Source organism: Streptosporangium sp. NPDC049046, assembly GCF_040649155.1.
GTDB lineage: Bacteria > Actinomycetota > Actinomycetes > Streptosporangiales > Streptosporangiaceae > Streptosporangium.
Genome location: NZ_JBEZEZ010000019.1, coordinates 60,019 through 116,628, shown reverse-complemented (window position 1 = coordinate 116,628; position 56,610 = coordinate 60,019). Strand labels below are relative to the sequence as shown.

Annotated in this window: 48 protein-coding genes (1 of these 48 only partly in view); 30 read left to right on the top strand and 18 right to left on the bottom strand. The window is 71.2% G+C overall.

Features of this window, described 5'->3' with window-relative positions; translation table 11 throughout:
* Window positions 1–934: the 5' portion of an ATP-binding cassette domain-containing protein gene (locus tag AB0B96_RS26100; protein ID WP_350944303.1), read on the bottom strand. 20 nt of this gene lie to the left of the window's left edge; the window shows 934 of its 954 coding nt (coding positions 1–934); it begins with the start codon at window positions 932–934; the stop codon falls past the left edge of the window.
* A 173-nt stretch (window positions 935–1,107) separates the two neighbouring features.
* On the opposite strand from AB0B96_RS26100, the gene AB0B96_RS26095 reads away from it, so the two are divergent.
* The 3 genes from AB0B96_RS26095 to AB0B96_RS26085 all read left to right on the top strand — a co-directional run bounded on the left by AB0B96_RS26095 (window position 1,108) and on the right by AB0B96_RS26085 (window position 2,560).
* Window positions 1,108–1,230 carry a hypothetical protein gene (locus AB0B96_RS26095; RefSeq protein WP_350944302.1) on the top strand — a complete coding sequence of 41 codons (123 nt, stop codon included), beginning with the start codon at window positions 1,108–1,110 and terminating at the stop codon, window positions 1,228–1,230.
* 158 nt (window positions 1,231–1,388) lie between these two features.
* Window positions 1,389–1,877: a cupin domain-containing protein gene (locus AB0B96_RS26090; RefSeq protein ID WP_350944300.1), complete on the top strand. Its 489-nt coding sequence runs from the start codon at window positions 1,389–1,391 to the stop codon at window positions 1,875–1,877.
* Window positions 1,878–1,882: 5 nt separating this feature from the next.
* A complete protein-coding gene (locus AB0B96_RS26085) occupies window positions 1,883–2,560 on the top strand; it encodes a metalloregulator ArsR/SmtB family transcription factor (protein ID WP_362902624.1) in 678 nt (225 codons plus the stop codon).
* A gap of 38 nt (window positions 2,561–2,598) precedes the next feature.
* On the opposite strand, the gene AB0B96_RS26080 is transcribed toward AB0B96_RS26085, so the two are convergent.
* The 5 genes from AB0B96_RS26080 to AB0B96_RS26060 all read right to left on the bottom strand — a co-directional run bounded on the left by AB0B96_RS26080 (window position 2,599) and on the right by AB0B96_RS26060 (window position 6,349).
* Window positions 2,599–3,255, bottom strand: a complete 657-nt coding sequence (locus tag AB0B96_RS26080) for a sensor histidine kinase (RefSeq protein ID WP_362902622.1) — start codon at window positions 3,253–3,255, stop codon at window positions 2,599–2,601.
* A complete protein-coding gene (locus AB0B96_RS26075) occupies window positions 3,252–4,055 on the bottom strand; it encodes a hypothetical protein (RefSeq protein ID WP_362902620.1) in 804 nt (267 codons plus the stop codon). Before AB0B96_RS26075 ends, AB0B96_RS26080 begins: the two co-directional genes overlap by 4 nt.
* A gap of 130 nt (window positions 4,056–4,185) precedes the next feature.
* Complete coding sequence (locus AB0B96_RS26070; RefSeq protein WP_350944293.1) at window positions 4,186–5,025, bottom strand: ABC transporter ATP-binding protein; 840 nt, start codon at window positions 5,023–5,025, stop codon at window positions 4,186–4,188.
* Entirely contained in the window at window positions 5,022–5,825 is an 804-nt protein-coding gene (locus AB0B96_RS26065) for a zf-HC2 domain-containing protein (protein WP_362902618.1), read from the bottom strand. The genes AB0B96_RS26070 and AB0B96_RS26065 overlap by 4 nt, the downstream gene beginning before the upstream one ends.
* Complete coding sequence (locus AB0B96_RS26060) at window positions 5,822–6,349, bottom strand: RNA polymerase sigma factor (RefSeq protein ID WP_362902616.1); 528 nt, start codon at window positions 6,347–6,349, stop codon at window positions 5,822–5,824. Before AB0B96_RS26060 ends, AB0B96_RS26065 begins: the two co-directional genes overlap by 4 nt.
* 214 nt (window positions 6,350–6,563) lie before the next feature.
* Here AB0B96_RS26060 and AB0B96_RS26055 point away from each other — a divergent pair, with 214 nt between their 5' ends.
* The gene (locus AB0B96_RS26055; protein ID WP_362902614.1) at window positions 6,564–7,484 is read left to right on the top strand and encodes a nucleoside hydrolase; all 921 of its coding nucleotides are present in this window, start codon (window positions 6,564–6,566) and stop codon (window positions 7,482–7,484) included.
* A gap of 239 nt (window positions 7,485–7,723) precedes the next feature.
* A complete protein-coding gene (locus AB0B96_RS26050) occupies window positions 7,724–8,821 on the top strand; it encodes a cellulose binding domain-containing protein (RefSeq protein ID WP_362902612.1) in 1,098 nt (365 codons plus the stop codon).
* Window positions 8,822–8,943: 122 nt separating this feature from the next.
* Here the strand turns inward: AB0B96_RS26050 and AB0B96_RS26045 are convergent, their stop codons facing one another.
* The 3 genes from AB0B96_RS26045 to AB0B96_RS26035 form a co-directional block, all read right to left on the bottom strand.
* Window positions 8,944–11,316, bottom strand: coding sequence for an SDR family NAD(P)-dependent oxidoreductase (locus AB0B96_RS26045; RefSeq protein ID WP_362902610.1), 2,373 nt, complete (start codon window positions 11,314–11,316; stop codon window positions 8,944–8,946).
* Between the two features lie 35 nt (window positions 11,317–11,351).
* Window positions 11,352–12,101: a TetR/AcrR family transcriptional regulator gene (locus tag AB0B96_RS26040; RefSeq protein WP_362902608.1), complete on the bottom strand. Its 750-nt coding sequence runs from the start codon at window positions 12,099–12,101 to the stop codon at window positions 11,352–11,354.
* Between the two features lie 68 nt (window positions 12,102–12,169).
* On the bottom strand, window positions 12,170–15,598 hold the full coding sequence (locus tag AB0B96_RS26035; protein ID WP_362902606.1) for a BTAD domain-containing putative transcriptional regulator: 3,429 nt from the start codon (window positions 15,596–15,598) through the stop codon (window positions 12,170–12,172).
* Window positions 15,599–15,760: 162 nt separating this feature from the next.
* Between AB0B96_RS26035 and AB0B96_RS26030 the strand changes: the two genes are divergently transcribed.
* From AB0B96_RS26030 to AB0B96_RS26015, 4 genes are all read left to right on the top strand, one after another.
* Entirely contained in the window at window positions 15,761–16,348 is a 588-nt protein-coding gene (locus AB0B96_RS26030; protein WP_362902604.1) for an NAD(P)H-dependent oxidoreductase, read from the top strand.
* A gap of 73 nt (window positions 16,349–16,421) precedes the next feature.
* Window positions 16,422–16,991 carry a dihydrofolate reductase family protein gene (locus tag AB0B96_RS26025; protein WP_362902602.1) on the top strand — a complete coding sequence of 190 codons (570 nt, stop codon included), beginning with the start codon at window positions 16,422–16,424 and terminating at the stop codon, window positions 16,989–16,991.
* Window positions 16,992–17,314: 323 nt separating this feature from the next.
* Window positions 17,315–18,940, top strand: a complete 1,626-nt coding sequence (locus AB0B96_RS26020) for a serine/threonine-protein kinase (protein ID WP_362902600.1) — start codon at window positions 17,315–17,317, stop codon at window positions 18,938–18,940.
* A 224-nt stretch (window positions 18,941–19,164) separates the two neighbouring features.
* A complete protein-coding gene (locus AB0B96_RS26015; RefSeq protein ID WP_362902598.1) occupies window positions 19,165–19,893 on the top strand; it encodes a maleylpyruvate isomerase family mycothiol-dependent enzyme in 729 nt (242 codons plus the stop codon).
* A gap of 84 nt (window positions 19,894–19,977) precedes the next feature.
* Here AB0B96_RS26015 and AB0B96_RS26010 read toward each other — a convergent pair whose 3' ends face one another.
* The 4 genes from AB0B96_RS26010 to chvE all read right to left on the bottom strand — a co-directional run bounded on the left by AB0B96_RS26010 (window position 19,978) and on the right by chvE (window position 25,206).
* Window positions 19,978–21,006 carry a TerC family protein gene (locus tag AB0B96_RS26010; RefSeq protein WP_362902596.1) on the bottom strand — a complete coding sequence of 343 codons (1,029 nt, stop codon included), beginning with the start codon at window positions 21,004–21,006 and terminating at the stop codon, window positions 19,978–19,980.
* A gap of 144 nt (window positions 21,007–21,150) precedes the next feature.
* Window positions 21,151–22,434, bottom strand: a complete 1,284-nt coding sequence (gene mmsB / locus AB0B96_RS26005; RefSeq protein WP_362902594.1) for a multiple monosaccharide ABC transporter permease — start codon at window positions 22,432–22,434, stop codon at window positions 21,151–21,153.
* 8 nt (window positions 22,435–22,442) lie between these two features.
* Window positions 22,443–23,972, bottom strand: a complete 1,530-nt coding sequence (mmsA, locus tag AB0B96_RS26000; protein WP_350944271.1) for a multiple monosaccharide ABC transporter ATP-binding protein — start codon at window positions 23,970–23,972, stop codon at window positions 22,443–22,445.
* Window positions 23,973–24,072: 100 nt separating this feature from the next.
* Window positions 24,073–25,206 carry a multiple monosaccharide ABC transporter substrate-binding protein gene (gene chvE, locus AB0B96_RS25995; RefSeq protein WP_362902592.1) on the bottom strand — a complete coding sequence of 378 codons (1,134 nt, stop codon included), beginning with the start codon at window positions 25,204–25,206 and terminating at the stop codon, window positions 24,073–24,075.
* A 688-nt stretch (window positions 25,207–25,894) separates the two neighbouring features.
* On the opposite strand from chvE, the gene AB0B96_RS25990 reads away from it, so the two are divergent.
* From AB0B96_RS25990 to araA, 4 genes are all read left to right on the top strand, one after another.
* Window positions 25,895–26,884, top strand: coding sequence for a LacI family DNA-binding transcriptional regulator (locus AB0B96_RS25990; RefSeq protein WP_350944824.1), 990 nt, complete (start codon window positions 25,895–25,897; stop codon window positions 26,882–26,884).
* A 170-nt stretch (window positions 26,885–27,054) separates the two neighbouring features.
* Complete coding sequence (araB, locus tag AB0B96_RS25985) at window positions 27,055–28,758, top strand: ribulokinase (RefSeq protein WP_362902590.1); 1,704 nt, start codon at window positions 27,055–27,057, stop codon at window positions 28,756–28,758.
* A gap of 109 nt (window positions 28,759–28,867) precedes the next feature.
* Window positions 28,868–29,536, top strand: a complete 669-nt coding sequence (locus tag AB0B96_RS25980) for an L-ribulose-5-phosphate 4-epimerase (RefSeq protein ID WP_350944266.1) — start codon at window positions 28,868–28,870, stop codon at window positions 29,534–29,536.
* Complete coding sequence (gene araA / locus AB0B96_RS25975) at window positions 29,533–31,029, top strand: L-arabinose isomerase (RefSeq protein WP_362902588.1); 1,497 nt, start codon at window positions 29,533–29,535, stop codon at window positions 31,027–31,029. The genes AB0B96_RS25980 and araA overlap by 4 nt, the downstream gene beginning before the upstream one ends.
* Window positions 31,030–31,159: 130 nt before the next feature.
* On the opposite strand, the gene AB0B96_RS25970 is transcribed toward araA, so the two are convergent.
* Complete coding sequence (locus AB0B96_RS25970) at window positions 31,160–31,345, bottom strand: hypothetical protein (protein WP_362902586.1); 186 nt, start codon at window positions 31,343–31,345, stop codon at window positions 31,160–31,162.
* A gap of 447 nt (window positions 31,346–31,792) precedes the next feature.
* Between AB0B96_RS25970 and AB0B96_RS25965 the strand changes: the two genes are divergently transcribed.
* The 14 genes from AB0B96_RS25965 to AB0B96_RS25900 all read left to right on the top strand — a co-directional run bounded on the left by AB0B96_RS25965 (window position 31,793) and on the right by AB0B96_RS25900 (window position 50,402).
* Window positions 31,793–33,469, top strand: coding sequence for an ABC transporter substrate-binding protein (locus AB0B96_RS25965; RefSeq protein ID WP_362902584.1), 1,677 nt, complete (start codon window positions 31,793–31,795; stop codon window positions 33,467–33,469).
* A gap of 3 nt (window positions 33,470–33,472) precedes the next feature.
* Window positions 33,473–34,483 (top strand): ABC transporter permease, encoded by a 1,011-nt coding sequence (locus AB0B96_RS25960; protein WP_350947321.1) that lies wholly within the window; start codon window positions 33,473–33,475, stop codon window positions 34,481–34,483.
* The gene (locus AB0B96_RS25955) at window positions 34,483–35,328 is read left to right on the top strand and encodes an ABC transporter permease (RefSeq protein ID WP_350947322.1); all 846 of its coding nucleotides are present in this window, start codon (window positions 34,483–34,485) and stop codon (window positions 35,326–35,328) included. Before AB0B96_RS25960 ends, AB0B96_RS25955 begins: the two co-directional genes overlap by 1 nt.
* 6 nt (window positions 35,329–35,334) lie before the next feature.
* Window positions 35,335–37,470: an ABC transporter ATP-binding protein gene (locus AB0B96_RS25950; RefSeq protein ID WP_362902581.1), complete on the top strand. Its 2,136-nt coding sequence runs from the start codon at window positions 35,335–35,337 to the stop codon at window positions 37,468–37,470.
* Window positions 37,471–37,478: 8 nt separating this feature from the next.
* Complete coding sequence (locus AB0B96_RS25945) at window positions 37,479–39,536, top strand: hydantoinase/oxoprolinase family protein (RefSeq protein ID WP_362902579.1); 2,058 nt, start codon at window positions 37,479–37,481, stop codon at window positions 39,534–39,536.
* A complete protein-coding gene (locus AB0B96_RS25940) occupies window positions 39,533–41,272 on the top strand; it encodes a hydantoinase B/oxoprolinase family protein (RefSeq protein ID WP_362902577.1) in 1,740 nt (579 codons plus the stop codon). The genes AB0B96_RS25945 and AB0B96_RS25940 overlap by 4 nt, the downstream gene beginning before the upstream one ends.
* On the top strand, window positions 41,265–43,109 hold the full coding sequence (locus AB0B96_RS25935) for a hydantoinase B/oxoprolinase family protein (protein ID WP_362902575.1): 1,845 nt from the start codon (window positions 41,265–41,267) through the stop codon (window positions 43,107–43,109). Before AB0B96_RS25940 ends, AB0B96_RS25935 begins: the two co-directional genes overlap by 8 nt.
* Complete coding sequence (locus AB0B96_RS25930; RefSeq protein WP_362902573.1) at window positions 43,106–44,458, top strand: amidohydrolase family protein; 1,353 nt, start codon at window positions 43,106–43,108, stop codon at window positions 44,456–44,458. The genes AB0B96_RS25935 and AB0B96_RS25930 overlap by 4 nt, the downstream gene beginning before the upstream one ends.
* Window positions 44,455–44,898: a DUF4440 domain-containing protein gene (locus AB0B96_RS25925; RefSeq protein WP_362902571.1), complete on the top strand. Its 444-nt coding sequence runs from the start codon at window positions 44,455–44,457 to the stop codon at window positions 44,896–44,898. Before AB0B96_RS25930 ends, AB0B96_RS25925 begins: the two co-directional genes overlap by 4 nt.
* On the top strand, window positions 44,895–45,884 hold the full coding sequence (locus AB0B96_RS25920; protein ID WP_362902569.1) for a zinc-binding dehydrogenase: 990 nt from the start codon (window positions 44,895–44,897) through the stop codon (window positions 45,882–45,884). Before AB0B96_RS25925 ends, AB0B96_RS25920 begins: the two co-directional genes overlap by 4 nt.
* 13 nt (window positions 45,885–45,897) lie before the next feature.
* Window positions 45,898–46,245 carry a TIGR04076 family protein gene (locus AB0B96_RS25915; RefSeq protein WP_362902567.1) on the top strand — a complete coding sequence of 116 codons (348 nt, stop codon included), beginning with the start codon at window positions 45,898–45,900 and terminating at the stop codon, window positions 46,243–46,245.
* A gap of 140 nt (window positions 46,246–46,385) precedes the next feature.
* Window positions 46,386–47,417: an LLM class flavin-dependent oxidoreductase gene (locus tag AB0B96_RS25910; RefSeq protein WP_362902565.1), complete on the top strand. Its 1,032-nt coding sequence runs from the start codon at window positions 46,386–46,388 to the stop codon at window positions 47,415–47,417.
* 151 nt (window positions 47,418–47,568) lie between these two features.
* Entirely contained in the window at window positions 47,569–49,071 is a 1,503-nt protein-coding gene (gene kynU, locus AB0B96_RS25905) for a kynureninase (protein ID WP_362902563.1), read from the top strand.
* On the top strand, window positions 49,068–50,402 hold the full coding sequence (locus AB0B96_RS25900; protein WP_362902561.1) for an NAD(P)/FAD-dependent oxidoreductase: 1,335 nt from the start codon (window positions 49,068–49,070) through the stop codon (window positions 50,400–50,402). The genes kynU and AB0B96_RS25900 overlap by 4 nt, the downstream gene beginning before the upstream one ends.
* Before the next feature lie 24 nt (window positions 50,403–50,426).
* On the opposite strand, the gene AB0B96_RS25895 is transcribed toward AB0B96_RS25900, so the two are convergent.
* Window positions 50,427–51,056 (bottom strand): cupin domain-containing protein, encoded by a 630-nt coding sequence (locus AB0B96_RS25895; protein ID WP_350947333.1) that lies wholly within the window; start codon window positions 51,054–51,056, stop codon window positions 50,427–50,429.
* A gap of 95 nt (window positions 51,057–51,151) precedes the next feature.
* Here AB0B96_RS25895 and AB0B96_RS25890 point away from each other — a divergent pair, with 95 nt between their 5' ends.
* Window positions 51,152–52,369 (top strand): damage-control phosphatase ARMT1 family protein, encoded by a 1,218-nt coding sequence (locus AB0B96_RS25890; protein WP_362902559.1) that lies wholly within the window; start codon window positions 51,152–51,154, stop codon window positions 52,367–52,369.
* Window positions 52,370–52,378: 9 nt separating this feature from the next.
* Here AB0B96_RS25890 and AB0B96_RS25885 read toward each other — a convergent pair whose 3' ends face one another.
* From AB0B96_RS25885 to AB0B96_RS25875, 3 genes are all read right to left on the bottom strand, one after another.
* Window positions 52,379–53,044, bottom strand: a complete 666-nt coding sequence (locus AB0B96_RS25885) for an AIM24 family protein (protein ID WP_362902557.1) — start codon at window positions 53,042–53,044, stop codon at window positions 52,379–52,381.
* A 104-nt stretch (window positions 53,045–53,148) separates the two neighbouring features.
* The gene (locus tag AB0B96_RS25880; protein WP_350947336.1) at window positions 53,149–53,808 is read right to left on the bottom strand and encodes a DUF47 family protein; all 660 of its coding nucleotides are present in this window, start codon (window positions 53,806–53,808) and stop codon (window positions 53,149–53,151) included.
* Window positions 53,805–54,785 carry an inorganic phosphate transporter gene (locus tag AB0B96_RS25875; protein WP_362902555.1) on the bottom strand — a complete coding sequence of 327 codons (981 nt, stop codon included), beginning with the start codon at window positions 54,783–54,785 and terminating at the stop codon, window positions 53,805–53,807. Before AB0B96_RS25875 ends, AB0B96_RS25880 begins: the two co-directional genes overlap by 4 nt.
* 447 nt (window positions 54,786–55,232) lie before the next feature.
* On the opposite strand from AB0B96_RS25875, the gene AB0B96_RS25870 reads away from it, so the two are divergent.
* Both AB0B96_RS25870 and AB0B96_RS25865 read left to right on the top strand, forming a co-directional pair.
* Window positions 55,233–55,970, top strand: a complete 738-nt coding sequence (locus tag AB0B96_RS25870; RefSeq protein WP_362902553.1) for a dihydrofolate reductase family protein — start codon at window positions 55,233–55,235, stop codon at window positions 55,968–55,970.
* A gap of 25 nt (window positions 55,971–55,995) precedes the next feature.
* Window positions 55,996–56,439 carry a deaminase gene (locus AB0B96_RS25865; RefSeq protein ID WP_350947339.1) on the top strand — a complete coding sequence of 148 codons (444 nt, stop codon included), beginning with the start codon at window positions 55,996–55,998 and terminating at the stop codon, window positions 56,437–56,439.
* The last annotated feature ends 171 nt before the right edge of the window (window positions 56,440–56,610 follow it).

The following is a 56,610-nucleotide window of genomic DNA, read 5'->3' as shown; positions in this document are numbered from 1 at the left end:
CCTCGGCGTGACGTCCGGTGAGCGTGAAGAAGACCTCGTCCAGGCTGGGCAGCCGGAGGCTGAGCTCGGTGACCGAGATCCGCTCCTGGTCGAGCCGCCGTACGACCTCGGTGAACGCGGTGTCGCTCTCGACCGGAACGGTGATCACGCCTCGGCCCGGTGATTCCGGGGTGCGGCCGACCACAGCGCCGACGAGCGCGGCGGCGTCCGCCAGCCGGGCCGGGTCCGCGGGCCGGACGAGGATCGTCTGCCCGCCCACGACGTGCTTGAGTTCGGCCGGGGTGCCGTTCGCGATGACCCGTCCGTGGTCGATGACCGAGATGTTGTCGGCGAGGGCGTCGGCCTCCTCCAGATACTGCGTGGTGAGCAGCACGGTGACCCCGTCGGCGGCCAGCGAGCGGATGACGCTCCACATGTCGTCACGTTTGGCCGGATCCAGACCGGTCGTCGGCTCGTCCAGATAGACGACGGAGGGGCGGCCGACGAGACCGGCGGCGAGGTCGAGGCGGCGACGCATGCCGCCCGAGTACGTCTTGGCCGCCCGCCCCGCCGCCTCGGCGAGCCCGAACTCCTTCAGCAGTTCCGCGGCCCTCGCCTTGGCCTCCCCGCGGCGCAGGTCGAGCAGTTCCCCGATGAGCACGAGGTTCTCCGTGCCGGTGAGGTCGTCGTCGACCGACGCGTACTGCCCGGTCAGGCCGATCAGGCGGCGCACCCGGGCGGCGTGCCGTACGACGTCGAGCCCGCCGACCGTGGCGTGTCCCTCGTCGGGTCTGAGCAGGGTGGCCAGCACGCGCACGGCGGTGGTCTTTCCCGCGCCGTTCGGCCCGAGTACGCCGAGGACCGTGCCCTGCGGGGCGGCCAGGTCGACTCCGGCGAGCGCGGTCGTCTTTCCGAAGCGTTTGACGAGTCCTCGCGTCTCGAAGGCGAGGGTCATGAGGTTCTTCCCGGTGGTGTCTTCACCCCACGCACACTGGAGGAGCCGCGTGTCGGCGACGGCACAGATCCGTGTCGGCGAGCCGGTCGGCATGACACGCGGGAGGCGCGTTCCTCGGACGGACCCGCGTCGGGGGCCGGTTTTCCGAGGTCGTCACCGGGTAACGCGTGGACATGCGCATCGGAAACACGGAGGTCAGGATCCTGGGCGGCTGGGCCGGCTGCCTGACCATGATCCTCGTCTCCGTGCTGCTCTCGATTCTCCTCACGGTCGTGCTGAACCTGTTTCTCCGCTGACCCGCCCGGCGTCCGTGGTGGACGTCGCGCCGGGTGATCCGCCGACCGGAGTCGGCGGGACCGTTCGCATCGGTGCCCGCCTCGTGTGACACCTTTCATTCCTTTATCCCCGTGTTCTATAGTCTTTTAGAATATTTCCTCATAGGACGGGGAGTGCGATGTCGTATCCGGAGGCTCGTTACCTGGACGAGGCGGGCGAGAGCAGCGGGGTGTTCAGGCCGGCGAGCGCGGGGCCGGATCTGGTGATCGGTGGCACGACGGTGCGCTATCTGGGCACCGGCGCCTCGACGAACGGGCAGTTCGGCCTGTACCGCTGGGACATGGGGCCAAAACCCTCCGGTCCGGCGCCCCACTTCCACCGGACGATCTCCGAGTCCTTCTTCGTGCTCTCGGGGACGGTACGGCTGTTCGACGGGAAGTCCTGGACCGACGCGACGGCGGGAGACTTCCTGTACGTCCCCGAGGGCGGGGTGCACAGCTTCCGCAACGAGTCCGGCGAACCGGCCTCGATGCTCCTGCTCTTCGCCCCGGGCGCGCCGCGCGAGGCGTACTTCGAGGAACTCGCCGAGATCGCGAGCAGCGGGCGCCGGCTCACCGACGAGGAGTGGACGGACGTCTACCTGCGCCACGACCAGTACATGGTCTGACGGCCATGACGGAGTTTCGCGAGGAGCCGATCTACCGGCAGCTGGCGCGGATCGGCAGGACGCTGGCCAGTCCCGTCCGGCTCAGGCTGCTCGACGTGCTCGACCAGCGGGAGCGCACCGTCGAGCAGCTGTCGGAGGCGGCCGACATCCCGCTGAAGAACACCTCGGCCCAGCTGCAGCAGCTGCGCGCCGCCCACCTGGTGACGAGCCGCAGGGACGGTACGCGGATCTACTACCGGCTCGCCGACGAGCGGGTCTCCCGGTTTCTGGGCGAGCTGCAGGACTTCGCCGCCGAAAGACTCGCCGACCTGCGTGAGGCGGTCTCCGAACACCTCGGCGAGGTCGCCGTCCTGGAGGCGGTGACCGCCGAGGAACTCGCCGGACGTCTCACCGACCCCGACATCGTGATCGTCGACGTCCGTTCGGCCGCCGACCACGCCCTCGGCCATGTGCCGGGGGCGGTCTCGGTTCCGCTGGCCGAGCTGCGGGACCGTCTCGACGAGCTGCCCGGGGACGTCGAGATCGTGGCCTACTGCGGCGGCCCCTACTGCGTGGTCTCCCCGGAGGCGGTGCGGCTGCTGCGCGACCACGGCTTCCGGGCACGCCCGCTGGACGGCGGACTCGCCCGCTGGCGTCGTACGGGCAACCGGCTGCAGACCGGTTCCACCCTCTCGGGCCCGTGACGGATCCGGGGAACCGCGGGGGCGGCGATCCGAGGTCCTCACGGCGCGGAGACAGCGGTCGACAGGGGGAGCACGGCCTTCACGAGTGCGCCGCCGCCCGGTGCGGGGCCCATCACGCAGGTTCCGCCGAGTTCGCGGGCGCGCTCACGCATCGAGGCGAGACCGATCCCCGGACGGGGAGCCGGGGGCGGCCCGCTCCCGTCGTCGCGGACCCGGACCGTGAGGAAGGAGTCGTCACGCCGGAGCGAGATCGTCGCCGAGCGGGCCCCGGCGTGCCGGCGGACGTTGGTGAGCGCCTCCTGCGCGATGCGGTACGCGGCCACCTCGACGGCCGAGGGCAGGCCGGACAGGTCGCCCTCGGTCTCGACGATCACCGAGGGTCCGTTGTCCGCCAGTGCCCGCACGGCTCCGGCCAGGCCGAGCGCGTCCAGGGCGGGCGGGTACAGGCCGTGTACCAGCTCTCTGATCTCCTGGCCGACCGCGTCCATGCCGTCGCGCAGTTCCGCCAGCAGGCGGTCGGTCGAGGCGGGGGCGGTGTGCAGGCTGATCCTGGCCATGTTGACGACCATCGCCATCTCGGTCAGCGCGTGGCCGAGCCCGTCGTGCAGATCCCGGCACAGTCGGCGGCGCTCCTCTTCACGGACACGGGCCAGCACGGTCGTCGGCGTGCCCTCCTGATCGGTGACGGCGGTCACGGCAGCTGCCAGATGCCGGAGAGCGCCGCGGTCAGGAGCAGCGTCGCGCCGATCCCGAGCCAGAACCCACGCCGGGCCGAGTCGCGCAGCATCGCCAGCGCCGCCGCTCCCAGGCTCAGCGCCAGCAGGTAGACCGCGTGCCAGAGCGCCGACCCCTCGGCCTTCTGGAACGTCCACATGGGGGAGGTCCACAGCACGAACTCCACGAGGAAGCCGAGGAAACGCTCGGAGCCCTGATAGACGATGTAGTTGAAACCGACCAGTACGGACATGACCGCGAACGGCACGCCCTGGCGGGGTGCCCAGCGGGCGGTCGCGGTCCCCAGGAGCGTGGCTCCGAGCACGCACAGCGGCGCGGCGGCCATCTCCCACACCGTGGGAGCATGTCCCAGGTCCACCTGGAACATCAGGCAGAGGCGCAGCAGCACCGCCTGGAACAGGCAGGCCAGCACGAACGGTCCGAGGGCGGCCAGGCAGGCGGCGGCCGTACGGTGCGCGCGGTCGACCGGGGCGGTGGACAGCAACTCGTCCGTGCCCGCCCGGTGTGCCGCGGTACCGGTGAGGTTCGCGGCGAAGAACGCAGGTACGCCCCATATCATCACCATCTGAGCGGTGATCATCCTGAAGGAGTCCTGCGGCCACTCCCAGGTGTGGCCGAGCAGCCCCGCCGTCATCAGCGCGGGCCCGAGCAGGGTGAGCGGGTGGCGGAGCAGCCGCCGGAGCTCGGCGTAGGCCAGCGCGGGCACCGCGTGACGCGTGGTGGCGGGCCACCGGCCGGCGAGCGACGACGAGCCTGTCATGACAGTCCTTTCCGCGGCCGGACGGCCGGTCCGCGTGTCCGTACCCGGGGCGGCGCGCCTGCCCGGGCTGGTGTCCGTGCCGTCGTCCGTCCCCGGCCCGCGGGCCGGGGACGGGGATCGTGGTCGCAGGTCATGCCGTCGCCGCCGTCGCCTTGTCGCCGAGCAGCAGCAGGTAGCCGTCCTCCACGGTCGGTTCGGCCGGCCGGGCCCCCTCGGGAGCGGGCCCGATGTTGCGGAACAGTCCTTCACCGGTACGCCAGGAGAGCACCCCCGACTTCTCCGTGGACAGCCAGACCCTGCCCTCGGCCAGGGTCCGGAGCTGCTCGGGTGTGCCCTCGAACGCGCACCGTCCCGCCTTGAGCACGACCACCCGGTTGCACAGGGCGGAAACGTCCTCGGTCTGGTGGGTGGAGAGCACGACGGTGCGGTCCTGTCCGATGTGCGAGATCAGCTCGCGGAACCGGAGCCGCTGTTCGGCGTCCAGACCGACGGTCGGCTCGTCCAGCAGGATCAGCTCGGGGTCGCCGAGCAGCGCCTGCGCGATGCCCAGCCGCCGCCGCATCCCGCCCGACAGCGTCCGGATCCGCTTACCGCTCACGGAGGTCAGCCCGACCTCCTCGATCACCCGGCGCACCTCGTCGTGCCGTGCCCGCCGCTCCACCATCTCCTTCAGGATCGCCACGTAGTCGACGAACTCGAAGACGGTGAACCCTCGCTGGTATCCCGGCTCCTGCGGCAGGTACCCCAGCCGCCGCCGGATCTCCAGCAGGTCCCCGGCCGGGTTCCGGCCGAGCAGTCTCAGCTCGCCCCCGTCCGGTGCGAGCACCGTCGCCAGCATCCTGACGAGCGTGGTCTTGCCCGCGCCGTTCGGCCCGAGCAGGCCGGTCACTCCCTTGCCCACGGTGAAGGTGAGCCCGTCCAGGACCCGGTCGCGGCCGTAGGCCTTCACCAGGCCGACTGCCTCGATCATGAGAACTCCCTGCGGCGAAAGAAGAGAAGCGCGACGGACACGAAGGTGACGACCAGGTAGCCCACCTGGCCGACGCCGCCGAACATCGCCAGGCTCGGCTCGCGAAGGTTGACGGAGACGGCCACGACCAGCCAGGTCGCCGCCACGGCGGCCCCGCAGTGGCGCGGATCGAACCGGCTGGACAGGGCGAGGGTCAGCGAGGTGAGGGCGAGTGAGGGCAGCAGCCACGCGGCCGCGGTCCAGTCGTGGTCCAGCAGGCCGAGGCCCGTCACCAACGCCAGCGCCGACGAGGACGTCAGCACCGCGGCGGCGCGGATCAGCATCAGCCGGAACATCGAGTACGGAGCCGCCAGGCCGATCTCGTGGGCCGGATCACCGTCCCTGCCGAAGGCCACGGCGACCCCGGCGACCGGCAGGATCGGGGCCAGCGTGAGATAGACGAGCAGCCCCTGCCGCGTCATCTCTCCCGAGGCCAACGCGGCGAACAGGAGCGCCACGGCGCTGGCCGCGATCCACGGCAGGCGTAGCGAGTGGGCGGCGCCCAGCAGGCGGGCCGTGTGCTCGTGGACACCGATCGCCCGCAGCAGCCGCTCGAACGGTCCCGGCACGGGCGCGTCCACCGCGTCGGCCACCTCCGCCCAGACCCGGTCCAGCCGAGGGCGCGGTACCTGGGGCGCGAGCAGGCTCCGGCATTGATCGCAGGCCAGCAGGTGGGCCTCGACCGAGGCGGCCAGGGTCGGGTTCAGCTCCCCGTCGGCGTACCTGACGGCCAGGCCGTCGTCCATGTGCCAGGTGCTCATACCAGTTCCTCCCTCAGCAGTGCCTTCGCGCGCATCATCCGGGTCTTGACGGTCCCGGCGGGGATACCGAGCAGCCGCCCGGCCTCACGGGTGGTCAGGCCGTCCAGGACCGTCGCCTGGACCACCGCGCGCAGCTCGGGGGAGAGCCGGCCCATCGCCTGGCCGAGCTCGCCGTACTCGATGCCGAGCAGCACCTGCTCCTCGGCCGAGACCATGACCTGCTCGTAGGCGGGCAGTGGCATCGCCGGACGACGGCGGAGCTGGTCCAGCAGGCGGCGGATGCCGATGCCCCAGATCCACGCGGCCACCTCTCCCTTGCCCTTCCAGGTGCGTGCCGTGCGCCAGACGGCCACGAAGGTGTCCTGGAGCGCCTCGTCCACCAGCGCCGGATCGGCGCACCGCCGGGTGAGCCGGATGACGAGCCAGGGTGCGTGCCGGGCGTAAAGGACCTCCAGGGCCCGGCGGTCCCCGTCGGCGACGGCCTCGAGCAGTCGAGCGTCCGTCCAGCTCTCGTGCTCACTCATGGGAGCCCCTTCAACGGTGTCATGCCTCTCTGTCGCATCCGGCCGCTCCGGCGGTTCACGGTTTCGTGGTGTCCGGTGCCGTACGGGTTCGCCGTGTCCGGGGATCCGGGGGCTGTCGTGTTCGGCGGCCCCGGCGGTTCACCGCATGGAACGAACCGAATGCGGTGTTACGCCCGACAAGTGAGGCATGAGAAGGAAAATACTATTTTCGCTGGTGGTGCTGTCCACGGTGTGCGCCACGGCGTCGTGCTCGCCGGGGGTGCCGCTCGACGGGCCCCCCGGCACCGGGAAAATCATCATCGACGCGGACATGGGCGAGCTGAACGACGACGCCCAGGCCATGTTCCTGCTGGCCGCCGCCGAAGGGGTGGAGGTGCTCGGGGTCACCACCGTGGGCGGCAACACCTGGCCGGAGGAGGGCACCGCGTACGCGCTGCGCCAGCTGGAGCTCATCGGCAGGGCCGACATCCCCGTGGTGACCGGCGAGAGCAATACGCCGGAGCCGAGGGACGACTACGACGGAGCCCTGGACCGGCCGCGACCGGCGTCCCACCGCGCGCTGGCCACTCCGCCGCACGGTGGCTACGCGACGACCCGGCCCGCGGCGGGCAGCGCCTCCGACTTCATCGCCGACCAGGTGCGGCGCCACCCCGGCGAGGTGACCGTCTTCGCGCTCGGCCCGGCCACCAACCTGGCACGCGCCGTACGGGAGCACCCCGACATGGTCCCCCTGGTCAGGGAGGTCGTCCATCTGGGAGCCGACACCGAGGGTGAGGAGTTCAACCGCTGGTTCGACCCCGAGGCGTCCCGGGTCGTGTTCGAGGCCCCGTTCCGGCGCGAACTGGTCGTCACACTGGAGGCGGCGCAGCGGCTCACCTTGGACAGGCGGACCTACGAGCGGGTGGTCGCGGGCGAGGAGACCCCGGTCAGGAGGCTCTTCAAGGAACTGCAGGGGCCGCTCTTCGCCGGTGACCCGGGACATCGGGCGTTCGTCTGGGACGCCGTGGCCGCGGCGGTCTTCCTCCGTCCCGAGATCGTCTCCGATTCGGACGGCCGCACCGTGCTGGAGGTGGACCCGGACCGGTTCTGGGACCTCTACGTCACGCGGATCGGCTCGGCCACCCCGTCGAGCTGAGGGGTTCGAGCCGCCGGGACGCCCGCCCCCTGACGTCCACCGGAAGGTTGGACGCGCCGTGGGCAGAGAGCGCGAGTGGAACTTTCACCTGACGGGGAACGTGCCGGAGCCAATCGGGCCTGGTGGCCCCATGGGGACCGTGGCGGCGGGCCGGGGGAGCTTGCGATGGGGAGGAACAGTTCTATGGTGCGAACTATGCGGGCGCTCCCCACCAATCCGCGACCGGAAGCGGTGTCAGCATGAGGCGTACGAGAGAACGTGGAGTGAGGCGGGTCATCGTGACGGTCCTGGCCGTCCTCGGCCTGGTCCTCGGGTCCGGAGCGGTCGCCGCTCCGGCGCGTGCCGACACGACGATCTGCGAGAAGGACGGCGCCACCGTCATCCAGAACGGGAAGTACTACGTCCAGAACAACAACTGGAGCGACGACACCGAGCAGTGCGTCAACGTCACGGACCTCGGTTTCTCGGTGACGGAGGCGAGCCACGACAGAGCGACCGACGGCGCGCCGGGCTCCTACCCGTCGATCTTCGCCGGTTGTCACCGCGGCCGGTGCACCTCCGGCAGCGGCCTGCCCATGCGGATCAGTGACAGCCGGTTCAACGGCATCCAGACCAGCGTCCACATGACCTATCCGAGCGGCGGCGTGTACAACGCGTCCTACGACATCTGGCTCGACCCGGCTCCCCGGACGGACGGCCAGAACACCGGTGCGGAGATCACGGTCTGGCTGAACCGGGTGGGGCCGATCCAGCCGATCGGCTCCCGAGTGGGTACGGTCAGCCTCGCCGGGGCGAGCTGGGAGGTCTGGTACGGCAACGTCGGCTGGAACGTGATCTCCTACGTCCGCTCCTCGGCGACCGCGTCGATCGGCTTCGCCGTCAGTACCTTCGTCGACGACGCGATCAGTCGCGGCCATGCCCAGCGGTCGTGGTATCTCACCAGCGTCCAGGCGGGCTTCGAGCCGTGGGTCGGCCAGACCGGCCTGGCGGTGAACAACTTCTCCTACGGCATCATCGCCGCCGGAAGCTGCTCGGCCACAGCCACCGTGTTGTACGGGGGGAACAACATATACACGGTCGATCCGGTCAGAGTGACCAACACCGGTCCCTCCACGATCCACGACTGGACCGTCACCGTCACGCTGCCGGCCGGGCACAGCCTCATCGGCTCCTGGGGTGCGACCGTGACCACCAAGGGGCAGACCGTCACCGCTCGCAACCTGAGCTACAACGGCTCCCTCGCGCCCGGGGCCAGTGCGAACTTCGGCTTCCAGGCCGTCCGCCCACCCGGCGTTTCCCAGTGGCCCTCGCCCTATGTCTGCACCACCCTTTCCTGACCTCGGCTCGGTTTCGCGCGCTGCCTCAAGGCGTGCTCGAACAGGTCGAGGAGGTTACCGGACCCGTCACCGGGCCATCCGGAGGATGTCCCGGGCCGGGAGGGCGTACGCCGCGACGAGGGCTAGCCGCGGTGCCTGCTCACCATTCCCGCCGCGAGGGGGGCGTTCGCGAAGTCACCGGCCGCCACGCGGGCGGCGACGGTGCGGCGGACGAGACGGTCGGCGAGGGAGGGGGCGTGCCTGCCGACCATCATCTCCACACGTCCCCGGACGGTGGTCGCCACGTCGCGCGGGGCGCGGCGGGCGGTGACGGCGCGGACGATCGCGTCGACCACGCCCTCGACGGGCTCCGGCCGGGACACCGCGTCCAGGGAGAGCCCGGCCTGGCGCGTACTGTCGTGGATCGGGCTGCGGACCATGCTCGGGTAGACGGTCGTCACGCCGACGTGCGTGCCGACCTCCAGCCGGAGCGCGTCGGCGTAGGCGGCGAGGGCGCGCTTGGAGACGCCGTACGCCGCCGCCAGCGGCAGGGGCAGGACCGCCATCCGTGAGGCGATGAAGACCACCTGCCCGCGCGCACGCACCAGGTGGGGCATGACCGCCGCCGTCACCCGCCAGGCACCGAGCAGGTTCAGCCGCAGCTGCGCCTCCACCTCGTCGCCCGGGGCGAGTTCGGCCGGTGCCGGCCCGCCCCGGCCGGCATTGTTGACCAGCAGGTCGATGCCGCCCAGCAGGGCCGCCGCCTCGGCCACCGCCGCGTCGACGGATTCGGAGGAAGTGATGTCGCAGGCGATGATCGGGATGTCGGAGTCGTCGGGGCGGGCGATGTCCAGGCCGACCACGTGCGCGCCCTGGGCGGTGAACCGCGCGCTCATCGCCCTGCCGAAGGTGCCGGCCGCGCCGGTGACCAGGATCCGGCGCCCGGCGAGCGCGCGGGAGGGGGAGGCGCGCAGCTCGCGCCGCATGACGCGGAGATACTGGTCGACGTCGATTCGCATGTGGGGCCTGCGCTGCCCCCAACGCTCTCGGGCGGCGTCGAGTTCGGCGGAGGCGATCCTGCGCGCGGTCTCGGGGTCGGGCAGCCGGTGGGTTCCGGCGCGTACGGCGGCGAGGAGGCGGCCCTGCGCCTCGACGACGGGCAGTGCCGAACCGGTCGACTGCATCAGCCCGACGTAGCTGATCGAGTCGTCGCCGATGGGGAAGACGTGGCGGTAGAGCAGCGTGCTCGCCGGGTCGGGCGCCGTGCCGGTGCCGGTGGTGGTGCCGGCGGCGGTGGCGGCGGTGGCGGAGGTGTCGAGGAACGGGGTCACGGCCCGGTAGCCGGTGCACCAGACGATGTGGTCGACCTCGTCCACCTGCCCGTCGGTGAAATGGACCCGCGAGCCGTCCAGGCGCGCGATGCCCTGGCGCGCGAGCACCCTTCCCTCCGCGACCAGGCGGGGAACGGAGTCGCTCAGGGTGGGGTGGTCCTGAAGCACACCCTGGCGGGGAGCGGGCAGACGCGGCCCGGCGGGTTTCCTGTCGGCGACCCTGAGCACCGCCTGGGAGACCACCTGCCGCACCCGCCAGGGCAGGAGGGCCGCGAGGGCGCCGTTGAGCTGGTCGGAGGGCCGGCCCAGCAGCCGCTTGGGCAGCACCCAGACGCCTCGTCTCGCCGACAGCAGCACGGCGGACGCGTGGTCGGTCAGTTCGGCGGCGATGTCCATCGCGGAGTTGCCGGTGCCCACGACGAGCACGCGCCTGCCCGCCAGCTCGGCGGGGGTGACGTAGTCGTGCGCGTGCGACTCGGTGCCGGTGAACGTCCCCGGGTAGGGCGGTTCGGGCAGCCGGGGCTCGTGGTTGTGGCCGTTCGCCACCACCAGGTGCTCCACCGTCTCGCGGTACGGCCCGCCGGGACCGGTCAGCTCCAGCTCCCAGCCGTTCTCGGTGCGCCGGGCCGATTCCAGCGTCGTGCCGAAACGGAAGCGCTCGCCGACCCCGAAACGGTCGGCGTACGAGCGCAGGTATTCGAGCATCTGGGCGCGGGTCGGATAGTCGGGCCACTCGGCGGGCATCGGGAAGTCGGAGAACTCGGTGCGCGGCCTGCTCGTGTTGAGGCGCAGGCCCTCGTAGGACGCGGTGTCGGCCTCCAGCCGCCACAGGCCGCCGAGGGAGTTGGCGCGTTCGATGCCGAGGACGGGCAGACCGGCCTCGATGAGGGCCTTCGCCGCCGCTATGCCCGCCGCGCCGCCGCCGACGACGGCCGTCGTCCCCCGGCCGGGCACGCCGTCGCGGCCGGGGGGCACCTCTTGACCGGGTACGTCGTCAAGGGCGGTCACTCCTCGGCCGGTGACGCCTTCGCGGTCGGCGGTCACCCTCACGTCGTGGGTGCCTTCGCGGGTGGTGGCTGTCCCAGGGGCCGTCTCAGGCGCCGTCCCAGGGGCCGCTCCGGCCTCGCCGCCGACGGTCGTCTCCGTGCCCGGCATGTCGTCGGCGGTCGCTTCCCCTGCGCTCATCCGTCGCCTCCCATATTCCATCGGATGATGGAATATTAGCCGTCTGAGCCGCCGGCGCCAGGGGGTGCGTAGAGCCGGTCGACGAAACGGTGGGCGTAGGCGCGGAACTCGCGCCTCTCGCGATCGGCGGTCACGGCGTCGCCGCCGCGGGCGCTCAGGGCGGTCACGTGGCCGTGGGCCGCCCAGACCAGGCTGCGCACGGTGATGTGCGGCGTCGGCTCGACGACGAGACCGCGGGTGGCCGCCTCCAGCAGGGCGCACTCGATCTCCCCGTAGATCGGCAGCGAGTACGCCTCGTCCAGGGAGAGGTGGAGGGTGGGGTCCAGCCACCGCCGCAGCCACAGGAACGTGGTCTGGGGGTGGTCGTCGAGGAAGTCGACGAACGCGTCCACCAGGTCGTGCATCGCGTCCACGACGTCGCCCGGGCGTTCCGAGCGCACGGCGGCGAGGAAGGCGCGCACCGGCGGCGTGAGCGTCGCCTGCTCCAGCTCGAAGACGCGGGCGAAGCAGGCGTCGTACAGGGACGACTTCGAAGGGAAGTGGTGGTGCACGCTGGAGACGTCGATCCCGACCTGAGCGGCGATGTCGCGCATGGAGACGCCGTCGGCCCCGTACCTGGCGAAGAGGGCGGTCGCCTCGGTGAGCACGCGGTCGCGCGTGGTGGGGGCCGAGCGGTCCCTGGGCGGGCGCCCCCTGCGGCGCGGCCGGGGCGCGGAGACGTCTTCCCCCCGCTCTCCGTCGCCCCCGTCTCCCCTGTTCTCCCCGTTCTCCGTGCTCTTCCTCATGCCGGACAGTCTGCCAGGACCGTCGGTCTTCGTAATCCATCACGAGATTGATTTCGCCGCCCGGGGATTCAGGCCAACGAGGACGCGGCGCCTTCCGGTATGACGGCGAGGGACCTGATCTGCTCGGGGGTGAGCGCGGTGCCGCGTTCGCGTTCCGCGGCGAAGCGCTCCTCACCCAGCGCGTCACGGACCCGCGCGGTGATCCGGTCGACGTCGCCGCTCTCCACGGAGGTGAGGGGCATGGGACCGGACGCGAGGGCCGCGGCGCCCGCGCCCAGGAGCCGGGCGGCCCGGTTGTGGAGTCCGGCGACGGCGAGCGCCCCGGCCAGGCCGTACACGGCGACCGTCATCTCCCTGGTCCCGTCGAACCTCGCCATCAGATCGAGGGCGACCAGGTGCATGTCGAGGGCCGCCGCCGCGTCACCGCGCCCCTCGGCGACGAAGCCGAGCTCGGTCATGATCATCGGAAGGTAGGGCGGCGGCTCCCCGGAGTCGGGAGGGGTGTGGTCCAGCACGTCGCGCAGGTGGGTCTCGGCGACGTCGAGGCGGCCGTCCCTGCGCGCGGCGAAGGCGAGACCCATCCGGGCGAAGGTCTGCCCGGCCCGGTGACCCTGCTCCAGGGTGAGCCGCAGCGACCTCTCGCTCCACTCCGCCGCCCGCGCGTAGTCGCCGCGCTGCAGTGCGATCCAGCCCAGCCAGCCCAGCCGCCCGGCGAGCTCCGTCCACAACCCGAGCTCCTCGGCGAGGCGCATGCCGTCACGCTGCAGCCGTTCGGCCCGGTCGAGGTCGCCGGTCATCTCGGCCAGCGCGCCGAGCCAGCCGCCGGACTCCAGCTGCCCCCAGCGCTCCCCGAGCTCGTCGAAGATCCGCGCGCTGCGCTCGCCGTCGCGTCCGAGCCCGTCCAGGTCACCGCGTACGTGGGCGAGTTTGGCCCGCAGGGCGAGGGCGGCGGCCGTTCCCCAGCGGTCACCGAGCGCCTCGAAGGCGGGGAGCGCCCGGTCCAGAAGGTCCGCGGCGGCGGACAGGTCACCGAGGTCGACCCCCGCGTAGGCGAGGATCCACCACGCCCTGGCACGCCCGCCGGGATCGTCCGCCTTCTCGTACGCCTCCAGGGCGGCCCCGCGAAGCCGCTCCCGGTCGGCGGCGGCGACGTCACCTCGGAGGAGCGCGATCACGGCCTTCCAGGTGAGAGCCTTGGCCCGGAGGGCGGCGAACGAGACGGCGGGGGGTCCGCAGGGGACGGCGAGTGCCGCCGCCAGGGATCGGTGGGCCTCGGTCAGCCGGCCGCGCAGGAACCAGTACCAGCCCATCGCGCCGACGAGGCGCAGCGCGCCCTCCGCGTCGCCGTTCCTGACGGCCGCGTTCAGCGCGGCGCGGATGTTCGCGGCGTCGGAGTCGAGACGCCGCAGCCAGCGCCGCTGGTCCGCCCGGTAGAGACGCGGCTCGGCCCGTTCGACCAGGTCGGTGTAGTGGCGCAGGTGCCGCAGCCGCACCCGCTCGTACTCCCCGGCCCGCTGGAGACGCTCGACGCAGTACGCCGCCACCGACTCCAGCAGCCGGTATCTCGGCCCGTCGGCACCGTCCACCATCACCACCAGCGACCGGTTCACCAGCCGTGCCACCAGGTCGAGTACGTCCGCGGCGGGGACGTCGTCATCCGCGCAGATGGCCTCGGCGGCCTCCAGGTCGCAGCCGTCCGCGTGTACGGCGAGGCGGCGCAGGACGGCGCGCTCGGCCCCGGTCAGCAGCTCCCAGCTCCAGTCGATCATCGCCGTCAGGGTCTGCTGGCGCGGTGGGACGCCCCGATGCCCGGTGGCCAGCAACCTGAAACGATCATCGAGGCGGGCGACAAGACCGTGCACCCCGAGGGCGGGGACCCTCGTCGCGGCCAGCTCAAGCGCGAGCGGGATGCCGTCCAGCCTGCGGCACAGCGCCGCGACCGCCGGAGCGGTGTCCGTGTCGAGGGTGAACCCCCTGGCCGCGGCGGACGCGCGTGCCACGAACAGCCGCACGGACCCGGTTCGTTCCAGCTCGGGGATGTCGTCGAAGGCCCGGCCGGGCACCTCCAGCGGTGGGACGCTCCAGACCACCTCGCCGGGCAGGGCGAGCGACTCCTGGCTGGTCGTGAGGATCCGCAGGCCGGGGGCGGCGCGCAGCAGCGATCCGGCCAGCTCGGCGACCGGCTCGACGACGTGCTCGCAGTTGTCCAGCACCAGCAGCAGCCTCCGGGGGCGCAGCGCCTCGGTGAGCCGGTCGGCGGCGGTCACCGGCCCCGCGCCACCCGCGGCGTCCTGGACGTCCAGCACCGTCATGATCGTCTCAGCCAGCCGGTGGACCACGTCTTCGTCGCCGGGACGGTCGAGCGCGGCGAGTTCGACCAGCCACACCCCGTCACGTACGAGGCCGGGAGCGACGGTGCCGGAGAGGGCCGTGCTGGAGGAGACGGTGCTGGAGGGGACGGTGCTGGAAGGGGCGTTGCCGGGAGCGACGGTTCCGGGAGCGGTGGTGACCGAGGAGGCGGTGCCGGGGGCGTGGGAGGCGGAGGGGGCGGTGCCGGAAGGACCCGGGGCGGTCAGATGTCTGGCGGTCTCGATCGCGAGGCGGGTCTTGCCCACGCCGCCGGGACCGGTGAGTGTCACCAGCCGTTCCGTCTCCAGCAGGGTGCGGATCTCGGCGACGGCCTCCTCCCTGCCGATCAGGTCGGTGAGTGGCGCGGGGAGATTGGTGCCCGGCCTGTCGGGGAGAGGGGCGGACGCGGCGAGCGCCGGGTCCTGGGTGAGGACGGCCCGGTGCAGGGTGACCAGGTCGGCGCCCGGATCCAGGCCCAGCTCGTCGGCGAGCAGGACGCGCAGCTCCTCGTAGCTGTCCAGCGCCTCGCTCTGCCGTCCTGAGCGGTACAGGGCACGCATGTGCGCGGCGCGCAGCCGCTCCCTGAACGGGTGGGCGGCGAGCAGGTCGCCGAGCTCTCCCGCGAGCCGGACGTGCTCGCCCAGCTCCAGCCGTGTCTCCGCGTGCTCCTCCTGCGCGGTGAGCCACCGTTCCAGCAGCCTCGTGATCGCGGGGCGTGCGAACGGCTCGTCGCCGAAGTCGGCGAACGCGGGGCCGCGCCACGACGCCAGCGCGTCGGACAGCAGCGCCGCCCTGACCCGTGGATCCCCCGCGAGGGCCGCCTCGTCGAGCAGGCGCAGGAAGTCGGCCACGTCGGTGTCGGCCCTCAGCACGTAGCCCGCCGGATGACGGACGACCAGGTCCCGGCAGCCGGGTTCGGCGTCCTCCAGCACCCTGCGCAGCTGCGAGACCTTGGCCGAGAGGGCGCCGGTCGGGTTGCCCGGCGGATCGTCGCCCCACAGGTCGTCGACCAGCCGGTCGGCGGGCACCGGGCGTCCCTCGTGCGCGAGGAGGTCGGCGAGCAGGGTCCGGACCTTCAGCCCGGGGATCGCCACCGGCTCGCCGGCGGTCGTCCACACGGCGAGCGGCCCAAGAACCCCAAAACGCATGAAGGCCACGATAACCCCGGGCGCTCATCGCTTTACCACTCGTCTTACGGCGGATTCCCGTGCTCCCCGGGTCGGCCGTAAAGCGGCGGGAGCTTTTCCGTAAAGGGGGTCGGACATGCTGAGGGCACATCGAACGGAGCGGGAGACGAGGGAGGTACGGAGATGCCGGAGGAGGGCAGGCTGCGACTGGCGGTCATCGTCGGGAGCACCCGCGACGGCCGGTTCGGGCCCACCGTGGCGGACTGGTTCACCTCCCGGGCCCGCAGGCGCGGAGACCTGGACGTCGACCTGATCGACCTGGCCGAGACCGGTCTGCCACAGACCCTCACCGACCAGGAGGAGCCCGCACCCGCGGAGGTGGCCGCTCTGGCGCCGAGGCTCGCCGACGCCGACGCCTTCGTCGTGGTCACCCCCGAGTACAACCGGAGCTTCCCCGCTCCGCTGAAGACCGCGATCGACTGGTACTACGAGGAGTGGCAGGCCAAGCCCGTCGCCTTCGTCGCCTACGGCAGGGACTCCGGTGGCCTGCACGCGGTCGACCAGCTCCGCCAGGTCTTCACCGAACTGCACGCCGTCGCCATCCGCGACGCCGTCATCCTTCCCCGCTACTGGGACCTCTTCGCGACCGACGGCACCTGGCCGAGGGCCGGCGCGGAGTGCAACAGCGCGGCGAAGAGCACGCTCGACCGGCTGACCTGGTGGGCCCGCGCCCTGCGCGACGCCCGAGCCAGGAGCCCGTACGTCCCCTGACCGTCCTCACATCCGACCTCGTCCAGCCCGGCTCCAACGGGCTTCATCCGGCGCGAACGACACGGAGAGAATCATGCGGAAGATCATTGCCATGACCCACACCACGGTCGACGGCTACATCGACAACCCCCACCTGTGGTCCATGCCGTACTCGAACGAGGAGTCGATGGCGTACGCCCTGAACCTCACCCTCGGCTGCGACACCCTGCTGCTGGGGCGGGTCACCTACGTGGGCATGGCCCAGGCGTGGCCCGGTATGAGCAACCCCTACGCCGACCACGTGAACGGCACCGAGAAGTACGTGGTCTCCTCGACCCTGGAGAAGGCCGAGTGGGCGAACTCGACCATCGTCCACGGCGACGACCTCATCGCCACGGTGACCGAACTGAAGAAGCGGGCCGGCGGGAACATCATGATCTGGGGCTGTGGCCGGCTCACCGACGCGCTCATGGAGAACGGCCTGCTCGACGAGTACCGGCTCCTGGTCTCCCCGGTCATCCTCGGCAAGGGGCAGCGGCTGTTCCGGGGGGAGGACGTCACGGCGACCCTGGAACTCGTCGACAGCACGACGTTCGACACCGGTCTTGTCGCCCTCGCCTACCGCCCGGTGAACGCGGCGGAAGGCCCGGCGAACGCGGGCTGAGCGACACGGCCGGAGTCCAGGAGTCCCGGAGGCGCACGCCGTCTCCGGGACTTCCGGGTTTTCCCGCGTTCTCCGGTTCGTTTCCGGTGCCGCCCGGATCACCGGAGGCCGGCCACGGGCCCCGTCCCGCACCGCCGCCGAGCAGCGGAGACCCTTCTCCGGGGGAGGGCGCCACAGGCCGGGATCGCCCACGAGCCGATGAGATTCGACGGGACGAGAAGCCTCGGTTCGTCGCGGGATTTAGGACGTAGATCCATAAGTCGGAGAAGTCCCCTCATATAGTTGGGTGCCAATTGTCGGGCTCGGAATCGATGGCGAGGATCGTGAGCGTTCAGGAGGGGGCGGGGGCCGTGCTCGCCGGGCGGTACCGGCTGGACGAGCTGATCGGCCGTGGCGGTACGGGCGAGGTCTGGCGCGGGTACGACCTGCGCCCCGGCTGGGCGGTGGCGATCAAGATCCTGTCGCCGCAGGTCGCCGACGCCGCGGTGCGTGAGAGGTTCGCCGGGGAGGCGAGGACCGCCGCGCGCGTCGTCCATCCCAACGTGGTGACGGTGCTCGACATGGGTGAGCACGAGGGTCGGCCGTACCTGGTGATGGAGTCGCTGACCGGCCGGGATCTCGCCGCCGAGCTGGCCGAGCGGGGGCCGCTGAGCGTGTCCGAGACGTGCCACCTGGTCAGGCAGGCCGCGCTCGGGCTGGACGCCGCGCACCGGGCCGGGGTCGTGCACCGCGACGTCAAACCCGCGAACCTGCACCTGGGCACGGGGGGCGTGCTCAAGGTCGTCGACTTCGGCACCGCCAGGGTCGCGAGCGAGGCCGCGATGCGGCTGACCTCGGCGGGAAGCGTCATCGGCACGGCCGCCTACCTGTCTCCCGAGCAGATCCTCGGCACGCCGGGGAACACGGCCTCCGACCTGTACGCGCTCGGCTGCGTCTGTTACGAGCTGCTGTGCGGACGGCCCCCGTTCGTCGGCCCCGACGCGGAGGTGATCTCCCAGCACGTCCGCGACCGGCCGGATCCGCTCAGGCGCTACCGGCCCGATGTCCCGCCGGAGCTTGAGGGGCTGGTCATGGCCCTGCTGGAGAAGGATCCCGCCGCGCGGCCGACCGGGGGAGAGGTGATCCGCCAGGTCACCGCGACGGCCCACCACACGTCAGCCGTCCGCGACAGTGTCTCCCCGGTCTCCCCGGTCCCTGCGGCACCGACGGCACCGACGGCCACGTACGACATCGGGGCACCGATACCGGCACAGGCACCGATGCAGGCACCCGCGCCGACGAAGGTCACGCCGGGGCCGCCGGTCTCCGGGCCGGTGCCCGTGTCCGGTGGCATCTCCACGCTCACGCGGGGGCGGCTTTCCGGGCGGACCCTCGCGATCGCCCTGGGCGCGGTGGCCGTGCTGGTGGCGGCGACCGTCTGGGCGCTGACGCCGTCGGAGCCGACCGGGCAGGCGAGCACGGCCGGAGTGCCGTCCGAGACGCCCTCTCCCGAGCAGCCCACGCCGCCCGCGTCGCCGTCACCCACCCCCACACCGTCACCGTCCGTCTCGCGGAGCGCGGCGGCGCCGTCCCCGGATCCGGTCCTGTCACCGCCGGCGGGGACCGGATGGCAGGTGCAGCTGCCGATCCTCCACCGGGCGATCACCGAACAGGAGCTCCAGGGGAAGATCGACCCCAGGACGGCCCGCGAGATCCGTAAGAGGGTCACCAAAGCGGGCGAGGCCCTGTGGAAGGGCGACGAGCGTAAGGCGCGCGACGAACTGCGCAAGTTCGGCCGGGACCTGTCCGAGGCGCGCAGGAAGGGCAGGCTCGCCTCCGACGGACCGCTCTACGACTTCCTGCGCAAATCCGGGTTCGCCTTCCAGGAGGAGGGCCGGGAGCCGGGGCCACGTCATCGCGGCGGCGACAATGACGACGAGAACGATGACGACCACGAGAACGAGGACTAGGCAGCCGGTACGTGGTCGAGATCGCCTCGGCCGCTCCTTCCCGTGTCCGGGTGAGACGGTCTCCGGCGCTACCGGCTGCCGGACCGGTGCGCCACTGTCCGGCCGGGTGCCGTGACGACGGTTCGCCGACGGGAAAGACCGGCGCGGGCGAAACCTCGTGATCTTGAATATCTGCAGGTGCAGGGAGCACGGGGATGTCCGTCGTTTCCGGGTACCGCTGAGGTATGACCGCTGAATCGAAGGATCCGCTGGCGGATCTCAACCCGTTCGACATATTCGACACCGAGGCCCGTCGCCTCGACCGTTTCTTCTCCGGGCTCGACGCGGAGGACTGGCAACGCCCCTCACGGCTGCCGGGCTGGTCGGTGCGCGACGTGCTCGGGCACCTGGCGGGGGAGGAGCTGTACAACCACGCCTGTCTGGACGACGACATCGACGGGTTCGCCGCGATGCTCGGGAGCGAGGGTGTGGAGGGCGGCTTCGACGCCTTCAACGCCTGGTGCGTGGAGCGCCGCCGTGACGTTCCGGTCGAGGAGGTGCTCCAGGAGTGGCGGCGCGAGAACGGGGAGACGCGCGAGCGGATGCGCGAACTCGGCCGTGACGCCCTGCTGCCGACCCTCGCGGGGCCGTACCCGGTGGGGTCGCAGACCTTCCACTACGACTCGGAGTACGCCACCCACGCCGACGACGTCGGCGCGCCCGTGGCGGAGGGCGAGGAGGACGAGCGGGTCTGGTGGCGGGTGAGGGTGGGCGCGTTCGCGCTCGCGGAGCAGGGGGCGACGGTCGAGGTCGAGCTGACCGCCGACGGGATCTGGGTGCACGCCTACGACGCGAGCGCGCAACTGGCGCCCGCGGCGTTCGTGGCGGCGACCGTCGGGCGCCTGCCGGACGGCCACCCCGTCGACCATCCTCTCGACCGCAGGCTCAGGGCCGCCCTGCGCTGTCTGGCCTGAGCTTTTCCGCTGTGCTTTCCGGCGCTCCTCGGTTCCGGGCGCTTTTCTGCGCGTCCGTCCGGCCGGTGATCCGCGGCCGGGACCTCAGTCGTCGGTCCTGTCCTCACCGCCCTTGCTGGTTCTGTCCTTGCGGCGCATCCGGTGCAGGGTGCCCGCGTGGGCGCGCTCCTCCGGGTGCGCGCGCACCCTGCGCAGGCTGGCGACGACGGTGACGAGCAGCACCAGGAAGATCACTCCGAGGGAGACCGGGGTCGGGACCTCGGGGAAGGACTTCGAGATGTCCTCGTGCAGGAACGACAGGATGAGCTTGAGGCCGATGAAGCCGAGGATGACCGCGAGGCCGATCGACAGGTAGACGAGGCGCTCCAGCAGCCCTTCGATCAGGAAGTACAGGGCACGCAGCCCCAGCAGCGCGAAGGCGTTGGCGGCGAAGACGATGAGCGGATGCCGGGTGACGCCGAAGACGGCGGGAATGGAGTCGAGCGCGAACAGCAGGTCGGTGCTTCCGATGGCGAGGAAGACCAGGAACAGCGGCGTGACCACCCGCCTGCCGTTCTCGCGGGCGACGAGCCTGCCGCCGTGCATGTCGTCGCTGACCGGCAGCACCTTGCCCGCGTGGCGGATCAGCGGGTTGTTCTCGACGTCGGGGTCCTGGTTGCGGTGCCGTACGAGCTGGATCGCCGTCCAGATCAGGAGCAGGCCGAAGACGAGGAACGTGAAGGAGAAGAGGGAGATGGCCGCCGCGCCGACCGCGATGAGGATGGCCCGCAGCACCAGCGCGGTGGCGATGCCGAAGAGCAGCACCTTCTGCTGGTGTTCCTCGGGCACCGAGAACCGCGCCATGATGATGACGAAGACGAAGAGGTTGTCGACGGAGAGGCTCTTCTCGACGATCCATCCGGCGAAGTACTCCGTCGCGAGTCCCGCCCCGGCCAGCCACAGCAGGACCAGGCCGAAGGCGATGGCGACGCCGATGTAGAAGATCGTCCAGGCGGCCGCCTCGCGCATGCCCACGACGTGCGGCCGGCGTGCCGCCACCACGAAGTCGAGGGTGAGCAGCGCCACCACCACTGCGATGACCGCGATCCACATGCCCAACGAGTCGATCGCCATCGCTGTCCCCTCTTACCGGTCGAGATCATTCGCCTTACCCAGGGCGGGGACCTCCACACCCGGTGATCATCGGCCGAATACGCCCTCGGCCCGCCGGGGTGTCCCGGCGGGCCGAGGGCGTATTCGGTGGGAGAGGGGGAGGGGTCAGCGGCCCGCGCCCGCGCGGCGCTTGGTCCACACGTCGAGGGCGACCGCGGCGAGCAGGACCAGGCCCTTGAAGAGCATCACCCGCTCGCTGGGCGCGCCGATGAGGGACATGCCGTTGTTGATCACGGCCATGATGAGACCGCCGGTGAGCGCGCCGACGACCTTGCCCACGCCACCCTGGACGGCGGCCCCGCCGATGAACGCGGCGGCGATGGCGTCCAGCTCGAAGCCGTTGCCCGCCGTCGGGCCCGCCTGGTTCAGGCGGCCGGCGAAGATGATGCCGGCGACCGCGGCGAGCACCCCCATGTTGACGAAGATCCAGAACGTGACGGACTTGACCTTGATGCCCGACAGGCTCGCCGCGTTCAGGTTGCCGCCGATGGCGTAGATGTGGCGGCCGAAGACGGCGCGGTTGGTCAGGAGCGTGTAGCCCAGGACGAGGAGCGCGAGGAGCACCAGCACCCAGGGCAGGTTCTTGAACCTGGCCAGCTGCACGATCACGACCATCACCACCGCGGAGGCGGCGCCGATCTTCAGGAAGAACAGGGGCAGCGCGTCGACCTTCTGCCGGTAGCCCAGCCGCGCCTGGCGGGCCCGCCACTGCGTACCGGCGATCCCGGCCACCGCGGCCAGGCCGACGAGCAGCGTGATCAGGTCGGCGCCGTCGAGTGGGCCGAGGGGGATGTTGCCGAAGAAGCCGGGCACGAAGCCGTTGGCGAGGGTGCGTACCTCGTCGGGGAAGGGGCCGATGCCCTGGTTGCCGAGCACGGTGAGGGTGAGCGCCCTGAAGATCAACATTCCGGCGAGGGTGACGATGAACGCCGGGATGCCGAAGTAGGCGATCCAGTATCCCTGCCAGGCCCCGATCAGCGCGCCGGCGATCAGCGTGATGAGGATCGCGAGCGGCCACGCCACGTCCATGTCGACCATCAGCACGGCGGCGATGGCGCCGGTGAGCCCCACCACGGAACCCACGGACAGATCGATGTGCCCGGCGATGATGATCAGGATCATGCCGATCGCGAGGATCAGGATGTAGGAGTTCTGCACCATGATGTTCGAGATGTTCTGCGGGCTGAGCAGTCCACCGTCGGTCAGGATGGAGAACAGCAGGATGATCAGTGCGAAGGCGATGTAGATGCCGCTCTGCCGCAGGTTCATCGAGAAACGGCCGCCGGGTGCCTTCGCGGGCACCGACAACAGGTCGCCGCCCGATGGCGGTGCTCCGGTGTTTCCTGCGGGTTCGGCGACTCCGTGCGCCGGGACCTGGCCGCTGCTCATCGTGCTCCCTAATCCTTTTCCTTGGTCATGAACTGCATGAGCCGCTCAGGGGTGGCCTCCGCCCGCGAGACCTCACCGGTGATGCGACCGGCCGACATGGCGTAGATGCGGTCGCAGACGCCGAGCAGCTCGGGAAGCTCCGAGGAGATGACCAGGATGGCCTTTCCCTGGTCGGCGAGCTGGTTGATGATCGAGTAGATCTCGTACTTGGCACCCACGTCGATGCCCCGGGTGGGCTCGTCGAGGATGAGCACGTCAGCGTCGGTGAAGATCCATTTCGACAGCACCACCTTCTGCTGGTTGCCGCCGCTGAGCTTGCCGGTGACCGACAGCACGCTGGGAGCCTTGATGTTCATGCTCTCCCGGAAGCCGTCGGCGACCTGGTACTCCTTGTTGTCGTCGACCCAGCCGCGTTTCGCCAGCTTCCCCAGCGCCGCGGCCGAGACGTTCCGCTTGATGTCCTCGATCAGGTTGAGCCCGTACCGCTTGCGGTCCTCGGTGGCGTACGCGAGCCCGTGGCCGATCGCCTCGCCGACCGTGCGGAGCTGGATCTCCCGCCCGTTCTTGTAGACGCGGCCGGAGATGTCGACCCCGTAGCTGCGGCCGAACACGCTCATCGCGAGCTCGGTGCGCCCGGCGCCCATCAGCCCGGCGAGGCCGACGATCTCGCCGCGGCGCAGCGTGAGGCTCGCGCCGGAGACGACGACGCGGCCGTGCTGGCTGGGGCTGTGAACCGTCCAGTCCTCGATCCGCAGCGCCTCCTCGCCGATCTTCGGCTCGTGCGGAGGGAAGCGGTGCTCCAGGTCGCGGCCGACCATGCCCGAGATGATGCGGTCCTCGGTGACCCGGTCGTTCTTCATGTCCAGGGTCTCGATCGTCCGGCCGTCGCGCAGGATCGTGGTCGAGTCGGCGATCGCCTGGATCTCGTTCAGCTTGTGCGAGATGATCACCGAGGTGATGCCCTCGTCGCGCAGCCCGCGCAGCAGGTCGAGCAGGTGCGCGGAGTCCTCGTCGTTGAGCGAGGCGGTCGGCTCGTCGAGGATGAGCAGCCTGACCCGCTTGGACAGCGCCTTGGCGATCTCCACCAGCTGCTGTTTGCCGACGCCGATGTCCATCGAGAGCGTCACCGGGTTCTCCCGCAGCCCGACCCGCTCCAGCAGCTCGGCGGCCTCGGCGTTCGTCCGGTTCCAGTCGATCAGGCCGCGGGTGGTCCGCTCGTTGCCGAGGAAGATGTTCTCGGCGATCGAGAGGTAGGGGCTGAGCGCGAGCTCCTGGTGAATGATCACGATGCCGCGCTTCTCGCTGTCCCTGATGTCGGAGAAGCGGCACGGCTCGCCGTCGAAGAGGATCTCGCCCTCGTACGAGCCGTGCGGGTACACGCCGGACAGGACCTTCATCAGCGTCGACTTGCCGGCGCCGTTCTCCCCGCAGATCGCGTGTATCTCGCCTCTGCGTACCACCAGGTTGACGTCCTGCAGGGCTTTGACGCCCGGGAACGTCTTGGTGATCCCCCGCATCCGAAGTATGTCGTCGGTCATGCCGTCCGCCTCCGTACTGCCTTCCCGCTCCGTGTGCGCCCGGCCGGCGGCGGGTGGAGCGCCGCCGGCCGGGTGCCGTCCGTCATGACACCGGCACCGCTTACTTGAGCTGGTCCTCGGTGTAGTAGCCGGAGTCGACGAGGACCTGCTTGTAGTTGTCCTTGTAGACGATCACCGGCTCGAGCAGGTTCGACGGGACGACCTTGTTGCCGTTGTCGTAGTCCTCGGTGTTGTTGACCTCGGGCTTGCCGCCCTTGAGCACGGCGTCGGCCATCTCGACGGTCACCGCGGCGAGCTTACGGGTGTCCTTGTAGATCGTCGCGTACTGCTCGTCCCCGATGATCGACTTCACCGAGGCGACCTCGGCGTCCTGGCCGGTCACGATCGGGTAGGGCTGGCCGGAGGTGCCGTAGCCGCTGCTCTTGAGCGCCGACAGGATGCCGATGGACAGGCCGTCGTACGGGGAGAGCACGCCCTGGACCTTGGTGTCGCCGGAGTAGGCCTTGGTGATCAGGTCCTCCATGCGCTTCTGCGCGGTGGCCGGGTCCCAGCGCAGGATCGCGACGGTCTTGAAGTCGGTCTCCTTGCTCTTGACGACGAGGGTGCCCTTGTCGATGTACGGCTTCAGGGTGTCCATCGCGCCGTTGTAGAAGAAGGTGGCGTTGTTGTCGTCGGGGGAGCCGGCGAAGATCTCGATGTTGAACGGGCCCTTGGCGTCGCCCTCGGAGCCGTCCTCCTTCTGCAGCTTCAGGCCGACCAGCAGCGAGGTCGCCTGCTGCACGCCCACCTTGTAGTTGTCGAAGGTGGCGTAGTAGTCGACGTTCGGCGAGTTGCGGATGAGCCGGTCGTAGGCGATGACCGGGATCTTCTTGTCGGCGGCCTGCTGGAGCTGCGTGGTGATGGCGGTGCCGTCGATCGAGGCGATGATCAGCAGCTTGGCGCCCCTGGTGATCTGGTTCTCGATCTGGTTGACCTGGGTGGGAATGTCGTTCTCCGCGTACTGCAGGTCGACCTTGTAGCCCAGCTTCTCCAGGGCGCCCTTGACGTTGTCGCCGTCGTGGATCCAGCGCTCGGAGGACTTGGTGGGCATGGTGACGCCGACGAGGGTCTCGGCGGGCGCCGCGGAGGCTCCCGACGCTCCCTCGTCGACGGTCTTGACGCTGGAGCCACAGGCCGTCACTCCCATGGCGAGAGCCAGGCTCACCGCGGCGGTGGCCAGCTTCCCGAACTTCATCGATTACCTCCAGGGTGGGGTTCCGTGCCTCCGGTCCGGGGTGAGCCGGGGACACGGTGGGGCCGATTTGGCCGATGGGGCACAGCGAGGCGCGGTGCGTCCCGGGAGTAGCGGGTGCCGTGGCGGCACGCCCCGGATTCCGGCGTGCCGCCGGGGCGTGTTGTGTCCGAATCGGGTCCACGGCGACACCGGAGCCGGTCGGGAACCGGCCCGCTCCGGCGTCGGTGAGAGTGTTCGTGAACGTGTCCGTGGGCGTCGCCGCGGACACCGTCATGAGCATCGTGGTAAGCGTCGTGATGAGCAGCGTCGTAAGTACTGCCGTAGGTACCGGCGTAAGCGCTGTTGTGAGCGCTCACATCCGCGGCATGAGGCCACCGGATGGTCCCTTCGGCTGTGTGACGAGCAATCAAATGCCCGGGTCGGCCGACTGTCAACCCCCGGGCGGTCAGGAGTCCTCGCGTCATGGAGTCCTTCTCGCAGGAGATGTGAGCGTTAACAACAAGGTATGCGCCAGTTAAGGGCGTCATGACGGCAACGTCAAGTAGGTGTTAACGGATGATCTCCGAGTAATCAGAATGTAATCTCACGGGTGCTTGACGCGGGGTGTTGTTAGCGCTCACAGTCTGTCCCAAGCCACCATGAAGGAGCCGACCAAGTGAGTCCGAGCCTCGAACGCCGTCCGCCCGTGATGGCGGACGTCGCCACGAGGGCCGGTGTGTCGCACCAGACGGTCTCGCGCGTGCTCAACGACCACCCCAACGTCCGCGCCGAGACCCGCGAGCGGGTCCTGGCGGCGATCCGTGAGCTCGGCTACCGGCGCAACATGGTCGCCCGAGCCCTGGTCACCAGGCACACGCGCACCCTGGGCGTGGTCAGTTTCGACACGACCCTCTACGGGCCCGCGAGCACGGTCTACGGCATCGAACAGGCGGCCAGGGCGGCAGGTTACTTCGTCAGCATGGTCAGCCTCAAGACCATCGACACCGCGGGTGTGCGCGACGCGCTCGGCTATCTGGCCGAGCAGGCCGTCGACGGCATCGTGGTGGTCGCGCCCCAGCGCTCGGCGGCCCCCGCGCTGGCCGGTGCCCCCACCGACATCCCCGTCGTGGCCGTCGAGGGCAGCCACACCGGCGACGTGTCGGTGGTGAGCGTCGACCAGATCGAGGGCGCCCGCCTGGCCACCCGGCACCTGCTCGACCTCGGCCACGAGACCGTGTGGCACATCGCCGGCCCCTCGGACTGGCTGGAGGCCGACGGGCGGATCGAGGGCTGGCGCGAGGTGCTGAGCGCCGCGGGCCGTACGGCCCCCGAGTTGCTGTCCGGAGACTGGAGCCCACGCTCCGGCTACGAGGCCGGGCTGCGCCTGGCGGGGACACCCGGCGTCACCGCCGTGTTCGTCGCCAACGACCAGATGGCGCTCGGGATGCTGCGGGCCTTCGCCGAGCTGGGCGTGCGGGTCCCCGAGCAGATCAGCGTCGTGGGGTTCGACGACATCCCCGAGTCGGAGTTCTTCACTCCGCCGCTCACCACGATCAGGCAGGACTTCGGGGCGGTCGGTAAATACAGCATCGAGGTCCTGCTCAGGCAGATGGAGGCGGGAGCGGAATGGTCCCAAGAGCGACATGTCGTCCCGCCACGGTTCGTGGCGAGGACCAGCACCGCGCCGTTCCGCGCCTAGGACCGCGTATCGTTTCGCACCGGTGGCCGCACCCGGGCGTGGTTCCGCGCCCGGATCCGCGACGCCCGGGTCCGTTCCGCCACGCCTGAGCCCCGTGGATCCGGCACGGTCCCCCGTACCTGAGAACCCCCCCGAGCGAGGTCCCGCCGTCCTGATGTCCTGGAGAGAATGTGAACGCTAACAACGACCGTTACGTGGTCGGTGTCGACTTCGGCACACTGTCGGGCCGCGCCGTGGTGGTACGGGTGAGCGACGGCGCCGAGATGGGCACCGCCGTGCACGAGTACGCCCACCGGGTGATCGAGGAGCGGCTGCCGGACACCGCCGTACGCCTGGGCCCCGACTGGGCGCTGCAGTCGCCGGAGGACTGGCGGGAGGTGCTCCGCCAGGCGGTGCCCAAGGCGGTGGCGGCGGCCGGGATCGCCCCGTCGCAAGTCATCGGCCTCGGGACCGACTTCACGGCCTGCACCATACTTCCCGCCACCGCCGAGGGCACCCCGCTGTGCGAGATCGACGGGTTCGCCTCCCGCCCCCACGCGTGGCCGAAGCTGTGGAAGCACCACTCGGCGCAGTCGCACGCCGACCGGATCAACGCCGTCGCCGCACGCAGGGGAGAGACGTGGCTGCCCCGCTACGGCGGGAAGATCTCCTCGGAGTGGGCGTTCGCCAAGGGTCTGCAGGTGCTGGAGGAGGACCCGGAGATCTACGCCCGCGCGGAGCGCTGGATCGAGGCCGCCGACTGGATCGTCTGGCAGCTCACCGGCGTGGAGACGCGCAACGTGTGCACCGCCGGGTACAAGGCCGTCTACCAGGACGGGGCCTACCCGTCCGAGGAGTTCCTCGCCGAACTCAACCCCGGCTTCACCGGTTTCACCGCCAAGCTCGGCCGGAACCCGGCCCCCCTCGGAGGGCTCGCCGGACGGCTGGACGCCCGCGCCGCCGGGTGGACGAAGCTGCCCGAGGGCATCGCGATCTCGATCGGCAACGTCGACGCGCACGTCACGGCCGCCGCCGCCGACGCCGTGCGGCCCGGCCAGATGGTGGCCATCATGGGCACCTCCACCTGCCACGTCATGTCCTCCGACGCGCTCGCCGAGGTGCCGGGCATGTGCGGGGTGGTCCGCGACGGCATCGTGCCCGGACTGTGGGGGTACGAGGCGGGCCAGTCGGGTGTCGGCGACATCTTCGGGTGGTTCGTCGAGACCTCGGTGCCCGGCTCCTACGAGCGCGAGGCGGAACAGCGCGGCCTCAGCGTGCACGACCTCCTCACCGAGCTGGCCGCGGCGCAGCGGGTGGGACAGCACGGCCTGGTGGCGCTCGACTGGCACAACGGCAACCGCTCGGTGCTGGTCGACCACAACCTCTCCGCGGTGGTGGTGGGCCAGACGCTCGCCACGAAACCCGAGGACACCTACCGGGCGCTGATCGAGGCCACCGCGTTCGGCGCCCGCACGATCGTGGAGACCTTCGAGAGCTCCGGGGTGCCGGTGACCGAGTTCGTCGCCGCGGGGGGCCTGATCAAGAACCGCTTCCTGATGCAGGTCTACGCCGACGTGCTGCGCCGCCCGATCTCGCTGATCGGCTCCGAGCAGGGCTGCGCCCTGGGGTCCGCCATCCACGCGGCGGTCGCCGCCGGGGCCTACCCCGACATCACCTCCGCCTCGGCCGTGATGGGCAGCCGGGCCGAGGCCGCCTACATCCCCGACGCCGGTCGCGCGGACGCCTACGACCGTCTGTACGCCGAGTACCGCCGCCTGCACGACCACTTCGCCGACGGGAAGATGCTGCACGGCCTGCGGGCCCTGCGCTACGAGGCGAGCACACCGGCCGGCGAGAACGAGAAGAACACGTCGACGAACGAGGAGGACGCGTGACCGGGCGCGAGGAACAACCGATCGGGCAGTCCCCGCCCCCGTGCGCGGCCGGACGTCCGGTCCCATGGGCGGCCGGGTACCCGGCCGCGTGCGAAACGGCGGTGGCCCGATGAGCGCCGTCGTCAGGAAGCTGCGGGAGACGGTGGCGGCGCTCCACCAGGAGCTGGTCCGCTACAACCTGGTCGCCTGGACCGCGGGCAACGTCTCGGGCCGGGTCCCCGGCGAGAACCTGTTCGTCATCAAGCCGTCGGGGGTGACCTACGACGCACTCACCCCCGAGTCGATCGTGGTGTGCGACCTGGACGGCGAGCTGGTCGAGGGCGAGCTGTCACCGTCCAGCGACACCGCCGCGCACGCGTACGTCTACCGGGCGATGCCGCGGGTGGGCGGAGTGGTGCACACCCACTCCACGTACGCCTCCGCCTGGGCGGCGCGGGGTGAGTCCATCCCGTGCGTGCTGACGGCGATGGCGGACGAGTTCGGCGGGGAGATCCCGGTCGGGCCGTTCGCGCTGATCGGCGGGGACGACATCGGCAAGGGAATCGTCGCCACCCTGGAGGGCCACCGCTCCCCGGCGGTGCTGATGCGCAACCACGGCGTCTTCACCATCGGCGCGGACGCCCGCGCGGCCGTCAAGGCCGCGGTGATGTGCGAGGACGTCGCCCGTACCGTGCACGTGGCCCGCCAGCTGGGCGAGCCGCTGCCGATCGCGGCAGCAGACATCGACAGTTTGTACGACCGCTACCAGAACGTCTACGGGCAAAGGAGTCCGCGGTGACCCTTCACGAGCGTGAGATCTGGTTTCTCACCGGAAGCCAGGGCCTGTACGGCGAGGACACGCTGGCCCAGGTGGCGGAACAGTCCCGGAGCATCGCCGAGCGGCTCGACGACGCGCTGACGTTCCGGGTGGTGTGGAAGCCGGTGCTGACCGACGCCGCGTCGATCCACCGGGTCTGCCTGGAGGCGAACGCCTCGGACGCCTGCGTCGGGGTGATCGCCTGGATGCACACCTTCTCCCCGGCCAAGATGTGGATCGCCGGGCTGGACGCGCTGCGCACGCCGCTGCTGCACCTGCACACCCAGGCCAACGTGGCGCTGCCGTGGAGTTCCATCGACATGGACTTCATGAACCTCAACCAGGCCGCGCACGGCGACCGCGAGTTCGGCTACATCCAGGCCCGGCTGGGCGTGGCGCGCAAGACCGTCGCCGGACACGTGAGCGACCCGGCGGTGGCGGCGCGCATCGGCGCGTGGGCGCGGGCCGCGGCCGGACGCGCGGAGCTGAGCTCGCTGCGGCTGGCCCGCTTTGGCGACAACATGCGCGACGTGGCGGTCACCGAGGGTGACAAGGTGGAGGCGCAGCTGCGTTTCGGCGTCTCGGTCAACACCTACGGCGTCAACGACCTGGTCGCCGCCGTCGACGCCGCGGCGGACTCCGACGTGGACACCCTGATCACCGAGTACGAGGACACCTACAAGGTCGCCCCCGAGCTGCGCGCCGGAGGCGAGCGCAACGACTCGCTGCGCTATGCCGCCCGCATCGAGCTGGGGCTGCGCCACTTCCTCACCGAGGGAGGCTTCGGCGCGTTCACCACCAACTTCGAGGACCTCGGCGGGCTGCGGCAGCTGCCGGGGCTCGCCGTGCAGCGGCTGATGGCCGACGGCTACGGCTTCGGCGGCGAGGGCGACTGGAAGACCTCGGTGCTGGTGCGCACCCTGAAGGTGATGTCGGCCGGCCTCGAGGGCGGCACCTCCTTCATGGAGGACTACACCTACCATCTCACCCCCGGCCAGGAGGTGATCCTGGGCGCGCACATGCTGGAGGTCTGCCCGACGATCGCCGCGGGCGTGCCCTCGTGCGAGATCCACCCGCTGAGCATCGGCGGGCGCGAGGACCCGGTCCGGCTGGTCTTCGACGCGGAACCCGGACCCGCCGTGGTGATCGGTCTGTCCGACATGGGGGACCGGTTCAGGCTGGTGGCGAACGAGATCGACGTGGTCAACCCCGCCGAGCCGCTGCCCAGCCTGCCCGTCGCCCGCGCGGTGTGGAAGCCCCGTCCGAACCTGAGCACCTCGGCCGAGGCTTGGCTCACCGCGGGAGGCCCGCACCACACCGTGCTGTCGTCCGCCCTGACCACCGAGGAGCTCACCGACCTCTCCGACATGCTCGGCGTCGAGTTGCTGGTCATCGACGCCGACACCACCGCCCGCCAGTTCGCCAAGGAGATCCGCTGGAACCAGGCGTACTACCACCTGGCGCGCGGTTTCTGATCCGGAACCCCTCTCCTCCCGTTGCCGCCGGCTTCCGGTGCCCCCGCCGCTCGCGGGGGTGCCGGAAGCCGTTGTCGTCACGGCCGCCTTCGGAGGGGATCCGTTCCGGCGCACGGGGGGCATCCGGGCGCTACGGGCGAAGCCGGTGGCCGTCGTCCACCAGGCGGGAGAGCAGGCTGAGGGTGGCCGCGCCCGCCGCGACGCCGCTGAGCACGGAGAGCGGCCAGGCCGACCCGGCCACCAGTGCGAGCGCGCAGGCCAGCACGGCGATCACGACCGCGGTGGTCACGACGAGCAGTACAGGTACGGAGAACATCGACTCACTCCCGCAGGGGGTGTCACCGGGGTTCCGGCGACACGGCGGCCGAGACCCGGATCCGGCCGGATCCGCGCTCGCCCCTACAGGTCCTGCCCGTTCTGAGAGATGTAATCATGTCTGGCGGAGGCATGTGGTCCGCGCTGTGGCCGTCTCGTCGTCCCCGTGCGGGCTCTCCGGGCGGCGCGGCCCTGCCGACAGGGTAGGAAGCGTGGGTCACAGCCGAGCGTCGTTCGTGTGAAATTCAGTGAACACAGCCACTCCTCTCGGTCGCCAGATCTCCCAATTGGCTCTCTGAGCATGGGTTTTATCTGTGAACAAGCCTTACTCCCTTGTTCACGGAACTCAGGTCTGATAGAACAAACGGCACATGTAGGTCGAGTGGGTCGTCGCTGGAACGATCCGCTCATCTCGCGGCCTAACCCTCATGGCCCCTGGAGGACTGCGATGCCCGGTTTCTCTCACCCCCACGGTCCGGGATCCCCCGCGCTGTCCCGCCGCTCGATCCTGCAGCTCGGGGGTGGGGTCGCCCTCCTCTTCGCGACCGGGTGCGCCGCGGGCACCAAGGCGGGCGACCCCGCCCCCGCGGCGAGCACCGCTCCCGGCGAGAGCGGCGCCCCCGCCGCCAGGGCGTTGCGGATCGCGGTGGGCAGCTACCTGAGCAGCTGGGACCAGGACTTCGTCGGATTCGACCTGACCGCGCTGATGCTCTACAAGAACGTCTTCCCCTACATGATCGACTACGGGGTCACCTCGGTCGGCGACGGCCAGATCCTCGACACCGAGGCGATCGCCCCGACCTTCGCCGAGTCCTTCGAACCCGACGCCGACAACAAGGTCTGGACCCTCAAGCTGCGCCAGGGCGTCAAGTTCGCGAGCGGCAACGAGATGACCGCCAACGACGTCAAGTGGTCCAAGGACCGCGCCTTCGCCGCGAAGGCGAACGTCGCCGGGGTCTACCGGCTGATCGGGCTCACCAAGGCCGACCAGGTCGAGGTGGTCGACGACTACACCGTGAAGTTCACCCAGGCCTTCCCCAGCGCCCTCACCCGGCAGATCCAGGCCATCTCGCTGTACGTCTTCGACTCCGAAGAGGCGAAGAAGCACGCCACCGACGACGACCCCTGGGCCAAGGAGTGGTTCGCCAAGAACCCCCCGACCGGCGGCTACTTCAACGTGGAGAAGGCGGTCCAGGGGCAGGAGATCCTGCTCAGCGCCAACACCGGCTACCCCGGCACCGACGGCGCAAAGAGCCCGCAGATCAGGCTCACCGTGGTGCCCGCGGCCTCCAACCAGCGCCTCCAACTGCAGAACGGCGACATCGACATCGCCTTCGGGATCGGCCAGCGCGACATCAAGGACCTCAAGACCACCGAGGGCATCAAGGTCATCTCCGCGCCGAGCAACAACCAGCTCGCCATCCAGATGTCGGTGACCACCGCCCCCTTCGACGACCCCGCGGTGCGCAAGGCGCTCGCCCAGGCCGTCCCGTACGAGCAGATCATCGCCAACGTCTACGGCGGCGACGCGCGGCCCACCAAGAGCGTCGTCCCGCTGGACATGCCCGGCTACTCCGAGACCGGCTACCCCTACACCCACGACGTCGCCAAGGCCAAGGAGACGCTGACCGCGGCGGGCAAGACCTCGATCACCTCCGAGCTGGTCTTCCAGACCGACAACGAGGAGCAGCAGCAGATCGCCGTCCTCGTGCAGAGCGAGGCGAGGAAGGCGGGCATCGAGCTGAAGCTCACCCCGCTCGACCCCGCCACACTCGCCGAGCGCAGGGAGAAGAAGAACATCCCCCTGCAGATCACCCTGGGCCAGCTCTGGGTCAACGACGTGGAGTACATGCTCGGGACCAGCTTCACCAAGGGGGCGAACCTCAACTACTCCAACTACGTCAACGACGAGATCGAGAAGATCTTCGAGGAGTCCCACACCGTCGTCGACGAGGCCGAGCGCGCCAAGCTCTGGCTGCGCGTGCAGGAGATCATGGCCGAGGACGTGCCGTGGGTCGTCGTCTGCCAGCCCAACTTCAACCTCCCCGTCAGGGAAGAGGTGCAGGGATGGGTGCAGCCGATGGACGGTCTGGCCCGGCTGCGCTACCTGAACGTCACCGGGTGATTCATGCGTGTCCTCCGGTTCCTCCTCAGGCGGCTGCTCCAGCTCGTCCCGGTGCTCCTCGGGGTGGTCGTCGTGACCTTCCTCCTCGTCAGGGTCCTGCCGGGCGACCCGATCCGTACCATCCTCGGCCCCAACGCCACGGAGGCCGACGCCGCCGCCGCGCGGGCCAGGTTCGGGCTGGACCAGCCCCTGTGGCGGCAGTTCCTCGACTACGTCGGGGGACTGTTCACCGGTGACTTCGGCACCTCGATCCAGAGCGGCACCTCCGTGGGCGCCGAGATGGCCGTGCGTATCGGTCCCACCATGGAACTCGTCGTGATCGCGCTCACCGTGGCGCTGCTGCTGGCCACGGTGCTCGGCATCTGGTCGGCGCGGAACGTGGGCCGGTTCGGCGACCACACCGTCCGCGTCGCGGCGCTCATCGGCAACTCGGTGCCCGAGTTCTGGCTCGGCCTGGTGCTCGTCCTCGTCGGCTACAGCGTGCTGGGCTGGTTCCCCGCGCCCAGCGGCCGGGTGGACCCCGACACCGACCTCAGCCTGATCACCGGCGCCGACCTGCTCGACGCCGCGCTGACGGCGAACGGCCCCGCGTTCGTCTCCGCGCTGGAGCACCTCGCGCTGCCGGTCGCCACGCTGGTGATCGCCATCGTCGCGCCGCTGCTGCGCAGCGTCCGGGCCTCCGCGCTGGAGGTGCTCGCCTCCGAGGCGTACACGGCCGCCGCCGCGCACGGACTCAAGGACCGGCTGCTGCTCCGCGGCTACCTGGTACGGGCCGCGCTGGTGCGGCTCCCCGCGCTGGCGGCCCTGGTGTTCGGCTTCTCCATCGGCTCGACCGTCCTCGTGGAGTACGTCTTCTCCTGGCAGGGCTTCGGGCAGTGGGCGCTGCGCGGCCTGCTCTACCGGGACTACCCGGTGGTGCAGGCGTCGGTGCTCGTGATCGCGCTGTTCTACGTGGTGGTGTTCCTCATCGCCGACGTCGTCCACGCGATCCTCGACCCGAGAGTGAGGATCTGATGTCGCAGCGCGTCCGGGAGGTCGGCGGGGACCGCGGTTTCGCGTCGTCCCTGATCATCGCGGGCTCCGCCATCCTGGCGCTGGTCGCCGTGGCGGTCGTGTTCGCGCCGCTGCTCAGCGCGTGGGGCCCCGAGGAGATCGACCCCCTCGCGCCCCTCGCGGCGCCGGGCGGCGCCCACCTGCTGGGCACCGACCTCAACGGCATGGACGTGTGGAGCAGGGTCCTGCACGCCGCCAGGCTCGACGTCGGCATCGCGATCGCCGCGGTCGCCGTCGCCGTGGTCGCGGGCAGCCTCGTCGGCCTCGTCGCCGGATACCGGGGCGGCTGGCCGGACGACGTGCTGATGCGAGTGCTCGACGTCTTCCAGGCGTTCCCCACCTTCATCCTCGCTCTCGCGGTGGCCGCGCTGCTCGGCGGCGGGACCGCGAACCTGATCGCGGTGATCGCGCTGGTGAACGCGCCCGCGTACGCCCGGCTGGTGCGGGCCGAGGTGCGCTCGGTGCGGGAACTGCCGTTCGTGGAGGCGTCCCGCACCTCGGGCGCCTCCTTCTGGGGGGTGCTCTGGCGGCACGTCCTGCCCAACAGCCTCACCCCGGTGCGCGTCATCGCCCCGCTGAACTGCGGCTGGGCGATGCTCACGCTCGCCGGGCTGTCCTTCCTCGGGCTCGGCGTGCCGGTGCCCACCGCCGAGTGGGGCGCCATGATCAGCCTCGGTGCCGGAGACGTCGTCGCCGGCCGGTGGTGGACCTCGGTGCCGCCCGGTCTCTTCCTGCTGATCTGCGTCCTGGGCTTCAGCCTCCTCGGTGAGGGCCTGCAGGAACGCGCCGACTCCACGAGGAGGTGACGGACGATGACACTCCTGTCGATCGAGGACCTCTCCGTCGTGATCCACCGCCCAGGACGCCGGGTCGCCGCGCTGAGCGGGGTGAACCTGACCGTCGAGCCGGGCGAGGTGGTCGGCCTGGTCGGTGAGAGCGGCGGCGGCAAGAGCATGGTGGCCCGCTCGATCGTGGGCCTGCTGCCCGGCGGCTCCCGTACGACCGGGAGGGTCCTGTTCGAGGGCACCGACGTGCTGACGATGGGCGCCGCCGAGCTGGAGTCCTTCCGCGGGCACGGCGCCGCGATCTGCTTCCAGAACCCGCGCGGCGCGCTCAGTCCCACCAGGACCGTCGGCCGCCAGCTCGTCGACCGGCTCGTCACCCACCAGGCGCTCGCCCCCGCCCCCGCGAGGGAGGTCGCCGCCGAGCTGTTCGAGTCGGTCGGCATCCGCAGCCCGAGGCGCCGCCTGGACGCCTACCCGCACGAGCTCTCCGGCGGCATGGCGCAGCGCGTCATGATCTCACTCGCCACCGGCTGCGCCCCCGGCCTGCTCATCGCCGACGAGCCCACCACCGGGCTGGACGTCACCCTCACCAGGGAGATCCTCAACCGCTTCCGGCTCGCCGCGAACGCCGAGCGGCGCGGCGTGCTGCTCATCTCCCACGACCTCGCCTCCATCGCGGAGGTCTGCGACCGCGTCGTGGTGCTGTACGCGGGGACGGTGGTGGAGAGCGGTCCGGGACCGCAGGTGCTCGACGAGCCCGCCCACCCCTACACGCGGGCGCTGCTGCGCTCGGTGCCCGACATCGACGGGCGTGCGGTGATCGCCACCCCCGGTGCGATGCCGCTGCTCTCCGAGGAGCCCTCCTCCTGCCCGTTCGTGCCGCGCTGCGCGCACGCGACGGAGCTGTGCGTGGCGGAGCGTCCGTACGCCAGGACCCTCTCCTCCGACTGGAGCGCCGCCTGCTTCCACCCCCGCTCGGGGCCGCTCGCCGAGTCGTCCGAGTCGCTCACCGGGCACCTCGACCCCCCTTCCCCATCGCCCACGGAGCCGCCCGTCCGTACGGCCGCCGTCTCGACGGGGGAGGGGACCCGCCCCGCTGAGGGAACGTCCTCCGGCGCGGGAACGCGTTCGGGGAAGAGGACGCGCTCGGTTGAGAAGACGGACTCGGGAGAGTGGACGCGCCCCGAAGAAGGGACGGGCGGGGAGGTGCTGCGCGTCGAGGACGCGCACGTCGTCTACGGTTCCCGTTTCGGAGGCGGGGGCCACCACGCCCTGCGCGGGGTCAGCCTCAGCGTCGCCGCCGGTGAGACCCTGGGCGTCGTCGGGGAGAGCGGCTGCGGCAAGAGCACCCTGGCCAGGCTGATGCTCGGGCTGGTCGCCCCTTCCACGGGGAGGGTCGAGGTGGCCGGGCGGGTCCTGTCGGAGGTGCGCGGCCGGGAGCTGCGCCGCCTGCGCACCCGGGCACAGCTGGTCTTCCAGGACCCGGTGGGTTCGCTCAGCCCCCGGCGGACCGTGCAGGACGCGATCGGCGAGCCGCTGCGCGCCGCCGGGGTGCCCGCCGCCGAGCGCGTCTCACGCGTCGCCGCGGTCCTGGAACGCATGGAACTGGACCCGTCCATCCTGGGACGGCGCCCGCACGAGCTGTCCGGCGGGCAGGCGCAGCGCGTCGGCATCGCCCGCGCGCTCGTCGGTGACCCCGACCTGATCGTCTTCGACGAGCCCACCTCGGCGCTCGACGTCACCGTGCAGGCGCAGATCCTGAAGGTGATCGCCGAGGTGAGCGGCGACCGCTCGCGCGGCAGCGTCTTCATCTCCCACGACCTGGCCACCGTTCGAGGATTCTGCGACCGCGTCGTGGTTCTCTACCTGGGGCGGATCGTCGAGGAGGGGCCGGTGGAAGAGGTCTTCGGCAACCCCCTGCACCCCTACACCCGGGCGCTGCTGTCCAGCGCCCCGAGCCTCGGCGCCGGGTACGGCGGACCGCGGGTCGAACTGACCAAGGATCTGGAGGAGGCGGACGCCGCCGCGGGCTGTGCCCTCGCGCCGCGCTGCCCCTTCGCGACCGACGAGTGCCGGCAGCAGGAACAGGAACTCCGCCCGTACGGCGCGAGCCTGGTCGCCTGCCACCGCGCCGCCGAGATCCCCGCGCTGATCGAAAGGTGACACCCGCAATGCCCGACCCCAAGCACATCCGTCTGGCCGTCGACATCGGCGGCACCTTCGTCGACGCGATGGAGCTGGACACGCGCACCCACGAGGTGCGCTTCAGGAAGGCCTCGACGACCCCGGCGCGCCCCTGGGAGGGCGTGCTCGACGCGGTCACCGCGCTCGGCACCGACCTGTCGGAGGCGGAGCTGTTCATCCACGGCACCACCCTCGGGCTCAACGCCGTCCTGGAGCGGCGCGGCGAGCCCACCGGGATCATCACCAACGACGGCTTCCGCGACATCTTCCTCATCGGCCGGGGCAACGTGCCCTCCGACCACATGTACGACTTCCAGTACGAGCGGCCCGACAGCCTCGTGCTGCGACGCCACACCGCCGGGGTGCGGGGGCGGCTCGACCACCGGGGCCGGGTGGTCGAGGAACTCGACGCCGCCGGGGTGCGGGAGGCCGCCCGCGTCCTGGTCGAGGAGCGGGGAGTGGTGTCGATCGCCGTCTGCTTCCTGCACTCCTTCCTCGACCCCTCCCACGAGCGGGAGGCCGCCCGGATCATCCGCGAGGCGTACCCCCAGGTGACGGTCTCGGTCTCCACCGACATCGTGCGGGAGTACCGCGAGTACGAGCGGACCAGCACGACCGTCCTCGACGCCTACATCCGGCCGATCTTCGAGAGGTACGTGGACCGGCTGGAGCGCGGGCTCGCCGAGCGCGGCTTCGACGGGCGATTCCTGATCATGCGCTCCGGCGGCGGCTCCATGACGTCGGCCGTGGCCAAGACCTCCCCGACGCACACCGTGCTGTCGGGCCCGGCGGGCGGCATCGTGGGCGCGGCGCACATCGCCGCCGCCCTCGGTCGCCGGGACCTTCTCACCTTCGACATCGGCGGCACCTCGCTGGACGCGTGCGTGATCGAGCACGGGTCCCCGGTGGCCGCCTACGAGGCGCAGCTGGAGCACTTCCCGCTGCTGATCCCCACCTACGACATCCGCACGATCGGCGCCGGAGGGGGCTCGATCGCGTGGCTGGAGCGGGGATTGCTGAAGGTGGGGCCGCAGAGTGCGGGTGCCGACCCCGGCCCGGTGTGTTACGGCCGGGGCGGCACCCGTCCCACCGTCACGGACGCGGCGGTCGTCCTCGGCTACGTGGACCCGGACCGTTTCCTGGCCGGGACCATGGAGCTGCGGGCCGACGCCGCCCGCGCGGCGCTCGACGAGCAGGTGGCCGGGCCACTCGGGCTCAGCCCCGAGGCGGCGGCGGCGGGCGTCTTCGACGTGCTGCTCGCCAAGACCGTCGGCGCGGTCCGGCAGATCACGGTCGAGCGGGGACACGACCCCCGGGGCTTCTCGCTGCTCGCGTTCGGCGGGGCGGGGCCGCTGCTCGCCCCGCTGCTCGCGGCGGAGATGGGCATCGGCGAGGTCATCGTGCCGTTCGCGCCCTCCGGCTTCTCCGCCTGGGGCATGCTCAGCGCCGACATCGTCGACGACTTCTCCCGTACGGTGATGGCCACCCTGGACGACGCCGACCTCGACGGGCTGGAGACGGTGTTCAAGAGCGTCGAGGCCGAGGCGGTCGCCTCCCTGGAGGCGCAGCGGGTCCCGGCGGACCGCATGGTCCTTGAGCGCCAGTTCGAGCTGCGCTACCTGGGCCAGGAGCACTCGCTCATCGTCACCACGGGCCGCGACCTCGACCGCGACGCGATCAGGCGGGCGTTCGAGGAGACCCACGCGGCGCGGTACGGGCACGCGATGGACAACCGGGTGCAGATCCTCAACCTGCGGGTGCGCGGCATCGGCCGTACCGACCGGCCCGAACTGGTGACGCGCCCGCCAGGTGACGGCGACGCGAGCCGGGCGCTGCTCGCCCACAGGGACGCCTACGACTTCGGCACCCGCGCCACGGCGTCGTTCGCTGTCTACGACCGCGCGCTGCTTGAGCCGGGCGACGCGTTCGAAGGACCCGCCCTGGTCGACGAGGGCACCTCGACCACCGTGGTCCCCTCGGGGCAGCGGGTCGAGGTCGAGGAACACGGCTACCTGCTGGTACGGCTTGTGGAGGCGACGTCATGACGGAGCGGCTGGACGGTGCTCGATCGGACGGCGCCGGGGCGGACAGCGCCGGGGCGGACGGTGCTCGGCTGGACGGCGCCCGGCTGGACGGCGCGACCGCCGAGGTGGTGCGCAGTTACCTGCTCGCGGCGGCGGAGGAGATGCGGGCCACGCTGATCCGCACCTCCTTCAACCCGGTGATCTACGAGGTCCACGACTTCGGCATGTCGATGTACGACGCGGACCTGCGGCTGATCGCCGAGGCCACCGGACTCACCTTCTTCCTCGGTGCCAACGACTTCTCACTCCGTAAAGGGGTGGAGTATGTCGGGCGGGAGAATCTGCGTCCCGGTGACGTGGTGCTGTTGAACTATCCGTACTGGAACGCGGCACACGCGTATGACGCGACGCTTTTCTCGCCGGTTTTCATGGGCGAGGACCTGGTGGGTTTTTTGTGTGTGCGGGCTCACTGGATGGATCTGGGGGCGAAGGATCCGGGGTATGTGCTGGATTCCACGGATATGCATCAGGAGGGGATTATCTTTCCGGGGACGAAGGTGTTCTCGGAGGGGGTGGCGAATCGGGAGATCATTGAGTTGATCCGGTTCAATTCGCGGATGCCGGATCTGGTGATCGGTGATCTGAACGCGCAGGTCGCCGCGCTGCGCACCGGCGAGCGCCGTTTCCAGGAGATCCTGGAGAAGTTCGGCCGCCCCACCGTGGAGGCGGCGGTCCAGCGGATGGTCGAGGACGGGGAGGCGCGCACCCGCGCCGCCCTCGCCGAGCTGCCGCAGGGCTCGTGGACGGCGGTCGACTGGCTGGACGACGACGGGATCACCGAGGATCCGGTCCGCATGCAGGTCACCGTCACCGTCGCCGACGGCACCTTCACCGTCGACTTCGCCGGTTCCTCGCCCGCCACCGCAGGGCCCATCAACATGCCGTTCGGCGCGACCATCGCGATCTGCAAGGTCGTCCTGAAGGCGCTCACCTCGCCCGACGAGCCGTCCAACTTCGGCACGACCGTTCCTCTTGAGGTGCGGGCCGAACCGGGCACGCTCTTCCACGCCGTCTACCCGCAGCCGACGTTCACCCTGTGGACCGGCATCGTCGCGGTCGAACTCATCCTGAAGGCGCTGGCGCAGGGCATGCCGGAGCGGCTTCCCGCCTCTTCGGGGGGTGACGTGCCGGGGTTCATGATGGTCGGGATCCATCCGGAGACCGGGCAGATGTTCGCGGTCAGCAACAACGACCCGGTCGGCTGGGGCGCGACCCCGTCCCACGACGGTATGAACGCCGCCACCCACGTCTCGGGGAGCACCGGACGCATCACACCGATCGAGGTTCTGGAGGCCAGGACCGGGATGTTCTTCGAGCGGGTGGAGATGCGTGAGGACTCCGGCGGCGCGGGACGGTTCCGGGGTGGGGTGGGTTTGCGGCGTGACATTCGTTTCGTGGTGCCGGGGGAGTTCCTGTCGGTGATCAAGAAGACGCGGTCGCGGCCGTGGGCGCTGGAGGGCGGGCTGGAGCCCGAGCCCAACCAGGTGGTGGTCTTTCCCGGCACCGAGCGTGAGCATCGGGTGAGCACGAAGCGGACCAGGGTGGAGGTCGGCGACCGGATCACGTTGCTCACGGCCGGCGGCGGTGGGCACGGGGATCCGCGCGACCGCGATCCCGACCTGGTGCGCCGCGACGTCGCCGAGGGCTACGTCTCCCCCGAGGCCGCCCGCGAGACCTACGGGATCGACGATGTCTGAGCCCGCCGCCTCCACGCCGTCCGGCCCCGCCGACCAGGGGGCCGCGGTCTCCGACCCGTCCGGCTCCGCCGTCCCAGGGACCGCGGTCTCCGACCCGTCCAGTCCCGCGGCCCCGGAGTCCACCGGGCCCGCCGCCTCAGGAGGGCGAAGGGCCGGCCGCGCGGGCGGCGGCCTCGGCCCGGTGGACGGCGCGACGGTCGAGGTGGTGCGCAGTCACCTCTCCTCGGTCGCCGAGGAGATGCGGGCCACGCTCGTCCGTACCGCCTTCAACCCGGTGATCTACGAGGTGTTCGACTTCGGTATCTCCGTCTACGACGCGGATCTTCGTCTCGTTGCCGAGTCGACGGGGCTGAGCCGCTTTCTCGGCGCCAACGACTATTCCATCCGCAAGGGGGTGGAGTATGTCGGGCGGGAGAATCTGCGTCCCGGTGACGTGGTGTTGTTGAACTATCCGTACTGGAACGCGGCGCATTCTTACGACGCGACGTTGTTCTCTCCGGTGTTCGTGGATGCCGATCTGGTGGGTTTCTTGTGTGTTCGGGCTCACTGGATGGATCTGGGGGCGAAGGATCCGGGGTATGTGCTGGATTCCACGGATATGCATCAGGAGGGGATTATCTTTCCGGGGACGAAGGTGTTCTCGGAGGGGGTGGCGAATCGGGAGATCATTGAGTTGATCCGGTTCAATTCGCGGATGCCGGATCTGGTGATCGGTGATCTGAACGCGCAGGTCGCCGCGCTGCGCACCGGCGAGCGCCGCCTCCGCGAGCTGTACACCCGCTACGGCGGGGACGTCGTCGCCTCCGTCGTCGAGACCGTGATCGCCGCCGCCGCCGAGTCCGCCGCCGAGGCCGTCGCCGGCCTGCCGCAGGGCTCGTGGACGGCGGTCGACTGGCTGGACGACGACGGGATCACCGAGGATCCGGTCCGCATGCAGGTCACCGTCACCGTCGCCGACGGCACCTTCACCGTCGACTTCGCCGGATCGTCCGGCGCGACCGCGGGACCGGTCAACCTCCCGTTCGGCGCGACCATCGCGACCTGCCGGGTCGCGTTCAAGGCGATCACCACGCCGACAGAGCAGACCAACGCCGGGCACTTCGCCCCGCTGGAGGTGCGGGCCGAGCCCGGCACCCTCTTCCACGCCGCCTACCCGGCGGCGACCTTCACCCAGTGGACGGGGACGGTCGCCCTGGAGCTGATCTACAAGGCGTTGGCGCAGGGCATGCCGGAGCGGCTTCCCGCCTCTTCGGGGGGTGACGTGCCGGGGTTCATGATGGTCGGGATCCATCCGGAGACCGGGCAGATGTTCGCGGTCAGCAACAACGACCCGGTCGGCTGGGGCGCGACCCCGTCCCACGACGGTATGAACGCCGCCAACCACCTGTGCCAGACCCAGGCCCGCAACACCCCCGTCGAGGTTCTGGAGGCCAGGACCGGGATGTTCTTCGAGCGGGTGGAGATGCGTGAGGACTCCGGCGGCGCGGGACGGCTGCGGGGTGGGGTGGGGTTGCGGCGTGACATTCGTTTCGTGGTGCCGGGGGAGTTCCTGTCGGTGATCAAGAAGACGCGGTCGCGGCCGTGGGCGTTGGAGGGCGGGCTGGAGCCGGAGCCCAACCAGGTGGTGGTCTTTCCCGGCACCGAGCGTGAGCATCGGGTGAGCACGAAGCGGACCAGGGTGGAGGTCGGCGACCGGATCACGTTGCTCACGGCCGGTGGTGGCGGGCACGGGGGTCCGCGCGACCGCGATCCCGACCTGGTGCGCCGCGACGTCGACGAGGGCTACGTCTCCCCCGAGGCGGCCCGCGAGATCTATGGAGCCGAGGTCGTCCGATGAACGACATGGTCAACGATGTGGTCCTGGTCAACTGCACCGTCACCGACGCCCGCGCCGCCGGTTCGGGAGGTCGTACGGCGGGCGTCCCGTTCTCGGGCGACGCTGCCATCCGGCCGGCCCGGACGACGGACGGGCGGATCGCCGACACCGCGGTCCGGACGGCGGAGGGGGAGGGGCGGATCGCCGACGCCGCGGTGTGGATCCGGGGTGACAGGATCGCGGCCGTGGGTCCTCGCGAGCGGATCCTGGAGCGGACGGGCGACGCCCAACTGCTCGACCTGGACGGCGCGTACGTCACCCCCGGCCTGGTCAACATGCACACCCACCTGTCCCTGTCGCTCCCCGGCCAGGGAGGCGACAGCGTCAAGAACATGACGGCGCACGAGCTCGCCCTCTACATGGCCGACGGCGCCCGGCGCACCCTGCACTGCGGGGTGACCACGGTGAGGTGCGTGGCCGAGAAGGACCACGCCGACTTCGCACTGCGCCGGGCGATCGAGTCGGGCCGGGCGGCCGGCCCGCGCATCTTCACCGCCGGTCGCGCCCTGGTCTGCACCGGCGGCCACGGGCACGAGGGGAGCGACACCCTGGAGTGCGACGGCGCCGACGGGTTCCGGCGCGGGGTGCGCAGCCAGATCAAGGCGGGCGCCGACCTCATCAAGATCATGATCTCGGGCGGGATCGCCGGGGAACACGAGCAGATGGACACCCCGCAGCTGTTCTCCGACGAGCTGGCGGCAGCGCTGCAGACCGCGCACGCCTGGGGCCGCAAGGTCACCGCGCACGCGGGTCCGGCGGCGGTGATCGCCGAGGCCGTCGAGATGGGCCTCGACTGCGTCGAGCACGGCTACCAGCTCACCCCCGAGGTCGCGAAGAGGATGGCCGAACGCGGCACGTCCCTGGTGCCGACGCTGCTCGTCACCCGCTGCAAGGAGTTCTTCGACGAGCTCGGGGTGCCGGAGTGGATGCAGTGCCGCTCGCTCGGCGCCGGCCCCCGCCACCTGGAGAGCTACGCCATCGCCCTCGACGCGGGGGTGGACGTCCTGCTGGGCAGCGACATGCCGCCGTTCTGGGACTTCGAGGGGACGAACGCCTCGGTACGCGAGCTGGAGTGCATGTCCGAAGGCGGTCTCGGCCCGGCCGGGGCACTGTACGCGGGCACGCTCGGCCCGATCCGCTGGCTCGGCGCCGAGGCCGACCTCGGCACCGTCGAGGTCGGCAAGTACGCGGACCTCATCGCGATGGACGCCGACCCGCTCGCGGGCACCTCGGCCTTCCGCGGGGTCCGCTGGGTGATGAAGGGCGGCCGGGTCGTCCGCGACGACCGGTCGGGATGGGAGAAGCCGTGAACCCCGACTCCGAGGTGAGCACCGACCCGATGGGAGAAGTCGTGAACACCGGCTCCGGTGCGGACGCCGATCTGATCTCGGCCGGCATCGACGACATGTACGACGCGTTCCTCGCGGCCGACCGCCACCGCTTCGACGGGCACCTGCACGACGCGGTGACCACCTGGGAGACGCACCTGCCGGGACCGCTGAGGACCCGGCGGGAACTCGACGCCTACCGCGACGAGAGGGACGGCTCGGGTGCGCGTCCCCGCCTCGCCAGGCTGGAGGCCGAGGACAAGTGGATCGACGTGTGGGAAGACACCGGCGTCGCCCGCTATGTGCTGGTCGCCCAGCCGCCGGACGGACCCGTCCAGCGCAGCCGGGTGACCGACGTGCTGCGCCGTGTCGGCGGGGACTGGCTCATCGTGCACCATCACTCAGAACTGCTCACGCCGTGAACCGGCGGCTGGTCGCCTACGAGCACGGCGAGCCCGAGGAGGTCCTCTCCCTGGCGGAGGTGCCCGAGGAGCGCGCCCCCGGCGACGGCGAGGTGCGGATCGCGGTGCGGGCCGTCGGGCTGAACTACCTCGACGTCATGCTGTGCAGGGGCACCTACCCGGTACGCCCGGATCCGCCGATGACGCCCGGCGTCGAGGCCGCGGGAACGGTGGTCGCCGCCGGGGCGGGTGCCGAGCACCTGGAGGGCAGGGCGGTCCTCGCCTGCCCCACCCTGCCGCACGGGGCCCTCGGCGACGTCGTCACCGTCGACGCCGCCCTCGTCGTGCCCTACCCGGACGGGCTCGACCCCGTCACGGTCGCGGCCCTGCCCGTCACGTACCAGACCGCGTGGTTCGCGCTGCGCAGGGCCGGGCTCGCGGCGGGGGAGACGGTGCTCGTGCACGCGGGCGCGGGAGGTGTCGGCATCGCCGCCACCCAGCTCGCGCTCGCCTTCGGGGCGCGGGTGATCTGCACGGCGGGTGGCCCGGCCAAGACCGCGCTGTGCCGGGAGAACGGTGCGGCCGAGGCGATCGACTACCTGGAGGTCGACTTCGCCACCTCGGTGATGGACCTGACGGACGGCCACGGCGCCGACGTCGTCGTCGACCCCGTCGGCGGCGACGTCCTCACGCGCTCGCTGGACTGCCTCGCCTTCGAGGGGCGCCTGGTGGCCGTCGGTGCGGCCGGAGGATTTCCGCCGCCGGTCGACCCGATGGCGTTCGTCGCCGCCAACGCCTCCCTGGTCGGGGTGTCGTGGGGGTCGGCGTACCCGTGGCGGCGACCCGACGCGGTGCGGGACGCCTACGAGGAGCTGTTCGCCCTGCTCGACTCGGGCGCCGTACGGCCGCTCGTGTCGCGCGTGGTGAGCCTGGCGGACACCCCCGCGGCCCTGGCCGACCTGGCCGAACGCCGTACGACAGGAAAGATCATGGTCCGGACGGGCTGAGGGAGGAAGCGGCGTGAACGACATCAGTGGGAACAGCGGGGACGAGCAGGGCGACATGGAGCTGTACGACCTGCGGGTGGTGGTCGACCGCATCGAGGGCAGGTCCGTCTGCGGGATGGAGGTGGGCGACTGCTTCACCCTGGAGAACAGCGCCCACCTGCGGCTCCCCGACGGCGAGCACTTCTGCGTCTACGCGCTCGCCTCGGTGCTGCCGTTCCTCGCCGCCAAGCAGCGCGACCTCGCCGAGGGCGACTGGCTGGAGCGAGACACCCTGTTCACCTGCCCCGACCCGGAGGAGCGGCTGGTGATGCGGGTCGAGCGGACCGGGCGCCGCCGGATGAACTCCGCCGACCTGACCTGAGCCGACCTGACCTGAGAAGGACCCGCGATGACCGGCGTTCCGGAGGCATCCCCGAGGGCCGCCGTGATCACGCGGCGATCCGCGACGACCGCAGACTGTGAGGAATCCGTGACGACCGCCACCGGGCAGGAGAGCCCCCGATGACCGCCGCCGAGATCGGCCTCGGCCTGCAGAGCGACAAGCGGGCCGGTGACTACGCGCGGCTCGCGCGCCGCGCCGAGGAGCACGGCTTCGACGTGCTGAGCGTGTTCGGCGACCTGATGTACCAGCCGCCGATCTTCCCCCTGCTGGAGATGGCCGCCGCCACCGGGCGGGTGCGGCTCGGCGCGGCCTGTCTCAACCCCTACTCCACGGCACCGTACGAGATCGCCGGGCAGCTCGCCGCCCTCGACCTCGCCTCGCACGGCCGCGCCTACCTCGGGCTGGCACGCGGCACCTGGCTCGGCGCGGTGGGCATCGCCCAGCCCAGGCCGCTCACCGCGCTGGCGGAGGCGGCGGAGGTGGTCTACCGGCTGCTCGCCGGTGACACCGGAGGGTACGAGGGGGAGATGTTCCGCCTCGCGCCGGGCACCGGGCTGCGCTACCCCGTACACCGGCCCCGGCCGCCGCTGCTGCTCGGCACGTGGGGGCCGAGGGGGGCGGCGCTGGCCGGACGGATCGCCGACGAGATCAAGGTGGGCGGCAGCGCGAACCCGGCGATGGTCGGGGTGATCCGCGAGCGGGTCGCGGCCGGGGCGGTGGCGGCCGGGCGCGATCCCGGCGCGATCGGGGTCGTCCTGGGCGCGGTGACCGTGGTGGACACCGACGGCGCCGCGGCCCGCGCCAAGGCGCGCGGCGAGGTCGCGATGTACCTCGCGGTGGTCGCCGACCTCGATCCGACCGTGGAGATCCCCGCCGACCTGCTCGACAGGGTGAAGACGTTGGTCGGGGAGGGCAGGGACACCGAGGCGGGGCGCCTCATCCCCGACGACCTGCTCGACCTGTTCGCCTTCTCCGGCACCCCCGAGCAGGTCGCCGCGCAGGCCCAGGCCCTCATCGACGCCGGCGCGCACCGGGTGGAGTTCGGCACCCCGCACGGTCTCAGCGACGACCGGGGCGTGGAGCTGCTCGGAGCCGAGGTGCTGCCGCTGCTGGACCGATCCCCCGCGGCGCGGGGCGGTGGCCCGGTGTGAGGCGCGACACCCTCCGGTGACGCTCCGTCATCTTGAAACCGGATGCCCCGAGAACCTTCCGTCCGGAAAGCGCACGGCCCGAATCGTCTCACTCTCCTGATTTTCACCTCAGTTCAGTATGGGTGAACATAAGAGAGGAGAAGGAGATGATGTGACGAGTGAACGCGCCGGGGGTCCGGCAACGGAGATGTCGGGCGTGACGGTCGAGGAGACCGGGGGCCTCGGCGATCCGCATGACACCGGCGGTGACGTGGACCGCACCTCGCACCGTGACCTGGGCGGACACGAAGGATCCGGTGGCCGTGGCGGCCTTGGGCAGGGCGGTCTGCCCGGTGAGCGGGAGGCGCTCGCCGCCGACGCCGAGTCCGCGCGACAGGCCGAGGCCGCCGGAAGGCCGGTGTGCCGCCGCGCGGAGTTCCTTGTCCCGCCCGCTCCCGCGACCTCCCGGCACCCCGAGCTCGCCTACTTCGCCGGCAACTCGCTCGGCCTTCAGCCCCGCGCCGCCCGCGCCGCGATCTCCGCCGAGCTGGACGACTGGGCCCTGCACGCGGTCGAGGGCCACCACCGCGCGGCGCACCCCTGGCTGCCCTACCACGCGGAGCTGCGCGAGGACGCCGCGGCGCTCGTGGGCGCGTTCCCCGACGAGACCGTGGTGATGAACTCCCTCACGGTCAACCTGCACCTGATGATGGCGACCTTCTACCGCCCGGCCGGTGAGCGCACCCGCATCGTGATCGAGGACCACGCCTTCTCCTCCGACAGCTACGCGGTGCGCAGCCAGGCCGTGCACCACGGCCTCGACCCCGACGAGACGGTGGTCCGGCTGCGCCCCCGCGAGGGCGAGGACTGCCTGCGCACCGCCGACATCGTGGACTACCTGGCCCGCGAGGGGCACCGGGTGGCGCTCGTGCTGCTGGGCGGGGTCAACTACCTGACCGGCGAGTTCCTCGACATCCCCGCCGTCACCGCGGCCGGGCACGCGGCCGGGTGCCGCGTCGGCTGGGACCTCGCGCACGCCGCGGGGAACGTGCCGCTCGCGCTGCACGACTGGGACGTGGACTTCGCGGCCTGGTGCTCGTACAAATACCTCAACTCGGGGCCCGGCGCCGTCGCCGGATGCTTCGTGCACCGGCGTCACGTGACCGATCCCACGCTGCCCCGGCTCGCCGGATGGTGGAGCACCGAGGAGGCGACCCGCTTCGAGATGCGGCCCGAGCTCGTCCCGGTACCCACCGCCGACGCCTGGCAGATCTCCAACCCGCCGATCCTCGCGATGGCCCCGGTGCGGGTCTCGCTGCGGATGTTCGCCGAGACGGGGATGGCGGCGCTGAGGGAGCGGAGCCTGGCGCTCACCGGCTACCTGGAACGGCTGCTCGCCGAGGTGGTCCGCGACCGCCCGCTGGAGATCGTCACGCCCGCCGACCCGGCCAGGCGCGGAGCCCAGCTCTCCCTGCGGGTGACCGGCGGCGTCCCCGGCGCCGACGGCGCTCTCGATGCCGCGGCTCTCGCCGACCGGCTGCACGAGGTCCACGGCGTCCTCGCCGACGTGCGGCGCCCCGACGTCATCCGGCTCGCCCCCGTGCCCCTGTACTCCACGTTCCACGACTGCTGGCGGGCCGCCGACGCGCTCGCCAGGGAGGTGAGCCCGAGATGAGGTCCCCCGGCGAGGTCGCCGTGGTCGGCGCGGGGCTGGTCGGCTGCCTGACGGCCTGTTACCTGGCCCGCCGAGGCTACGAGGTCACCCTGTACGAGCGCAGGCCCGACCCGCGCGAGGCCACGCCTGAGCGCGGGCGCTCGATCAACCTGGCGATCTCCGAACGGGGGATCGACGCGCTGCGCCGGATCGGGCTGGACGAGGCCGTGCTGAAGGCCGCGCTGCCGATGCCCGGCCGGATGATGCACGCCCCCGACGGCACGCTCAGCTTCCAGCCCTACAGCGCGGGAGGGCAGCGGGCGATCAACTCCATCAGCCGCTCCGAGCTCAACCGCACCCTGCTGGACGCCGCCCTCGGCATGCCGGGGGTCCGCGCGCTCTTCGAGCACCGGCTGACCGGACTCGACGTCGACTCGGGCCGGATGGACTTCGACACGCCTGGCGGTCCCGTCACCCGCACCGCCCAGGTCGTGCTCGCCGCCGACGGCGCCTACAGTGCGGTACGGGGACGGCTGCAGTTCCTGCCCGGCTTCGACTTCAGCCAGGAGTATCTCGACTACGGCTACAAGGAGCTGACGATCCCGGCGCGCGACGGCGGGTTCGCCCTCGACCCGGGCGCGCTGCACATCTGGCCGCGCGGCAAGGCGATGATGATCGCCCTGCCCAACCCGGACAGGTCCTTCACGTGCACGCTGTTCTGGCCCAAGTCGGGGCCGGGCAGCTTCGCCGAACTGGACACCGCGGAGCGCTTCGAGGAGTTCTTCGCCGCGAACTACGCCGACGCCCACGCCCTCATGCCCGACCTCGCCGACGACTACGCCCACAACCCGATCGGGCACCTGGTCACCATGCGGGCCCGCCCCTGGCACGTACGCGGCACAGGGGGAGCGGCGGTCGGCCTGCTCGGAGACGCGGCCCACGCGATCGTCCCCTTCTACGGCCAGGGCGCGAACTGCGGCTTCGAGGACTGCGTGGAGCTCGACCGCTGCCTGGAGGAGGCCGGCGACGACTTCCCCAGGGCCCTCGCCATGTACGGGGCCCGGCGCAAGGAGCACGCCGACACCATCGCCGAGCTCGCGCTGGAGAACTTCGTCGAGATGCGCGACAAGGTCGCCTCCCGGTCGTTCCTGCTGCGCAAACGCGTCGAGCACGGCCTGGAACGGCTGCTGCCCGGCGTCTACGTCTCCCGCTACGAGCTCGTCTCGTTCAGCACGGTGCCCTACGCCGAGATCCAGCGGCGCATCTCCCGCCAGCGCGGGGCGGTCGCCGCCGGGGCGCTCGGCGCGCTGGCCGCGGTCGCACTGGCCACCCGCGCCCTGCGCCGCCGCTGACCGTCTTCGCGCCCGGGGAGGGGGTCAGAACAGCCGGGGGGTCACCACGGACACGACCGTGGTGACCCGGTCGGTGTCGTTGAACATGCTGTGCGGGACGGTCGACCTCAGGTGGACGCTGTCGCCCGGGTACAGCCGGTGCTCGACGCCGTCGACCTCGTACAGCAGCTCGCCCTCCAGCACGAAGGCGAACTCCTCCCCGGCGTGACCGTAGGAGTTCTCGCGTTTGCCGCCGGGCGCGATGTGCACCAGCAGCGGTTCGAGCACCAGGTTCGGGCCCCTCGCCGAGAGCATGCGGTAGGTCTGCTGGCCCGAGATGTATTCGGTGGCGGCCGTCGCCGAGCGGGTGAGCGTGAAGTGGCTCGGCAGATGGGAGACCGGGGCGCGCGTCTCCTGTGTCTCCTCCTCGGGCGGCACGTCGTTGAAGAACTCCGCCACGCTGCGGTCGAGCGCGGTGGCCACGCTGTTGAGCGCGGTCAGGCCGATGGAGGAGATCCCCCTCTCGACCTGCGAGAGGAACCCGATCGAGAGCCCGGAGTGGGTGGCGAGACCGCGTAGGGTCAGACCGCGCTCCTTACGGAACTGCCGCATCCGGGCTCCGACGGCGTCGTGGCGGTCCAGCTCCTCACCGCTGTGACGCTCCGATGTGCCCACCCGCGGCTCCCTCCGTCAAGCGGCGTGGCCGCCTGTTCGCTCTAGCTAAACATATTTCATAACAAGAGTCGTCGCGCGTCAAAAAGGAGTCGGAAATGGCAGACGGTGATGCCCGGCAGCGGGCCGCAGGGCCCTGGGCGCCGCAGGATCCGCCGGTGTTCCTGAGCGACGTCCCCGGTTCCTATCCGTGGCGCGTTCTTCATGAACGGCACCCCGCCCTGATCGAGAAGGTCCGCACCGCCACGCCGTACGACCTCGGGGTGAACCGGTCACTCGACCTGCTGCTGGAGGAGATCGAGGGGGTGATCGAGCCGCTTGAGGAGTCCGCGCACGACCGTGACCTGTGGGAGAGCTGGGACCGGGGCCATGTCGGGCGGCGGTGGGACGACGCGCCGTTCCTGTGGGCGGAGAGTTACTTCTACCGCAGGCTGCTGTCCGCGGTCGGCTACTTCGGGCCGGGCCCGTGGCGAGGCGTCGACCCGTTCGAGCCCTTCAAGCAGGCCGAGCTGCTCGGCGAGGCCGTCGACGAGGAGCTCGGCGAGCTCGACGCCCTGGCCGAACTGCCCTCCGCCGAGCGGGCCCAGGCGCTCGTTCTGCGGGCGCTGTGGGGGAACCGGGCCGACCTGGTGTTCCGGGTCGCGGCCGGCCCCGAGCTCGCCGGGCGGGAGTCCGGGCTCCTCGCCGACGACAGCGCGCTCCTGTGGTCGCTCGTCGACGGTGGGGAGGCCGGTCGCGGAGGGCTCACGAGGATCTGCCTCGTCGCGGACAACGCCGGGAGCGAGCTGCTGCCCGACCTCGTCCTCATCGACCACCTGCTGCACGCCAGGGGAGCGGGCGAGGTCGTCCTGCACGTCAAGCCCTTGCCGTACTACCTGTCCGACGCCACCCCGGCCGACGTCCTGGCCTGCCTGCGCCGGATGGCCGCCGCCGGCGGCGAGGCGGGAGAGGTGGCGGGGCGGCTGCGGGCGGCGCTCGGGTCGGGGAGGCTGCTCCTGCGGGCGTACGCCTTCTCCTGCGCGCCCCTGCCCTACCACGAGATGCCTTTCGGCATGCGGGAGGACTTCGCGTCCGCGTCACTCACGATCATGAAGGGCGACCTGAACTACCGCCGCCTCGTCGGCGACAGGGCCTGGCCGCACACCACCCCGTTCGCCGAGGCCACCGCGTACTTCCCAGGCCCGGTCGTGGCGCTGCGCACCCTGAAGTCCGAGGTCGCCGTCGGCCTGGACGGTGACGTGGTCATGTCGCTGGAGGCCACGGGCGGTCCCTGGCTGACCACCGGGGCTCACGGCCTCATCCAGGCCAGGGCGTGAGCGGCCGGGTCAGCCGGAGCTGGGGATGATCGGGCCCTCGCTCGCCTGGACGAGGACGAAGCCCTCACCCCTGAACGCGAGCTGCAGAGCCTCGCCGCTGCCTCGCCCGATCAGGGCCCCCGCCTTCATCGTGCGGTTGACCCCCACGTGCAACCCCGCGCTCCAGCACACCGCGGACTGGCCGTCGGCGAAGGTCGGCGCCTGGGAGGTGTCGAGGAGCACGGGGGCGCCGTGCGCGGTGACCGCCACCCAGCCGGTGCCCTTGAGCGTGGTGTTGAACAGGCCGCCGGTGGCGACGCCCGCGCCCTGGACGCGTTGGATGTCCCAGGTGAGTTGCGGGTCGAAGGCGAGCAGGTTGGTGCCGTTGACGGTGAGCGCCTCGTCCTCCAGGTAGAACAGGTGCACGTCGGTGGCGTTGTCGGCGAAGAAGATCACGCCCTGCCCGCGGACGCGCATCAGCGGTGCGCCCTCCCCGCTCACCATCTTCTTCAGGAAGCGGCCGACGCTCCCCGCGCCCTCGTAGTCGAAGTCCATCTGTCCCTGGAAGGCGACCATCGATCCCTGCCGTGCCAGGACCTCTCCGTTCAGCCGCACCCGCAGCATCTTGGCGTTCTGCAGGGCGAAGTGGCCGGGGAACCGGTCCTGGTCAAGGTTTCCGAAGAACGAGCTGCGCACGGGAGATGCCTCTCAGCGTCGGGGACGTCGCATGGTGAACGGTCGCATGAGATTGACGAATCCGGCCGCGCGGGAGTTCCCTTCGGCGATTCCTCGGCGGCTCCTCAGTGGCTCCGTTTGAGCATCGCGTCAGCGAGCGCGTCGGCGGCCTCGCCGAGCCGGCGGCCCACCGCGTCGAGCCGCGAGAGCAGCTCGCGCCTGCGCAGGGTGTCCATGGTCAGCCGCTCGGCGAACAACTCGGCGAGCCGGGCCTGGTAGAGCTGGCGGACGCGACTGCACGCCTTGCGGGTGGCGAGCACGGCCCCGGTGACCGAGGCCGGGTCGTCGATCATCTTCAGTACGGCGCCCTCCAGCTCGTCGAGACCGTCGATCACCGCCCGCAGCGGCTCGACCGCGAACCGCACGTCCTGTGGCCCGAACAGGTCGATCTCGCGCACACAGTCGCGTAGCTGGTCCAGCACGTCGTCGATCGAACGGGAGAGCCTGAACAGGTCCTCCCTGTCGAGAGGGGTCGCCAGCACCCGCCGCAGGATCCGTACCAGCCGGGCTCTGGCCTCGTCCCCCTCGTGCTCCACGTCGGCCATCCGGGCCCGCGCCTTCGACCGTTCGATCTCGCCGTCCGCGACCGAGAGGGCGAGCACGGCTCCCGCCCGCGCGATGGCGACCTGCTCCCGCACCAGAGAGACGATCCGTCGCCCCGACCGGCCGCGCAGGTCGTCCCAGGCACGCGCGAACCTCCGGGTGCGGCCCTCGGTGCCGCTCACATCAGCCTCAGCGCGAGACCGCCGAGACAGCCCAGCGCCATCGACGACGGCAGCGTGACCAGCCATGCCGTACCCACGTTCACGACGCCCTGCCATCGCACTCTCCTCGTTCCCTCGCTCGTCGCCGCGCCGACCACCCCCGCGGTGATCGACTGGGTCATGCTCACCGGGCTTCCCAGGGCCGAACTGCCGAGGACGGCGCCGGTGGCCGCCGTCTCGGCGGAGACGATGTGCAGCGGGCGGGTGATGACCACCCCGCGGCCCAACCGGCCTCCGACGCGGATCAGGCTCGTCAGGGCACCGGCGAGGAAGAGCGCCACGAGGGCGGCCATCCACACCGGCGGGACCTCGACGGGCCCCACCCCGCCGAGCCCGTGACGGCTCACGCCGATCGCCACGCTCACCACCGCGATCATCTTCTGGCCGTCGTTCACCGCGTACGCCACGCACTGGGCCGAGTAGGCGAGCAGGTGGGTGGTGAACACCAGTCGCGGCATGCGGCGGTAGGACGGCACGTGGTGCGACAGGGCCCCCAGCAGATAGCCCAGGACCAGCCCGGCGAGGGGCGCGCAGGCCCCGATCGCCAGGACGGTGCCCAGTTCCCTCCACGACACGGAGAGCCCGGCGCCGAGTCCCGCGCCGCTGATGCCGCCGATCACCGCGAGGGTGAGGCTGGTCGGCAGGCCCCTGCCGGTCAGCATCGCGACCACCGCCACCGCGATCACCACTCCCACCAGGAACGCCGCCGCGCCGCCGCTCGTCCCGAGCCCGGCCAGCCGCTCGGTGAACGTGCGCGCGACCGCGACCCCCAGGAGGTACGGGACGGCGAAGAGCACGGCCACGAGGAGCACGGTGACCGCCCATCCGGGGGAGCGGGGGAACCTGAGCCCGAGACCGATGATGGTGGCCCCGTCGTTGGCCCCGCTGGCCAGCACGAAGAGGATCGCCACGACGGCGAACGCGAGGGTCCATCCCATCAGCGGTGATACCGCCGTTCGTGCCTCGCGCCCACGCCGCACCGGTCTCCCGGATGCCTCGCCGTCACGCCTCCCCCTCGCCCCCGGGAGCGCGGAGGGCACGGGCGGTGCGGAGGGCGGGGACGGTGAGGGGGTGCGCGCGGCCGGTGCCGCGGAGACGGTGGCGAGTCGGCCTTCCGAGAGGACGGAGGAGACCTGGGGATGGTCCGTGGCCACATCTCGGCGGACTCGCGCGCATTTATGCCCCTTCAATGAGAAAGCTTTAGTTTTAGGTTAACAGAGGGTAAACGAAGGGGGAATTGCCGCTGACGTACAGATGACATCCTGTCTTCGCCGATACGCGACCGGCGGGAAGTGGCCGGGCGGGACGCGCGGAGGCGGACGTCGCCGCGAGCGGGTACGGCGAGGTTGTTACGATCGGCCGGTGCCGAGGCGGGGAGGTGGAGGGTGGGCGAGCGCCCCTACGTGCTGTTGAGCTGCGCGATGTCCGTCGACGGATACATCGACGACGAGACGCCACGACGGCTCCTGCTCTCCAACGACGAGGACTTCGACCGGGTCGACGCGGTCCGCGCCACCTGCGACGCGATCCTGGTCGGAGCCGGCACCGTCCGCCGCGACGATCCGCGGCTCCTCGTCAGGTCGCGGGAGCGCGCGCTGGAGCGGGTCGCGCGCGGCCTGCCGCCGTCTCCCGCGAAGGTGACGCTCACCGCCACCGGAGACCTCGACCCGGGCGCCGCCTTCTTCACGGCCGGTGACGCGGAGAAGATCGTGTACGCCGCGCCGGCGGCGGTGGCGAAGCTCGACGGGCGTCTCGGCGGGGCCGCCGAGGTGGTCGACGCCGGTGCCCCGGGTGCCGACGGCGGCACGGACGGCACAGTCGGCACGATCGGCACGGGCGGTACGGGCGGCACGGTCGACCTGGGCCGTGTCCTGGGTGACCTGTACGGGCGGGGGGTGCGCCGCCTGATGGTCGAGGGCGGTACCTCCGTGCACACCCGCTTCCTGCGGGAGGATCTCGTGGACGAACTCCACCTCGTCGTCGCCCCGTTCTTCGTCGGTGATCCGGCGGCCCCGCGTTTCGTCGGGGGCGGGGAGTTCCCCCGTGACCGCGATCGCAGAATGGACCTGGCGGAGGTCCGCAAGATGGGCGACGTCACCCTCCTGCGCTACCTGCTGACCTGAGACGCCGTCCATGGGGGAGAGCGAGATGAGCGACCGCGAATGGCTGGAGCTGGCGTGCGACCTGGCGCGGTCGTGCCCGCCCTCGGAGACGGCCTTCTCGGTCGGCGCCGTGGTCGTCTCCGCCGACGGTGAGGAGATCTCCCGGGGCTACTCGCGGGAGAACGATCCGCACGTCCACGCGGAGGAGTCGGCGCTGGCCAAGATCTCCCCGGACGATCCCCGGCTGGCCGGCGCCACGGTCTACAGCAGTCTGGAGCCGTGCAGCGCGCGAGCCTCGCGTCCCAGGACCTGCACCCGGCTCATCCTGGACAGCGGCGTGCGGCGCGTGGTGATGGCGTGGCGCGAGCCGCTGGTCTTCGTCGACTGCCACGGGGCCGAGGAACTCGCGGCGGCCGGGGTGACCGTGCTGGAGATTCCCGAGCTGGCGGACCGGGCCCGCGAGCCCAACGCCCACCTCGTTCCCGGCTGAGGGGCTCTTCGCCCGGCTCTCCGGCCGATCGGCTCCTCGCCCGCCGCCTCCCGTGCCTGCCCCCGGGCCGTCTGGGCCGTCTGGGCCGTCTGGGCCGTCTGGGCCGTCTGGGCCGTCTGGGCCGTCTGGGCCGTCTGGGCCGTCTGGGCCGTCTGGGCCGTCTGGGCCTAC

Excerpts from the sequence above, each read along its gene's own strand:
- AB0B96_RS26030 (WP_362902604.1), top strand. The coding sequence starts at position 15,761 with ATGCCGGAGGAGGGCAGGCTGCGACTGGCGGTCATCGTCGGGAGCACC.
- AB0B96_RS25990 (WP_350944824.1), top strand. The coding sequence starts at position 25,895 with ATGGCGGACGTCGCCACGAGGGCCGGTGTGTCGCACCAGACGGTCTCG.
- AB0B96_RS25945 (WP_362902579.1), top strand. The coding sequence starts at position 37,479 with ATGCCCGACCCCAAGCACATCCGTCTGGCCGTCGACATCGGCGGCACC.
- mmsA (WP_350944271.1), bottom strand. The coding sequence starts at position 23,972 with ATGACCGACGACATACTTCGGATGCGGGGGATCACCAAGACGTTCCCG.
- AB0B96_RS26090 (WP_350944300.1), top strand. The coding sequence starts at position 1,389 with ATGTCGTATCCGGAGGCTCGTTACCTGGACGAGGCGGGCGAGAGCAGC.
- AB0B96_RS26070 (WP_350944293.1), bottom strand. The coding sequence starts at position 5,025 with ATGATCGAGGCAGTCGGCCTGGTGAAGGCCTACGGCCGCGACCGGGTC.
- AB0B96_RS26065 (WP_362902618.1), bottom strand. The coding sequence starts at position 5,825 with ATGAGCACCTGGCACATGGACGACGGCCTGGCCGTCAGGTACGCCGAC.
- AB0B96_RS26035 (WP_362902606.1), bottom strand. The coding sequence starts at position 15,598 with ATGCGTTTTGGGGTTCTTGGGCCGCTCGCCGTGTGGACGACCGCCGGC.
- AB0B96_RS25890 (WP_362902559.1), top strand. The coding sequence starts at position 51,152 with ATGGCAGACGGTGATGCCCGGCAGCGGGCCGCAGGGCCCTGGGCGCCG.
- AB0B96_RS25935 (WP_362902575.1), top strand. The coding sequence starts at position 41,265 with ATGTCTGAGCCCGCCGCCTCCACGCCGTCCGGCCCCGCCGACCAGGGG.
- AB0B96_RS26060 (WP_362902616.1), bottom strand. The coding sequence starts at position 6,349 with ATGAGTGAGCACGAGAGCTGGACGGACGCTCGACTGCTCGAGGCCGTC.
- AB0B96_RS25965 (WP_362902584.1), top strand. The coding sequence starts at position 31,793 with ATGCCCGGTTTCTCTCACCCCCACGGTCCGGGATCCCCCGCGCTGTCC.
- AB0B96_RS25970 (WP_362902586.1), bottom strand. The coding sequence starts at position 31,345 with ATGTTCTCCGTACCTGTACTGCTCGTCGTGACCACCGCGGTCGTGATC.
- AB0B96_RS25910 (WP_362902565.1), top strand. The coding sequence starts at position 46,386 with ATGACCGCCGCCGAGATCGGCCTCGGCCTGCAGAGCGACAAGCGGGCC.
- AB0B96_RS26050 (WP_362902612.1), top strand. The coding sequence starts at position 7,724 with ATGAGGCGTACGAGAGAACGTGGAGTGAGGCGGGTCATCGTGACGGTC.
- AB0B96_RS25900 (WP_362902561.1), top strand. The coding sequence starts at position 49,068 with ATGAGGTCCCCCGGCGAGGTCGCCGTGGTCGGCGCGGGGCTGGTCGGC.
- AB0B96_RS26040 (WP_362902608.1), bottom strand. The coding sequence starts at position 12,101 with ATGAGGAAGAGCACGGAGAACGGGGAGAACAGGGGAGACGGGGGCGAC.
- AB0B96_RS25940 (WP_362902577.1), top strand. The coding sequence starts at position 39,533 with ATGACGGAGCGGCTGGACGGTGCTCGATCGGACGGCGCCGGGGCGGAC.
- AB0B96_RS26075 (WP_362902620.1), bottom strand. The coding sequence starts at position 4,055 with ATGACAGGCTCGTCGTCGCTCGCCGGCCGGTGGCCCGCCACCACGCGT.
- chvE (WP_362902592.1), bottom strand. The coding sequence starts at position 25,206 with ATGAAGTTCGGGAAGCTGGCCACCGCCGCGGTGAGCCTGGCTCTCGCC.
- AB0B96_RS26045 (WP_362902610.1), bottom strand. The coding sequence starts at position 11,316 with ATGAGCGCAGGGGAAGCGACCGCCGACGACATGCCGGGCACGGAGACG.
- AB0B96_RS25865 (WP_350947339.1), top strand. The coding sequence starts at position 55,996 with ATGAGCGACCGCGAATGGCTGGAGCTGGCGTGCGACCTGGCGCGGTCG.
- AB0B96_RS26095 (WP_350944302.1), top strand. The coding sequence starts at position 1,108 with ATGCGCATCGGAAACACGGAGGTCAGGATCCTGGGCGGCTGGGCCGGC.
- AB0B96_RS26010 (WP_362902596.1), bottom strand. The coding sequence starts at position 21,006 with ATGGCGATCGACTCGTTGGGCATGTGGATCGCGGTCATCGCAGTGGTG.
- AB0B96_RS25980 (WP_350944266.1), top strand. The coding sequence starts at position 28,868 with ATGAGCGCCGTCGTCAGGAAGCTGCGGGAGACGGTGGCGGCGCTCCAC.
- AB0B96_RS25950 (WP_362902581.1), top strand. The coding sequence starts at position 35,335 with ATGACACTCCTGTCGATCGAGGACCTCTCCGTCGTGATCCACCGCCCA.
- AB0B96_RS26025 (WP_362902602.1), top strand. The coding sequence starts at position 16,422 with ATGCGGAAGATCATTGCCATGACCCACACCACGGTCGACGGCTACATC.
- AB0B96_RS26015 (WP_362902598.1), top strand. The coding sequence starts at position 19,165 with ATGACCGCTGAATCGAAGGATCCGCTGGCGGATCTCAACCCGTTCGAC.
- AB0B96_RS25930 (WP_362902573.1), top strand. The coding sequence starts at position 43,106 with ATGAACGACATGGTCAACGATGTGGTCCTGGTCAACTGCACCGTCACC.
- AB0B96_RS25875 (WP_362902555.1), bottom strand. The coding sequence starts at position 54,785 with ATGGGATGGACCCTCGCGTTCGCCGTCGTGGCGATCCTCTTCGTGCTG.
- AB0B96_RS25960 (WP_350947321.1), top strand. The coding sequence starts at position 33,473 with ATGCGTGTCCTCCGGTTCCTCCTCAGGCGGCTGCTCCAGCTCGTCCCG.
- AB0B96_RS25955 (WP_350947322.1), top strand. The coding sequence starts at position 34,483 with ATGTCGCAGCGCGTCCGGGAGGTCGGCGGGGACCGCGGTTTCGCGTCG.
- AB0B96_RS26085 (WP_362902624.1), top strand. The coding sequence starts at position 1,883 with ATGACGGAGTTTCGCGAGGAGCCGATCTACCGGCAGCTGGCGCGGATC.
- mmsB (WP_362902594.1), bottom strand. The coding sequence starts at position 22,434 with ATGAGCAGCGGCCAGGTCCCGGCGCACGGAGTCGCCGAACCCGCAGGA.